This is a genomic window from Pedobacter africanus (assembly GCF_900176535.1).
Taxonomy (GTDB): domain Bacteria; phylum Bacteroidota; class Bacteroidia; order Sphingobacteriales; family Sphingobacteriaceae; genus Pedobacter; species Pedobacter africanus.
In genome coordinates, this window is the sequence record NZ_FWXT01000001.1 from 173,015 (window position 1) to 230,685 (window position 57,671).

General features: G+C 45.8%; 37 protein-coding genes (2 of these 37 running past the window's edge). 3 read left to right on the forward strand and 34 right to left on the reverse strand.

Annotated elements, in window-relative coordinates:
* The 11 genes in view from B9A91_RS00595 to B9A91_RS00645 are tightly spaced (at most 30 nt apart) and all read right to left on the reverse strand, a layout consistent with a single transcriptional unit that may run on beyond the window.
* On the reverse strand, nucleotides 1-1,100 hold the 5' end (the start) of the coding sequence (locus B9A91_RS00595; RefSeq protein WP_235012336.1) for a glycosyl hydrolase. The gene continues 2,257 nt to the left of window position 1, outside the view; 1,100 of the gene's 3,357 nt are visible here — the first part of the coding sequence; the start codon lies at nucleotides 1,098-1,100; its stop codon lies off the left edge, out of view.
* 11 nt (nucleotides 1,101-1,111) lie between these two features.
* A complete protein-coding gene (gene fucP / locus B9A91_RS00600) occupies nucleotides 1,112-2,404 on the reverse strand; it encodes an L-fucose:H+ symporter permease (protein ID WP_084236405.1) in 1,293 nt (430 codons plus the stop codon).
* A 21-nt stretch (nucleotides 2,405-2,425) separates the two neighbouring features.
* Nucleotides 2,426-2,866 carry a MaoC/PaaZ C-terminal domain-containing protein gene (locus B9A91_RS00605; RefSeq protein WP_084236407.1) on the reverse strand — a complete coding sequence of 147 codons (441 nt, stop codon included), beginning with the start codon at nucleotides 2,864-2,866 and terminating at the stop codon, nucleotides 2,426-2,428.
* Nucleotides 2,867-2,877: 11 nt separating this feature from the next.
* Entirely contained in the window at nucleotides 2,878-3,960 is a 1,083-nt protein-coding gene (locus B9A91_RS00610; protein ID WP_235012341.1) for a Gfo/Idh/MocA family protein, read from the reverse strand.
* A 3-nt stretch (nucleotides 3,961-3,963) separates the two neighbouring features.
* Nucleotides 3,964-5,196: an extracellular solute-binding protein gene (locus B9A91_RS00615; protein ID WP_084236409.1), complete on the reverse strand. Its 1,233-nt coding sequence runs from the start codon at nucleotides 5,194-5,196 to the stop codon at nucleotides 3,964-3,966.
* Complete coding sequence (locus B9A91_RS00620; protein WP_084236411.1) at nucleotides 5,177-6,352, reverse strand: CaiB/BaiF CoA transferase family protein; 1,176 nt, start codon at nucleotides 6,350-6,352, stop codon at nucleotides 5,177-5,179. The genes B9A91_RS00615 and B9A91_RS00620 overlap by 20 nt, the downstream gene beginning before the upstream one ends.
* Nucleotides 6,349-7,506 carry a CaiB/BaiF CoA transferase family protein gene (locus B9A91_RS00625; RefSeq protein ID WP_084236413.1) on the reverse strand — a complete coding sequence of 386 codons (1,158 nt, stop codon included), beginning with the start codon at nucleotides 7,504-7,506 and terminating at the stop codon, nucleotides 6,349-6,351. The genes B9A91_RS00620 and B9A91_RS00625 overlap by 4 nt, the downstream gene beginning before the upstream one ends.
* Nucleotides 7,503-8,663: an ABC transporter substrate-binding protein gene (locus B9A91_RS00630; protein WP_084236415.1), complete on the reverse strand. Its 1,161-nt coding sequence runs from the start codon at nucleotides 8,661-8,663 to the stop codon at nucleotides 7,503-7,505. Before B9A91_RS00630 ends, B9A91_RS00625 begins: the two co-directional genes overlap by 4 nt.
* A gap of 30 nt (nucleotides 8,664-8,693) precedes the next feature.
* Complete coding sequence (galB, locus tag B9A91_RS00635; RefSeq protein ID WP_084236417.1) at nucleotides 8,694-11,114, reverse strand: beta-galactosidase GalB; 2,421 nt, start codon at nucleotides 11,112-11,114, stop codon at nucleotides 8,694-8,696.
* A gap of 7 nt (nucleotides 11,115-11,121) precedes the next feature.
* Nucleotides 11,122-12,234, reverse strand: a complete 1,113-nt coding sequence (locus B9A91_RS00640; protein WP_084236419.1) for a glycoside hydrolase family protein — start codon at nucleotides 12,232-12,234, stop codon at nucleotides 11,122-11,124.
* Between the two features lie 2 nt (nucleotides 12,235-12,236).
* On the reverse strand, nucleotides 12,237-15,008 hold the full coding sequence (locus B9A91_RS00645; RefSeq protein WP_084236420.1) for a family 78 glycoside hydrolase catalytic domain: 2,772 nt from the start codon (nucleotides 15,006-15,008) through the stop codon (nucleotides 12,237-12,239).
* 214 nt (nucleotides 15,009-15,222) lie between these two features.
* Between B9A91_RS00645 and B9A91_RS00650 the strand changes: the two genes are divergently transcribed.
* The 3 genes from B9A91_RS00650 (at nucleotide 15,223) to B9A91_RS00660 (ending at nucleotide 20,043) form a co-directional block, all read left to right on the forward strand.
* Nucleotides 15,223-16,002, forward strand: coding sequence for an IclR family transcriptional regulator (locus B9A91_RS00650; RefSeq protein ID WP_084236422.1), 780 nt, complete (start codon nucleotides 15,223-15,225; stop codon nucleotides 16,000-16,002).
* Between the two features lie 39 nt (nucleotides 16,003-16,041).
* Nucleotides 16,042-18,489 carry a mechanosensitive ion channel family protein gene (locus tag B9A91_RS00655; RefSeq protein ID WP_084236424.1) on the forward strand — a complete coding sequence of 816 codons (2,448 nt, stop codon included), beginning with the start codon at nucleotides 16,042-16,044 and terminating at the stop codon, nucleotides 18,487-18,489.
* Nucleotides 18,490-18,825: 336 nt separating this feature from the next.
* Nucleotides 18,826-20,043, forward strand: coding sequence for a thioredoxin fold domain-containing protein (locus B9A91_RS00660; RefSeq protein ID WP_084236426.1), 1,218 nt, complete (start codon nucleotides 18,826-18,828; stop codon nucleotides 20,041-20,043).
* A gap of 260 nt (nucleotides 20,044-20,303) precedes the next feature.
* On the opposite strand, the gene B9A91_RS00670 is transcribed toward B9A91_RS00660, so the two are convergent.
* From B9A91_RS00670 to B9A91_RS00780, 23 genes are all read right to left on the reverse strand, one after another.
* Nucleotides 20,304-21,491 (reverse strand): TlpA family protein disulfide reductase, encoded by a 1,188-nt coding sequence (locus tag B9A91_RS00670; protein WP_084236430.1) that lies wholly within the window; start codon nucleotides 21,489-21,491, stop codon nucleotides 20,304-20,306.
* A gap of 1 nt (nucleotide 21,492) precedes the next feature.
* The gene (locus tag B9A91_RS00675; RefSeq protein ID WP_084236431.1) at nucleotides 21,493-22,650 is read right to left on the reverse strand and encodes a peroxiredoxin family protein; all 1,158 of its coding nucleotides are present in this window, start codon (nucleotides 22,648-22,650) and stop codon (nucleotides 21,493-21,495) included.
* 39 nt (nucleotides 22,651-22,689) lie between these two features.
* Entirely contained in the window at nucleotides 22,690-24,258 is a 1,569-nt protein-coding gene (locus B9A91_RS00680) for a PKD-like family lipoprotein (protein WP_084236433.1), read from the reverse strand.
* Nucleotides 24,259-24,301: 43 nt separating this feature from the next.
* Nucleotides 24,302-25,054 carry a DUF4843 domain-containing protein gene (locus B9A91_RS00685; RefSeq protein WP_084236435.1) on the reverse strand — a complete coding sequence of 251 codons (753 nt, stop codon included), beginning with the start codon at nucleotides 25,052-25,054 and terminating at the stop codon, nucleotides 24,302-24,304.
* Nucleotides 25,055-25,065: 11 nt separating this feature from the next.
* The gene (locus tag B9A91_RS00690) at nucleotides 25,066-26,484 is read right to left on the reverse strand and encodes a RagB/SusD family nutrient uptake outer membrane protein (protein WP_084236437.1); all 1,419 of its coding nucleotides are present in this window, start codon (nucleotides 26,482-26,484) and stop codon (nucleotides 25,066-25,068) included.
* A gap of 9 nt (nucleotides 26,485-26,493) precedes the next feature.
* The gene (locus B9A91_RS00695) at nucleotides 26,494-29,592 is read right to left on the reverse strand and encodes a SusC/RagA family TonB-linked outer membrane protein (RefSeq protein WP_084236439.1); all 3,099 of its coding nucleotides are present in this window, start codon (nucleotides 29,590-29,592) and stop codon (nucleotides 26,494-26,496) included.
* Nucleotides 29,593-29,727: 135 nt separating this feature from the next.
* Nucleotides 29,728-30,516, reverse strand: a complete 789-nt coding sequence (locus tag B9A91_RS00700) for a hypothetical protein (RefSeq protein WP_084236441.1) — start codon at nucleotides 30,514-30,516, stop codon at nucleotides 29,728-29,730.
* 45 nt (nucleotides 30,517-30,561) lie between these two features.
* The gene (locus tag B9A91_RS00705; RefSeq protein ID WP_084236443.1) at nucleotides 30,562-31,131 is read right to left on the reverse strand and encodes a sigma-70 family RNA polymerase sigma factor; all 570 of its coding nucleotides are present in this window, start codon (nucleotides 31,129-31,131) and stop codon (nucleotides 30,562-30,564) included.
* Between the two features lie 173 nt (nucleotides 31,132-31,304).
* Nucleotides 31,305-33,470 carry an alpha-L-rhamnosidase-related protein gene (locus B9A91_RS00710; protein ID WP_084236445.1) on the reverse strand — a complete coding sequence of 722 codons (2,166 nt, stop codon included), beginning with the start codon at nucleotides 33,468-33,470 and terminating at the stop codon, nucleotides 31,305-31,307.
* Between the two features lie 11 nt (nucleotides 33,471-33,481).
* Nucleotides 33,482-35,071, reverse strand: coding sequence for a sodium:solute symporter family transporter (locus B9A91_RS00715; RefSeq protein ID WP_084236447.1), 1,590 nt, complete (start codon nucleotides 35,069-35,071; stop codon nucleotides 33,482-33,484).
* On the reverse strand, nucleotides 35,056-36,135 hold the full coding sequence (locus tag B9A91_RS00720) for a Gfo/Idh/MocA family protein (RefSeq protein ID WP_084236450.1): 1,080 nt from the start codon (nucleotides 36,133-36,135) through the stop codon (nucleotides 35,056-35,058). Before B9A91_RS00720 ends, B9A91_RS00715 begins: the two co-directional genes overlap by 16 nt.
* Nucleotides 36,136-36,144: 9 nt before the next feature.
* The gene (locus tag B9A91_RS00725; RefSeq protein WP_084236452.1) at nucleotides 36,145-38,685 is read right to left on the reverse strand and encodes an L-rhamnose mutarotase; all 2,541 of its coding nucleotides are present in this window, start codon (nucleotides 38,683-38,685) and stop codon (nucleotides 36,145-36,147) included.
* Nucleotides 38,686-38,692: 7 nt separating this feature from the next.
* Nucleotides 38,693-39,598: a sugar phosphate isomerase/epimerase family protein gene (locus B9A91_RS00730; protein ID WP_084236454.1), complete on the reverse strand. Its 906-nt coding sequence runs from the start codon at nucleotides 39,596-39,598 to the stop codon at nucleotides 38,693-38,695.
* A complete protein-coding gene (locus tag B9A91_RS00735; RefSeq protein ID WP_235012346.1) occupies nucleotides 39,595-40,932 on the reverse strand; it encodes an acetylxylan esterase in 1,338 nt (445 codons plus the stop codon). The genes B9A91_RS00730 and B9A91_RS00735 overlap by 4 nt, the downstream gene beginning before the upstream one ends.
* A 67-nt stretch (nucleotides 40,933-40,999) precedes the next feature.
* Nucleotides 41,000-42,133: a sialidase family protein gene (locus tag B9A91_RS00740; protein ID WP_200815592.1), complete on the reverse strand. Its 1,134-nt coding sequence runs from the start codon at nucleotides 42,131-42,133 to the stop codon at nucleotides 41,000-41,002.
* Between the two features lie 7 nt (nucleotides 42,134-42,140).
* Nucleotides 42,141-44,909: an alpha-L-rhamnosidase gene (locus tag B9A91_RS00745; protein ID WP_084236461.1), complete on the reverse strand. Its 2,769-nt coding sequence runs from the start codon at nucleotides 44,907-44,909 to the stop codon at nucleotides 42,141-42,143.
* A gap of 31 nt (nucleotides 44,910-44,940) precedes the next feature.
* Nucleotides 44,941-47,709 (reverse strand): glycoside hydrolase family 2 protein, encoded by a 2,769-nt coding sequence (locus B9A91_RS00750; RefSeq protein ID WP_084236464.1) that lies wholly within the window; start codon nucleotides 47,707-47,709, stop codon nucleotides 44,941-44,943.
* A gap of 14 nt (nucleotides 47,710-47,723) precedes the next feature.
* A complete protein-coding gene (locus tag B9A91_RS00755; RefSeq protein WP_084236466.1) occupies nucleotides 47,724-49,574 on the reverse strand; it encodes an exo-alpha-sialidase in 1,851 nt (616 codons plus the stop codon).
* Nucleotides 49,571-50,494: a glycoside hydrolase family 43 protein gene (locus B9A91_RS00760; protein ID WP_144008815.1), complete on the reverse strand. Its 924-nt coding sequence runs from the start codon at nucleotides 50,492-50,494 to the stop codon at nucleotides 49,571-49,573. The genes B9A91_RS00755 and B9A91_RS00760 overlap by 4 nt, the downstream gene beginning before the upstream one ends.
* The gene (locus tag B9A91_RS00765) at nucleotides 50,494-51,900 is read right to left on the reverse strand and encodes a glycoside hydrolase family 140 protein (protein WP_084236478.1); all 1,407 of its coding nucleotides are present in this window, start codon (nucleotides 51,898-51,900) and stop codon (nucleotides 50,494-50,496) included. Before B9A91_RS00765 ends, B9A91_RS00760 begins: the two co-directional genes overlap by 1 nt.
* 11 nt (nucleotides 51,901-51,911) lie before the next feature.
* On the reverse strand, nucleotides 51,912-55,055 hold the full coding sequence (locus B9A91_RS00770; protein WP_235012353.1) for a DUF6298 domain-containing protein: 3,144 nt from the start codon (nucleotides 55,053-55,055) through the stop codon (nucleotides 51,912-51,914).
* 11 nt (nucleotides 55,056-55,066) lie between these two features.
* A complete protein-coding gene (locus B9A91_RS00775; RefSeq protein ID WP_235012354.1) occupies nucleotides 55,067-56,704 on the reverse strand; it encodes a polysaccharide lyase in 1,638 nt (545 codons plus the stop codon).
* On the reverse strand, nucleotides 56,701-57,671 hold the 3' portion of the coding sequence (locus tag B9A91_RS00780; protein WP_084236480.1) for a pectate lyase family protein. The gene runs 709 nt beyond the window's last position; the window shows 971 of its 1,680 coding nt (coding positions 710-1,680); its start codon lies off the right edge, out of view — the gene reads right to left on this strand; its stop codon occupies nucleotides 56,701-56,703. The genes B9A91_RS00775 and B9A91_RS00780 overlap by 4 nt, the downstream gene beginning before the upstream one ends.

Below are 57,671 nucleotides of genomic sequence, written 5' to 3' on the forward strand. Positions count from 1 at the left end.
GCTGCCCAGTCCAGCGTTCCATCGGCTTTAAGTTTATCGCTCAGATTAACCATCCGGTTTAAAGGGACATAGGATTTATCGTCCAGCATTTCCTTTGTTGTACGCTTGCTTACTCTCCAAACGGCCCCAGCTTTGCCCTCAAACTGGTTGATCTTTGGTTCGGCCGAAAGTTCCAGACCACGCAGCTTTAAAGATGGCTTCCATTTGGCGGCATCAAGGTCTTCCGAACCAGGTTCAGATCCGCTTTTATCATAAACAAAACGGTAATACTTTGCAGTAACCGCCGGAATTGCATGAGTTACATCTGCATCAGTATCCTGCCAGCCATGGCGTGGGGGCTGCAGGCGGGCAGCAGAACGAAAAGTTTTTCCATCATTACTTACCTGTACTTCCAGTCGCTGCGCCTGGTAATTGTTTCCACCTGTACGGATGGTTACAGTACGGCAGGTAAAAGGCTCCTTAAAAGCATACTGGATCCAGCAGGGCTCATTGCTGCCAAAGTTTTTGGTATTGCCTGGTTTTACCAGTCCGCTTCCATCGGCACCGGTACTCGTTGTAATTTCAGGGACTATAGTTTGCGTTGTTACGCCCGTACCTTCAGTTGATGGCCAGGCATAAACTGCAATGTCTTTATAATAATTCTCTAAAGTTTCCGGTTGCTGTAACTTCAGTTTAACTTTAGTCCCGCCTTTAATATTCAGCTGTGTGGCCACTACCTTTTGCATGGAAAGCTCAGGTGTGATCCATGGCCCTCCAGCCAGTGCGAAACCATCGCTTACATGCAAACCAAGCTTTAAGTTCAAACGCCCTGCTTCAGTTACAGCAAACTTTATCATATCCCACCACTGCGGGCTAAGCTGCTGTGCTACCGGTGTAAATACTGGCGGATTGGCTGCGCCTTTAATGCAGGCAATATAGGCTCCCCCCAAACCAGCAGTTTTCATTGCTTCCAGATCGGCGGTAATTCCGGCCTTTGAAACCCCTGCCTGCATCCAGTACCACAGCACCCAGGGCCTTGTTGTTTCGTTTTGCTGGGCAACTGTAATTTTCGCAAAACAGAAACAAAACAGCAAAGCAAATGATACGATCTTTGCAGACATCCCCCTCATAACTATTTAGCAGCTATTTTATAACCTTTTAAACCAAAATATAAAATGACAACAAAGCATAACAGCGGGATGGCATAGCCCAGCTGAACATGATCGTTATAATGATCTATTAATGCACCCATACAAACCGGTACAATGGCACCACCAACAATAGACATGATGAGCCATGATGAGCCTGGTTTAGTGTCATCCCCAATGCCCTCAATGCCCAGCGCAAAAATGGTGGGAAACATAATCGACATGAAAAAGCCCAATCCGCCCAAAGCATAAACCACATATGCACCGGTTCCCAAAACGGCAACCAGACATAGAAGGATGCAAATGACGGCATACAGGGAAAGTAACTTTTGAGAAGAAATAAACTGCAGCAATGCAGTTCCGGCAAAGCGGCCTACCGTAAACAGGAAGCCATAAGCAATCAAATAACCACCTGCAGTTGCTTCAGTGAAACCTGCACCCTGCTGGGCAGCACGGATAAAGGAACTGGTTACACATACCTGCGCCCCAACGTAAAAGAACTGTGCTACTACGGCCCATTTCAAATGTTTGTGCCTCAATGCGCCCAGAAAGCTCCCCTTCGCCTCGCCGTCTATACTTTTGGTTTTGATTTCAGGAAAACGGACGAAACAAAAGATTACAGCGATGAGCACTAAAATACTGCCCAGAATAATATAAGGCATTTTCACAGAGGAAGCCTCTTCCATAAAATAGGCATTCCGGTTGATTTCGGTCATGGCAGCCAGTTCTGCCTTGGTATAAGATTTACCAGACAAAATAAAACGGGTACCAATGTAACCTGCAACCATTGCCGCAAGGCCATTAAATGAGGCAGCCAGATTTAGCCGGCTTGTTGCTTTTGCCGGATCGCCCAGAACAGCAGCATAGGGATTTGCTGTAGTTTCCAGAATGGTCAAACCGCAGCCAATAATGAACAGTGCAATTAAAAAAGTGATGTACGACAGCTGATTGGCCGCTGGCACAAATAAAAATGCACCGCTGGCGAACACCAGCAGGCCTGCAATCATGCTGGCCTTGTAGCCCCATCTTTTAAGGATCATACCAGCAGGTATCGCCATTAAAAAATAGGCCAGGAAAACCGAGGTATCAATCAGCATGGACTGGGTATTGCTCAGGTTACAGGCCTTTTTTAAGTGTGGGATCAAACTGGAGTCCAGGTTATGCGCCATTCCCCATAAAAAGAACAGGCTGATCACAAAAATAAATGGCACCAGGTATTTTTTACCTGCGGCAGGACCAGCATCGGCAATTACTTCAGGCTGTGTGGTGTGGTTCATGTTTTTGGTTTTAGGTTAATGCTATTTCTTTTTTACCAGCAGCAGGTGGTCACATACCAGCACTACTTCCCCGTGCTGGTTCTTGATCTCAACATGCTCGGTTACTGTTCCATACTCAGGTTTTTTGGCCTCAGCCTTTTCAGAAATCGTAACCTCTGAATGGATGGTATCACCAATGAAAACCGGCTTCACAAAACGCAGTCGATCATAACCCTTGGAAAAAGCCTCGGGATTGATTTCAGAGGCGGTAAGCCCTATGCCAATGCTAAACACCATGGTACCATGGGCGATGCGGTGTTTAAAAGGTTGCGTTTTACACCATTCTTCATCCATATGGTGCGGAAAAAAATCGCCTGTATGGCCTGCATGGACTACGAAATCTGTTTCCGTGATGGTCCGTCCCAGTGTTATCCTCTTTTCCTCCAGCAGGTAATCCTCAAAAAATATCGATCTGAAATACATTGTTTTAATTTTTAATTGTTGTTCAGTTGTTCAGCGGGTCTTACGCCACCCCTGTCGCTAGACAGATAAGCGCTTTCTACCACAGCCATTGTTTTAACCACATCTTCCACGCTTGTATGCAATATGGCTGAAGAGCCTTCTTTATAACACATAAGGCTGGACATCGTCCCTATAAATGCTTCAGGAAACCAGGAACCCTCCAGTTCCAGAACCTTCCATTCCGGCGCTTTACCTTCTTCCACAAGGCAATACTCAAATACATCGGGTACTCCATGCGGATAGTCCATCAGCAAACCCATTTTCGCTTTTATGGCTCCTTTTGTACCTTCCCATTTGATAAAACTTTCCTGGTTATGCGGCCCAAAATCATGGTCGTGGTTCGTGTTGATCACTGCATGCAGGGTATCGCCGTAGTCAAACAATATGGTAGAGCGCGAAGAGGACAATGCTTTGGCCGGATGTTTCAGGGTTTTGGCCAATACACTTTCAGGTTCTCCCAAAAAAGAGCGGACCATATCAATGTAATGGATGCTATGGTACTGGATTTCCAGGCGTGGGTGCACGATCACGTGCGGGAATATCTCCCATGGTGTTTTAATGGTTACCCTCACCTCTATATCGTAGAGGTCGCCAATCAGGCCCTGCTCAACCATATACCGTGCAGCACTCACAAAGGGTGCAAAGCGCAATTGGAAATTGATGGCGGCAAGCAGTTTTTTCTGTCTGCAAAGTTGCACGATCTCTTTGGCCTGCCCAAAATCATCTCCCATTGGTTTCTGGATCAATACGGCTGCCCCATCGGGCAACTGTCCGAGCACTTCCAGGTACTGTTCGGGCATTATGGTCAGATCATACACTACATTTTCGGGTGCCTGTGCTACTGCTTCGGCTACCGAGCCATATACATTGGGGATCTGGAATGTTGCCGCCAGTTTTTCTGCCCTTTCCCTTGTCCGGTTCACAATTCCATGAACCTTAAAGCCTGCCTTTTTATAGGCCGGAAGATGGGCATCAGCTACAATGCCCCCTGCACCTATAATGATGATGGGCTGAATGGTATTGGGTAGCTGGGGTTTATAGGGTATGCTTATCATGTGTTATGCATCAATTGAATTCAAGTTGTTCTGTGCAGTTGCTGTAATTTCCTGTGCAGATTGATCTGTATTTATGGCCTTTAGCACCATTCTGTCAATTTCGGCCGCAATAGCTGCCCAATTGCTTTTCTGCGGAAGGGTGTGTGCAGTTTCGTGCAGTTGTTCCAGTTTATGGTAGTAAGGTACTACCTGGTTTATTTCCGGGTCTTTCCAGGTAGAAATACGGCAGCCAATCCCACCTTCCAGTGTAAGTAATTTATCATTGCTTTCATTTACCGCAAAGCGGATAAAATCATAGGCAACCTGTTTATATATACTGCCCGATCCAATGGTATAAAGCCAGTAAACATTTAAAGATGGAGGTTTACATCCTTCCGAAGCGGGCAGCAGGGCCACATCCACCTTTCCTTTTACAGTTGAAGCCTGGTCTACTTCACAAACAGCGGCAAAACCAAACCAGTTGATCATCATGGCCACCTCTCCCCTCGCAAAAGCTGCACCTGCCTGTACAGAGTCGTAGTTAACAGCGCCAGGATGGACAGCAGTTTTATCCTTAACCATCTGCCTGTAAAAATCAAGTCCCTCAACCGCTTCGGGGGTGTTGACATTGATCTTCCCGTTCAGATCCACCAGTGTCCCGCCCCTGCTCCATAACTGCAGGCAAAAATCAAAGACCGTATTGTGTCCATCCGGGTAACAGGCAAATACGGTTCCGTAAAGGTTTTGTTCGGGGCGGTTAAAGAAACGGGCTACCTGCACAAAATCGCTCCAGGTTCTAGGGACGCTTAAAGCTTTCCCATACTGTTCAAGATAGCGTTGTTGTTCAACAACGTCATCAAACAGGTCTTTTCTATAGATAAGGCACTCCGGTCCGTCATGAAAAGGAAGTCCCGCTATCCTGTTGCCGAACTGCTGGGAAGCCAATAATGAATTGCTCCATCCCAGCGGGAATGCTGAGGGGGGATTAGCTGTGATATAGGGTTTCAGATCTTCAAAAGCACCAGTAGTAATTCCTTCGAGCAGCCAATCGGTATTGATATGCGCCACATCCCATTCTCCGTTTTTCAACCCATCGTTCAGCAGCGTAGCCTCATGCAGGTCATGAAGGTCCAGAGGCACAAGTTCAGCCTTTAAAGTGCAGCCGGAAAAGGCACAGTAGTTATCCCACACCTTTTGCATGGCAGATTCGAAAGGCCCGAATTTACGGACGGCTATTTTAATTGGCTCGTTGTTCATGGATATCCGAATTTACATTAATAAACTGATTAATGATCTGTTCATTGTCCTGCCCCAGTTTGGGCGAGCCCTTAGCTGAAACCAGCAGTTCACCATCGATACGGATCGGGCACCGGGTTGTGCGATAGGTATAGCCGTCGTTCATTTCCACTTCCTGTATCATGTTCAAGGCTTTAAAACCTTCATGTTCCATTAATTGTTTCCAGTTCAACACATCGGCACACCAGATGTCTGCAGGCTCCAGTATGGAAAGCCATTTTCTGGTCGTATCTGTTTCCAGATGGGCGGCCAGCACAGCTTTTATTTCATCGCGCTTATCATAGGCTTCAGATAGCATTGGATAGGCATTCAGTGCTTCACAATCCAGCAAACCAGCCAGTACAGGTATAGAGCCCATGGCCAGGGCAATAAAGCCATCGCTGGTTCTGTAAATTCCGTAGGGGGCACCCAAGTAGGCGTGTGCATTGTTCTTTGCTGTACGCTCAGGCAGCGCCTCGCCATCGTTCATAAAGGTGGTGATGGTTTCGAACTGGAAGTCGTACGCAGACCCCATCATACTGACTTCCACCAGTGCACCTTCGCCACTGGTTATTTTGCGGAAAAGACAGGCCAGAATAGCCTGGGCCAGGTGCGAACCGGCCAGCATGTCTACAATAGAAAGGCCCATCGCTACCGGACCGCTACCTGCATTTCCGCTAAGCCAGGTTAAGCCGGTTACGGACTGCAGCAGCAAATCCTGACCGGGCTTTCCTTTTCCGTTCCCGTCCTCTCCATAACCAGACAATGCGGCATAAACAATCTGGCTATTGATCTGTTTTACAGATAAATAATCAAAGCCCAGCCGCTCCATTACACCCGGTCTGAAATTATGGATCATGACATCTGCTTTCATCAGCAGTTCACGTACCATCTTACAATCTTCCGGATCCTTTAAATCCACTTCAAAACTTTCCTTATTCCTGTTGATGGCATGAAACACAGACGATTCTCCGTTCATGATCACATCGGAAGTATAAAGGGTGCGGCAAATATCCCCTATGCCCAAACGCTCTATTTTAATTACCCTTGCCCCCATATCTGCCAGTCTGAGGCTGGCCGAAGGACCCGACAGGAACTGGCTAAAATCTACAACTAAATAATCCTCCAGCGCTTTCATACAAATTTCAAATCAAATTCTTCATTAATCTTCTGGTTGTCAGCACCAATTTTTGGTGCTGGTTTGGCCGAGCAAAGTTTCTGGCCATCTATCTGAAAAGGTGCGCTTGTGGTATAAATTTTCTTACCACCGCCCAGATCCAGCTCCTGTTTGATCTGCTGACTTTTAAATACTTCCAGTGCAGTAGCTTCTTTGTAATTCAGTACTGGTGCACACCAGATGTCATGCGGTTCCAGCAGGGCCAGCCAATGCGCATTGGTATTGGTTCTGAAAGTCTGTCCCAGCAGCAGCAGCAGTTCATCTCTTTTGTCAAAAGAAGAATGTGCATCTGTGTAAACTCCTGAAATGTCACAGCCAATGATATTGCTGATCCTGTTCAGATCGCCCATAGCAAGCGCAATGTAGCCGTCTTTAGTCGGATAAGTTCCATAGGGTGCACTTAAATAGGCATGTGCACTGCCGTTGACTGCACTCCTTTGCGGCAATTGACCACCGTCATTTAAATAAGTAGTCAGCACCTCAAACTGTACATCCAATGCCGATTCGAGCAGACTGACTTCAACAAGTACGCTTTTACCGGTTTTCGTACGCTTAATCAAAGCAGCAAGAATACCCTGCACCAGGTGGTTGCCACACATGATATCGGTAACTGCCAGCCCAAAGGGTACAGGGCCATCTACACTGCTTCCTGAAAGGTAGCTGAGGCCGGAAACAGATTGTACCAGCAGGTCCTGCCCGGGCTTTGCAGCCCAGGGCCCCTCGTTCCCATATCCTGTTACAGTGGCATAGATGATTTTTGGATTGATTTGCCTGACAGACACCTGATCCAGTCCTATTTTTTCCATTACACCGGGCCTGAAATTATGGGTCATCACATCTGCCCTCGCGATCAGCTTCCTCAATAGGTTCAGGTCTTCGGGGTTCTTCAAATCAGCAGCGTAAGACTCTTTGTTCCGGTTAATGGTATGAAACAGCAGGCTATCTTCTTCCAAAAAAAGATTTTTAATGGCGAGCTGCCGGCAGGCATCACCTTTTAGGGGCCGTTCAATTTTAATCACACGTGCGCCCAGATCTGCCAGTTTTAATCCTGCAGAAGGGCCTGCCAGGAACTGGCAGAACTCCAATACCAATATTCCTTCAAGCGGTCTTTTCATGACAATTGCAGGCTTCTCGATTCAACATATAAACTGTTCAGCTTTTCCAGCACCTTTGGCTCCGGACCACCCTGCATCAGGTAATCGCGGACGATATCACCCGCATGATCCTGAAAAAACATGTGCCCATGATAACGCGGGCGAAGAAATGCACGTTGAAGGGCGGGCAGGGTGCCACTAAAAAAACCGGCCGAACGTCTGTTCACTTCCGCATCGTTCCAGGCGCTTAAATGTCCCGGTTGTCCGCCGTTCCCGAAGAAAACGGTCTGCTGGCAGGCCGCTGACGCTACATAAGCCGCATATTTTACAGCCTCCGCTATATTTTTAACTTTGGATGATATGGCCAGTCCTGTGCCTCCCAGGGTACTCCGCAGCTTGGTTTGTCCATTTAAGGAGATCATGTCATGAAAATGCAGCAGCTTGCGTGCATATCCTTTTCTTGAATAATTGGAATAGCCATAGGCAAAGGGACAATAAGCGATATCATCCGTAAGGGTCATGGCTTCATATACCTGTATCGGGTTCCTGTTAAAATTAGCAGGATGAATTTTGGCGGCCAGTTCCCGGTACATCCTGAGCGCGGTGATCCCCGTTTCATTAGATACGATCAGGTCTTCCTGCTGACAGGGGTCTTCCCCCAGTGAACAGCAAAAAGTATAAAAATTCATCAGTACATCTATAGGGATCGCTGCAAAAGCAACCAGGCCTTTGTCGGCCAGGCTCAACAGGTTTTCAAAGGTTTCAGGCAATTGCAGGCCATGTTGCTCCAGCAGATCGGGCCGGCTGGCTGCCACTGGTGTTGCGGCATCAATTGGCAGGGCCCACTGGTGGCCATCATAACTGTAACTTTCGTACGAATGACCAACTGAATTCATCTCCTGGTCTTTTAAATAGTCAGCAGAAAGGTGCTGATCTAAAGGAAGAATTGACCCGGTTTTGGCCGCAAAGCCTGCCCATGGGTGGTCTATAACCAACAGGTCAAACCTTTCGGCCAGTTCCTGTATCGAAAAATCAGCAAATTGCTGTAAACTTCTTTTCTCCCAGGTAATTTCTACCGAGGGGTTCAACTCCGAAAAACGCTGCGCTGTAGCCACCATTGGGGTAAAGCCCCGGCTATGGTTCCATGTTATTCCTTTTAAATTAATCTTGTCAGTCATGACCTTCTCCGCTTATCTTTATTTTAATGTTCAATCTATTTTTTTCACACTGATCTCTACCACAGCTGATGTTAATCCTGCAGATACAGCCGTCAGTTTTAGCTTTCCTGCTTTATTTCCTGCCTGGACTATAGCCAGGCAAAGCCCCCTGTATGCTTTTCTATAATCTGCCTTAAAGGGCTCCAGACTGGCCTGAAACCCGTTATCTACTCCTGCAATTCTGCCTCCGCCTTCAAGTTTGAATTTCACCAGGTTATCGGCACCAGGCACCAAATTGCCTTCATCATCCAGTATGCTTACCGTTACAAAAGAAAGGTCACTGCCGTCGGCCGCAATTGCCCTGCGGTCTGCAACCAATTCAATTTTTGCAGGTTTGCCCGCGGTATGGATTTCTTTGACCAGCACTGTCCTGCCATTCTTTCTTGAAACGGCTTTTAGCGTGCCCGGTTCGTACTGAACTTTCCATACCACATGTAAATCATCCCCCTGTTTGCTGCGTGTTCCTAAAGATTTTCCGTTAAGGAACAGCTCTACCTCATCAGCATTGTTATAATATGCCCATACATCCACAGTTTTACCAGGTGTCCAGTTCCAGTGCGGGAACACATGCAGCACCGGCTTACTGGTCCATTCGCTTTGGTACATATAATAGGCATCTTTAGGGAAACCGGCCAGGTCTGCAATGCCGAAATAAGAACTTCTTGCCGGCCATGGATACGGCAATGGCTCACCTAAATAGTCGAAACCGGTCCACACGAACAAACCCGAAACATGATCATACTTTTTGGCTTCCTTCCAGGTTTCTTCATGTGTTGAACCCCAGTAAGCAGATACATTATCGTAGGAAGAAGCCGCAAATTCAGCATTTCCCCCTGTAAATTTGGTTTTTCCATCTTTTGGCCACCTCCTGATGCTGTCGGATGGCATCTCGTAAAATCCGCGTGTATCTAAAGAAGAGGTGGTTTCCGTTGCCAGTAATTTTTGTCCGGGATAATTCTTTGCAAAATCCTTATACAATTTATGGTTATAATTCAGTCCGTACATATCCAATGCATCAGCCTGGTAAATAAAATTTTTCTTTGCATCGGTTTCGGTCAATGCCGATAATACCGGGCGGGTGGTATCCAGGTCTTTAACCAGTTTTACGAGTTCTTTTGTCATGGCCAGCCCTGTGCTGTCAAATTGCTCCCTGATCTCATTGCCTATGCTCCATAAAATAACCGATGGATGGTTCCTGTCCCTTTTTACCATATCCTGCAGGTCCCTGACGTGCCACTCCTCCCAGTTTAAATGATAATCCTGCTTGTTCTTCTTTTTGGCCCACATGTCAAATGCCTCATCCATGACCAGGAAACCCATTTTATCACACAGGTCAAGCAGTTCCGGTGCAGGCGGGTTATGCGCAGTTCTTATGGCATTGCAGCCCATGTTTTTCAATATTTCGAGCTGACGTTCCATCGCCCTTATATTAATGGCAGCACCTAAAGCACCCAGGTCATGGTGCAGGCAGACCCCTAATATTTTCATGTATTCACCATTCAGCGAGAAACCTTTTGCGGCATCAAAATTAAAATAACGAATGCCCAATGGGGTTTCATAACTGTCACAGACCATTTTATTGATGAAAATCCGGGTAATTACCTTATATAAATCAGGCCGGTCTACAGACCATAATTTTGGATTATTGATATTGACAACCTGTGTTAACCCGGTCAATTTTTCTGTTAACAGTACCCGATCCGTACTTGCGGAGCTCACCAGTTTGCCCTGGGCATCATAAACCTGCGACTGTACCCTGACACTACCTTTAAAACCATTTTGGTTCCTGATCTGTATGTTAAGGTTTACCTCGGCCTTCGTTTTGCTTACCGATGGCGTGCTTAAAAAAGTCCCCCAATGGTCTATGGCCACTTTACTGGTTGCGGTTAACCATACATTGCGATAAATGCCGGATCCTGAATACCAGCGGGAATCAGGCTGGGCAGAATTGTCTACCCTGACAGCCACTACATTTTTACCCGCTTTTAAATACTTTGTCAGTTCGTAATGGAACGAAATATAGCCATAGGGGCGTTTGCCCAGTAAATGGCCATTGATCCATACCTCGCTGTTTTTATAAACCCCATCAAATTCGATGAAAACGTCCTTTTTAAGCATGGATACCGGAAGTGTAAATGCCTTACGGTACCAGGCAATACCTGTAGGTAAACCTCCGCCCTCTGGCTTTGCAGGGTTCTTTTCATCAAATTTACCTTCAATGCTCCAGTCATGCGGCAAAGTAAGCCTTCGCCAGTCCGCATCGTTAAAACCCGGCGATTTTGCCGCGGCATCATCACCTAAAAAAAACTTCCAGTCCTGGTTAAAAGGCTGACGTAAACGAGGCAAACTGTAAGCAGCATGACCAATAATCAACATCAGCATCAATAAAACCAGGTTCTTTCTTAATAACATCTTTTACTTATTTAATGTTCAATGGAACAAATTCAACTTTACTTTTTCCCAGGTCCTTCGATGTAGCCACCGCAATCCCCCGCTGGTCTTTTTTATTTACCGCGCAATAAAAATGATAGACAACACCTTTGTGTTTCAATACAAAGGACTTATGGGCAAACAATTCATCGTAAGATTCTGAAGAGCTGATCAGGTTATCGCCTTTCCAGTCGGTCCAGTTCAACAGGTCATCTGACGCCGCAAAGCGGTTAAAAGCACCTGCCCTGTCCTGCCAGAAAGCCCCAAAGTAGAACATCACCCAGGTACCGTTTATCCGCTGGATCACCCCGTCGCCTGTAATACCCACCGGATGATGTACCACAGGGTCTTTTTTAAAACGCTTCCAGTTCAGCATATCATCAGAAACCGCCATACCGATCCGTTCATACCAGCGTGTTTTTTTGTTGTTCAACAGCGAATCCCCTACTGCATTGTAATACATCACAAAACGATGTCCTGTTAACCGCCCCTTATCTTCAATCACGGTACTCTTAAAAAGCTTATTGCGGTTTTCCCACCAGCGTACATCCGGGTCTGCCGAAGTAAGCACAGGTTGCTCCAGCCTGTTCCACTCATGGACGATCCAGGGCTTTTTGCTGGTATAGGCCATACCTATGGCCAGAGGCTCCGTTTCGTAACCTTTTTCCTTCCCGCCAAAATACGACATCCAGTATTTGCCTTTAAAGCTGCCCAATTTATAATCGCCAGCCCAAACCGTACTTACAAGGGCATTATACCCGGCTTTCTGGTTGTCGTCCCATTTACCGGCATCGCCAAATGACAGCTGCCTGCCCATATTTTTCCAGTTCAGCAGGTCTTTGCTCCTGGCCAGCCAGGTTTCGTAACCACGTCCGCTATAAACCAGGTAAGTCATGTACCAGGTATCCCCTTCCCTGAAAACCGTAGGGCAATCCATCTTATGGTCTGTATCCTCAGGTACCATCACCAACCCATATTTATAAGGTGTTTTCACCTCTTCATAGATCTCCTGCATCCGCTCATCGGGAATGTTTTTTGATAGTTGCGCAAAACCTGTTGCCACAGTAAAAAAAACAAAGAGTAAAGCCGTGCTGAATTTCATGTTTAATGTGCTTGTACGTTAAATTTATAATGGCCCGAACCAATCTCTAAAATTCGCCGGCCTTTTTCAAAACCTAACGTTTTAATGTCGGCTTGGCCTTTTATATCACTTCCCCCTTCGGTAATTACACTGCTTTCAGTCGCAGGCAGGTAAACCGAAGCATGGGCATTTGGCGGAACAGCAACACTAAGCTCAAATCCCTGGGCCGTTTTTTTCCAGCTGCTCGAGATCATTCCATAGGGCGACCCATAATTTCCACTGACACTGTGTAAGTCACCAACTGGTTCTGGATAGATCCGTATGTGATTAAAAGCTACGCTGCCCGGCTCCTGTCTGATCCCGGCAAGTCCGCTATAAAACCACTCCATGATATGCCCTAACATAAAATGATTATTGGAAACCGTAGGCAATGCAGCCCAGGATTCTGTAAGTGCAGTTGCTCCCTGGGCCAACTGGTAACCATATCCGGGTACATCACTCCGGCTGTTCATGTCAAATATCACATCTGACCGACCTTCCTCTTCCAAAACCCGCAGCACATAACGGTAACCAATATCGCCGGCCGTAAGACTGTTATTCGTGGTCCTGATGTCTTTAACCAGACGCGCTACCACTGCATCCTTATACTCAGGCTCAACCAGCTGCATATATACCGCCATTGCATTGGCCGTCTGGCTTCCGCTGGCATATTGCATAGTCGCTTTATTAAAGAAAGCATCGTTAAACGAACGGCGTACTTCAACGGCCAGCTGCCTGTACTTTGCTGCATCTGCCGCTTTGCCCAGCATTTCAGCTATTTTCGCCATGATTTTCAGGTCGTAATAATAAATGGCCGTTCCGGTTACGCCCATGGGGGTCAGCTGGGATACTCCCGGATGCTTAGGCCCAAGATCATACCAGTCGCCAAGCCCCTGCGACAGTATATTGTTTTTTGCTTTTGTACCCAGGTAACTGATGTAATGTTGCATCATGTCGTAATTTTCGGTCAGCGCCTGCGTTTCTCCATACCATTCATATAAATACCAGGGCAAGAGGATGCTGCTGCTGCCCCATTCCGGCGAGTCGCGGAACATCCCGTTCCCATACTCAAACTTTACATATTCCGGAGATATTTCGGGTACCAGCCCTTCTTCGGTCTGTGAGTTCCGCATATCCTGCAACGCCTTCTTAAACAGTGGTGCTGCATCGTAATTGTAACGTACGGAACTGCCCATCAGGTGCAACTGTTCCAGCCAGCCCAGCTTTTCGCGATGCGGGCAATCGGTAAAAACGCTTACCATATTGCTTTTGATGCCCCAGTTCACCAACTCATTGGTTTTATTGAACAAGTCGCTGGAACTTTTAAATGAACCTGCTGTGGCCGCAGCATTACGTACATGAAATGCACTTAAATGAATCAAAAGTGCCTTACTCTGCAAATTAGGTGCGCCTTCAGGAACCCCGCCCTTCACCTGGAGGTACCTGAACCCTGTATACATGAAACGCGGCCTCCAGGTTTCCGTTCCTTCGCCTTTCAGAATATATTGAAAATAAGTTGGACTACCGGTAGGTTTCTGGTTTACAGTACCATCCTCTGTGAGCAGTTCGGCCGGACTGATCCTTATGGTATCTCCTTTTTTGCCTTTTACCCACAATTCGATAATTCCAGAGGCATTCTGCCCAAGATCGTAAACCCATTCGCCCCCTGTAACAGACCGTATGGACCTGGGTTTAAACTGATCAAATAGTTTTACCGGTTCTGCTTTTTGTGCACTCAGCGAGGGTCCGGCAACGGGCAAGGCCTTTTTCCAGTGTTTATCGTAAAAGCCTGGTTTATCCCAACCCTTCTGCTCCAGGCGGGCATCATAATCTTCACCGCCATAAATGCTTGAAAAAGTAATTGGGGATGCGGCCGTTTTCCAGCCTTCATCACTCACAATGTCTTCCTTGCTTCCATCAATATAGCTTATGGCCAGACGGCAGATCATTTTTGGATAACCAAAAGAAGACCTTAGTTTTTTATAGCGTCCCTTAATGGGGGGAACATAATAAAACCCATTACCCAGCATTACCCCCAGCACATTCGCTCCCCTGTTCAACTTATTTGTCAGATCAAAAGTTACATATAATGCTTCCTTATCGTATTTCGTCCATCCCGGATCAAGAAAATGGTCTTCCACTTTGGCACCGTTGCAATGCAGTTCAAAATGCCCCAGTCCGGATAAATATAAAGTTGCACTTTTAACAGCTTTGGCAACCTTAAATTCCTTGCGCAGCAAGGGCAGTACATTGGCAGCCAAAGGCTTATCCTTCCTGGTATCCAATGGCAGTATGCTGACCAAAGAATCCGGCATTTTTTCGTAAGCAATCCATTTCGCATTTTTCCAGTCGGCCTTACTCAAAAGGCCCATTTGCCAGTTGGCCTGTTCAGACCAGGCAGACGCATTGCCTTTATTATCCCATATTTTTACCTTCCAGTAATAAGTACGGCCCGATTGCAGTGTCTTACCTTTGTAAGGCAACTGGACAGACTGACTACTGCTTACTTTTCCAGAGTCCCAGATGTTGCCGACATGCTTTGCGAGCACGGCCGCATCATCTGCTACCAGCACCTGGTAAGCGGTTTGTTTCACATTTCTACCTTCAGCATTGATCTTCCAGGCCAATGCTGGCGATAAAGATTCCACACCTAAAGGATTTACCCTGTATTCGCAACGCAATGCGGAAACACGCGGCTGTGCTAAAACCGGGAATGCTGCAAAAAATAAACCAAGGAAATACAGTAGTTTGCTCATGCTGTTTATAAGGTTAATGTCTGTTAAAACTAAATTAGCTTTTTAGTGGGATGTATAACAGCACATCGGTTTATAAATGGTTGATAATTCAAATATAAATATTTATTTCAAATATGAAAACATATATTTAGGTAACTTTTATGCCTATTTTAGAGGAGAAGCATTAAAAAGCATTTAGTATGTTTGTTAACGAAACCAATCATGAGCTAATTTTATGAAAGAAAAGGAAATGAAATACCAGGCACCGGCACTGGATAAAGGGCTGGATATTCTCGAATATTTGTCTGCTCAATCTATCCCACTTTCGCAAACAGAGATTGCCACAGGTATAGATAAAAGTCCGAACGAGATTTATCGCATGCTGATGAGCCTGGAAGGCCGGGGCTATATTTTAAGGGATGAGGTTTCTGGGAAGTACAGGCTGTCTTTAAAATTGTTTTACCTATCGCACCGCCATTCTCCTGTAGACGAACTTCGTAAAGCTGCACAGCACCCGCTGGAAGAACTGGCCAACACCGTGAGGCAGTCCTGTCACCTCAGCATTCTGTACATGAACCAGTTGATGGTCATTATCCACGCCAAAAGTCCGGGCCCTATAGCCCTTTCCATAGAAGAGGGGAACTTATTCCCTCTTCCATTAACCGCTTCAGGAAAGGTGTTACTGGCTTACATGCCCGATGCTGAGCGAGAAATTGTATTGAACGGCAACAGTATATACAACAGCTACGCCGATAAGGATAAGAAAAAGTTCCTGAGCTCATTAAAAGAGATACAGAAAAAGGGCGCTTACGTCAGGACCAGTGATCTGGCAGCCGGGGTAATAGATGTTTCCGTTCCTATCGGCCGGGGCAGCACCGGCGTCATCGCTTGCCTAACCGTATCCAGCCTCACCGCTTTAAATACCAATAAGGATATAGATAATGAGGATATCCTGGCAGAGGCCATTAAATCGGCCAAAAAGATCGAAGAGCGCATTGGAGTACCTGCCTTGTAATTCAATTTATTTACTTAACTTAAGGGTAAATTTCCCTCTATGAAATATCTTTTTCTTTTGCTCGTTCTTTTAGCGATCTCCAGCCATCTTGCCGCACAGCAGGATACTGTCCTGCAAAAGAAAGCCCAGGAATCCCCACTGGTAAAACAATTAAAAAAAATTGCTACCGACGGTGCCATTAAAAGCCGGCAGGAATTCAGTGAAGAGAGAATGGCCAACAGGCAGCGGATCATGCTTGGCTATGCCCGCAACCTGAACCAGCAGGCCAAACTGCTGCTCAAAAAAGCTATAGATACCAATTACCTGAACCAGTTTCTTAGGGATACTAAAAATTCGCTCGAAATTGTAAAGGATGGCATCTGGATCAATCCCGGCAGCAACCAGACCCAGCGCAACCTTACGGTATCTGCCGCAGTACTCACTGAGCTTTCTGCCAGACTGGCCAGACAAAAACAATTGCTCGATGCCTATGCAGCTAAGCTTACAACCATAAAGCTGAAAATAGATTCGCTTTCAAACGATCCCTCTGTTTATGCCTTGCCTTCAGATTCAGCAGGATTGATCAAGTATGTAAAAAGGATGTATGTAACGGCCAAAGAAATGGCCCCGGTGGATTCTGCCCTTGAAAAAGCAACAGCCAGCCTGGAAGAACTACAGTTAAGAACAGACCTTATGGCTTATGAGCTGCGTTCTGCACAGGGCGATATTGACATTTACAGTTCCAGGCTGTCAGCTCAGACCTTTAACCAGGAATTTCCCTATCTCTGGACCCCACCCTCAAAATCCAGACCTTTTGCTGAAATACTCGCTTTTTCCATTGCCAAGGAAAGTATGATGCTCAGGTTTTATGTGGAAAACCATTTGCTTTCCTTACTGCTCCTCTTTGCACTGATCTTTTGCTCCTGGTATTTCCTGCGCTCGCTTAAACGCCAGCTCCAACAGGAATCATTATTAAATCAGGATTATAATGAACAGCTGGTTGTACGGTACCCTTTGTTATCCGCAATTCTTATCGTCATTTCAATCTTTCAGTTCATCTTTCCTTCACCGCCTTTTATATTCAATACTGTGCTTTGGTTGGTTTCAGCCCTATGCCTGTGGTTCATTTTCTATCAGCACATCAGTCCTTACTGGCAGCGTTTCTGGACAGTAATTGTGCTGCTCTTTATGCTGGCAAGTGCCGAAAACTTCATTTTACAGGCCTCCAGACCAGAGCGTTACCTGATGCTTGCACTTGCTGTCGGTGGCAGCATTTATGCAGCTTTTATCCTTACTACCGTTCACAGGATTGAACTCAGGGAGAAAAAAATAAAATATGCCATTATCTTCCTGCTCATTCTGCAGGTAAGCGCTATACTGTTTAATCTTTTCGGGCGTTTCAACATTTCGAAAACGCTGTTGATAAGCGGATATATCGGTGTGGTTACCGCAATTGTTTTTTTATGGGTCATCCGTCTCATTAACCAGGGCCTTACACTGGCCTTCAAAGCCTATAAACAACCCAGTGCTCAGTTATTCTATGTAAATTTTGAGCGCGTAGGCGAAAACACGCCCTGGCCATTGTACCTGGTATTTGTTTTGGGATGGATTACGCTGGTGGCGCGCAACTTTTATAGCTTTAAACGTTTTTCTGTTCCCGTTATTGATTTCTTAACTTCCGACAGGACAATTGGCAGCTACAGCTTTTCCATTATGGGCCTGCTGGTCTTCATCCTGATCCTGTTTTGTTCCTTTGTACTCTCCAGACTGGTATCGTATTTTGCTACGGAACCCGATTCTTTTCATCAATCCGGAGAAAAACCTAAAAAACCGCTTGGCAGCTGGTTGCTCATAGTCAGGATATTCATCATTACCATAGGCCTTTTCTTTGCTTTTGCAGCTGCAGGTATCCCGCTGGATAAATTTGCAATTGTACTGGGGGCGCTGGGCGTTGGTGTAGGTTTGGGGCTGCAGGGGCTCGTCAACAACCTGATTAGCGGACTGATCATCTCCTTCGAAAGACCTGTAAATGTGGGTGACATCATAGAGATCAACGGAAAAATTGCCACCATGAAATCTATCGGTTTCAGGAGCAGTATAGTTACAAGTTCTGATGGTCCCAATGTAATTATACCCAATGGCGAGCTGCTGAGCAACCAGCTTATCAATTACAGCATGAGCAGAAATGTCAAAAAATGTAGTCTCATGGTGGGTGTAGCTTACGACAGTGACCTTGAAAACGTCCGCAACCAGCTCAAACAGATCTTGCAGGATGATGAAAGAATCCTCCATTTCCCTGCACCCGATGCTTTTTTCAAGGAATTTGGTGACAATGCCGTAGAAATAGAAGTGATTTACTGGGTCAGGAACATTAAGGAATATTTTGCTTTGAGAAGCGATCTGATATCCAGGATTACTACCGCCTTTAAAGCAGAAGGCATAGTTATTCCCTTTGCCCAGCAGGAAATTTTTGTTAAAAACCTGCCGGCCGACAATAGAGGAAAATAGATTTTCTAAGTTAAGAAACAATCCTGGTTACATCTGGCTATATTGCCCGTTTAACTACAGCATTTGCCTTTCTGCCTATCCTCCATTTGGATAGCATTATCCGCTATGTACCTTTAAACTATCAATTCGAATTTTTTCATAGTTTTAATATAAGGGTTGGTGTCTGAGTTGAGGGGCTCAGGCACCTTTTTTTATTTCAGGCCATTAATCTCTTTAAACCTAATTACACGAAGGCCATCCTGTTAAAAATATGTTAAAACCACCAATTTTATCGTCCAGACAATATAATTGCGTATCTTCAGCTAACTTTACAACTAACTTATAAATCACATTTCAATGAAAAAATTAATTTTATTATTTATGCTCCTCCCGTTTTTGGGACTGGCGCAGGATAAAGGAACCCATTTTGAACATGGACTATCCTGGCAACAGGTAAAAGAAAAAGCCAAAAAAGAGAACAAATATCTTTTTGTGGATTGTTTTACGACCTGGTGCGGTCCTTGTAAATACATGACCAGTACCATTTTTCCTCAGGAAAAAGTGGGTGATTTCTTTAACAAGAACTTTGTAAACGTAAAAGTTCAGTTCGATAAAACCAAGAATGACAGCGAAGAAGTAAAAAGCTGGTATGCCGATGCAGAGGCTATGAGTAAGGAGTACAACGTAAGGGCTTATCCTACTTTCCTGATCTTCTCGCCACAAGGTGAACTGGTACACAGAATTGTTGGCGGTGGTGATGCAGATGGATTTATTGCCAAAGCACAAAAGGCCCTGAACCCTGAGACGCAGTATTACACCATGCTGAAAAAATACGATAAAGGTAAACCTTCCCCGGAAGACCTGAAAAAACTTGTTGCCGTTGCAGAAGATGCTTACGATGAAGAAAATGCTTCGAAATATGCAGCTGCTTACCTGGCTACACAGAAAGACCTGTATACGAAGGCCAACCTGGAGTTTTTGAGCAAGTACATCAAAGACAGCAAAAGCAAAGGCTTTGAACTGATCATGAAAGATCCTAAGAAAGTAGATGCTGTACTTGGAAAAGGTAAATCAAATGAAATCCTGGGCGGTGTCATCCTTAAGGAGAACATTTATCCGGGCTTAAGAAAGCCAACTGCGAATATTGATTCATTAATTGCAGCAGCTACAGCCAAATATCCTACAGTTGATATCACAAAATCTACCGATCTCCTGAAGGTTCAGTTTTATCAGGGCACAAAAAAATGGGATAAATTTCAGCCTGCTGTAATGGCCTATATGAAAAAATATGGTACAGAAGTAAATGCCGAAATGCTAAATAACTTTGCATGGGCTGTTTTTGAGAACTGCAAAGATCCGGATTGCGTTGCCTCAGCATTGGTATGGAGCAAACGTAGTGTGGATGAAACGAAAGAGAAAGAGCCTATGTTTTTAGATACCTACGCCAACCTGCTTCATAAATCAGGTAAGAAAAATGAAGCAATCGCTATGCAACAGAAAGCAGTAGATCTGGTTCCTGCTGATAAAAAAGGTGAGTATCAGGCTACATTAGACAAAATGAAAAAAGGCATTTAATATTCTTTTGAATTTATCAATAAAAAAGGGGCTGCAATATTTGCAGCCCCTTTTTTATTGATGCAAACTGAATGGCCCTGGTAAACGCCTTGCATTGGCCTGGTATGGGGCTGACAGGGCCATGGTTATGCGCTGGTTCTGCCTTTGCTTCGGAAAAAGGTACTTTTTTGGAGCAAAGGCAGCATAATCTCCGAGCAAAGGGGGAAGATGGGTGGTGTAAGTACGGGTGTTGTACAATGCCAGGAGCAGACTAACAGCGGTTACAATGTACCAAATATTGCTTGCAACTGGCTTTTCAGTCCGGCACTAAATCCGGTGTACTTCTCTACTATTTTTCCTTCCCTGTCTATCAGATAGAGCGTTGGGATGCCCACAATCATAAAATCAGCCAGGGTTTTGTTTTTATCCGGGCTCAACACCTGCGTCCAGGGCATGTTTTCTTCTGCCATGGCTTTTTTCCAGGCCGCGATATCGGTATCTACAGATACACTCAGCACATCAAAGCCTTTGGTCTTATACTGCTCATACAACTCCTTTATTTCGGGGATTGCTTTTCGGCAGGGGCCACACCAGCTTGCCCAGAAATCGATCAATACGTATTTGCCTTTAAAACCACTGATGTCCACTTTTTTGCCTGAGGGGTCACTGTAAACAATCTGGGGTATTACACTCCCCTTCTTTAAGGCGTTTTTAATGGCATTCTGCTCCATAAATTCCTTTTTTAACTGCCTGGCCTCCTCCAGGTGAGGGTACTGTACAATAAGTCTGGCCAATTCTGCGGAAAAAAAATCAGCTTCTTTATCAGCGGGCAGCATGTTTAACAAATACACCAGCGCCGGATTGGTTGAATTGGCACCTATGAGCTGTTTAAGCCGCTGCAGCTCAAATTTCGCTTTCTGCATAATCAGCCCATTTGACCGCAGGTAATTATACCATGTGGTATCCTTTTTCATAAAATTTCTTGCTGCAAGCATTTCTCCGGTAAGCAGTTCCATTTCCTGGTCTGCCATATACTTCTGATGTATGGCAGTCTGAATCAGCTGTGTGCGGGACGATTGACTTTGCACCAACACAAAACCGGAGTTTTTAGCCTTGGTACGCGCAGTATCGTATCCGCGGGCGCTAATGCTTACATTTTGATCTGACCAGAAAGTCGCGGTCTGCCATTTCAAAATATCCAGCTGATACAGGCCGGAAGCCTTTGGTTTTACTGTCAGGCTAAAAGTGCCGTCTGCGTTTACCTTAACAGAATCGACCAGTTTTTTACCTTTACCTATCCCCTTGTACAGCCATACCAGGTTATATTTCTTAAATATATCGGGATTTAAAAATGTGACCTTACCTTTTATGCTCAGTGTTTTAGCGGTTTGCGCTTTTAAAGGTACACCGCAAAACAGTAATGCTATGGTAAGCAATACGTATATTGCTTTATGCTGGTATTGCTGCATCCTAGTTGTTAAAAATGGTTTTCAGTTTAGCATCCAGTTCTTTACCGCCTGAACCAACCCATTTGGCTACGATTTTCCCCTCCTTATCCAGCAGTATCTGGGTTGGATACGCATCAATACTGTAGAGTTGTACAACATCCTGTTTCATGCCGGTTTCATTGTTTAAAACATTCGTCCAGGTCAGCCCATCTTTTTCAACAGCTTCCTTCCAGACTTTTTCGGCCTGTGCCTGTCCGCTTACTTTTTCGCTCGCCACACCCAGAATCTCAAAACCCTTTGCTGCATATTTTGTGTAGAGCTCCTTTAAATGCGGGTTTGCCGCACGGCAAGGGCCGCACCAGCTTCCCCAGAAATCGAGCAATACATATTTGCCCCTGAACTGCGATAGGCTTACCGGCTTACCGTTTACATCAGGCTTGGTAAAATCTGGTGCAGGACCGCCCGAGTTCATCACCTTCAAAGAAGCGATCTTCTCGGCAAGGCCCTTGGCATAGCGTGTATTTTTGTACGTCGGGGCCAACCCGTTGTAGGCAGCTTCCAGTTCTGCGGCGCTGTAATCCTTTGCGGTTAAAGACAGATAATACAAACTGGCAAAAGCTTCAGGATGTGCTTTAATGAACTTTTTACGGCCGTCCATAATTGCTTTTCTGTTTTCCAGCATTTTTGGCCCGATCTCGTTCATGGCATCTTTAACCCCCATTATCCGGGATTCCACCATTTGTTTCTGCAAACTGGCCATTTGTTTCATCAAAGGCTCTTCAGCTTTACGGAACTGCGTAAAACTATCGTTCAGTGCATCACCGGTTACCGAAGCCAGGTTCAGCTCAAGGGCCGAACCGCTAATGCTTAGTTTAGCCCCTTTGCTGAGCACAATATCCAAAGGAGGTGCAGGCTGGTACATACCGGTTTTGCCACCACCAAGGTACAGGTTGCGGTCTACACTGGTATTGATGGAAGTTACAAAAGGTTCATCTCCAGCCGGTCCGCTCAGTTCAAATTCATTGTTTCTGGCATCAACAGTAATGGCACCTTCTGTGCCGCGCAGGATGATTTTTTCGTTTCCCTGCCCGGCTAAATTCCCTTTAATACTATAGTTTTGGGCCTGTACGGCTAAAACGCTGCAAAGCAAGGCTAGCGTTAATGTGATTTTTCTTTTCATTTATATTTATGCTTATTATTCTTAGATATGCTGGATGTATTAGAGACTCCATTTATAGGTCATGTCGGTAATTTTTCCGAATCCCGTATAAACACGCTCTGTAGATTTGCTGATAGTGCCGCTGGTTGGGTCAATGCCATAGGCATAGACTTTACCTGTTTTGGTGCTGCCGTTCCAGGTACCTATATAAACCACTGTATTTGGTCGGGGCAATAACAGGCTTGTTACCGCTGCGTTGTAGTAAAACTTCTGTAGGCGCACGCAGGTTACTTCCTCGTTAACCGGGGCATTCCATTCTACCGTTGCTGCTCCGCCTTGCATATAACGGTGCAGATAAACTGCATTGGCAGTACCCATTAGCGTATAGTTTCCGCCAAAAGCAGCAGCGAGTGTTCTTACCGGAGTGGCAATTGGAATACCGGTTATATTATATTTACCGCTTGCAATCTGGTTTGCTGCAGCGGTGGTAAAATTGCTGACCAGCAGATAGCGGTCGGTGCTGTTTTTCATGATGCTATATTCATAACCAACTGCTGGGGTACCATTGCCCCGGCCCCAGTCAAAAGCTTCTGCATCCAGCCCAACATTATTGACATCAAAAGGCGCAGTTTGCAGCTGCGTGGCAAATGACTGCACCGCTGTTCCGCTGGCAGGTACATTCAGGAATTTTTTAGCCGTCTTATCATAAACTACCGCCTCGTAGCTGGCTCCAAATGCCGTGGCTGACCATTTTTCAAGTTCTCCATAATTCCCATTGTATGGGGAGCCGAAAAAATTCACCCTGCTGGTGCCCGACTGGTTGTAATTTGCCGCATGTATTCTGTTGTTATAAATGGCAACCTCTTTTCGGCCATTACTGGCCGATACACTTTGAATTTCACCACCTGGCATATAGTTCCAGAACAATTTATCGATAGGATAAAAAACCAGGAAAGACGATTTTTCCACAGCTACAAAATCACGTGCAGATGCGATGAGTACTTCTGCTGTAGCAATTGGTGCTGAAGAATGCAACAGCGCACGGGGTTCACCGGAAAGCGCCGCACCATTGGAAGCAGCAATCATGTCGGCAAAAGTCCGTGTTTGTACAACCCCTTTCTTTGTCCAGTCGTCTACGATCAGCCCCACGTCGGTATTTCCGTTTTTTTCATAAAGCAGCATCCAGCCATCCGAAAGTTGCTCATCCACCTGAACATTAAATTTCATATAGGTTTCTACATTTGTGCCCATATTTTTCACACCCAGCACGACAATCCACCTTCCGGCCGGTTTTGAGATTTGCTTGCGCAATTTGATTTCATTGGACAAAGTATCACGTGAATATACCTGTCCACCAGAGGTACCCTGATAAATTGCCCAGGTAAATTGCAACTTGTCTTTCACCTGGTCTGGGCTGGTTATTTCTGCTCCGTTAAAAAAAATTTTAGGGTCGATGTTCAGTTCATCGTACCTGTATATGGCATAAGACTCCTTGATGTTTCTATTTGCTGTGTCGATCAGCACTTCTTCCAAAGGTTTATAATCATAATTCCCTTTGTCTTTGTAACAGGAAGTACAAAAAAGGCTGGCCCCCAATACCCATAGGGCTATATTATTTATCAATTTCATTTTTCTGCAGTTTTAATGATTGAACATGTTCATTTGTATAGCGCTATGGAAATACAATGGGAATATTATTTTCATCCAGTAAATCCTTTCCATTGTCGGCCTTGTATTTCTCCAATGCTATTTTACATTGGCTCTGCAAGGCCCTGGCATGAATTTCGGTAATCGTATTTGGCTCCAGTTCAGGGTTCACCGCAACAGTTCTGTATACTGCAAAGTTGGACATGCCTGTGACCTGAATCACAAATTTGTATTTCTCATTGCTGTAAACCCCGAAGAAGTTGCGTAGCGGCAGGTAAGGCAGCGCAGCATTTTCCCAGTTATCTGGTTTGGTAACAGCATTTTTGAAGATGATACGTAAGCTGGATTGCTCTTTTACCGCAGGCTGAAATACAGTTGTTGACTTCACCTGAAAAGTAACTTTCAGGTCCTTATTAAGAAACAAATTCTTGTCGATAGGCTTATCTACATACAACACAAAATTCCCTTCCGATTTTCCGGCAGGCACGCTATAGGAACCAAAAGAAAAATTCAGGAGTTTGGCATCATTGTCGGAAGTGGACAGTTCAAATTTCCGGTCCTGGTTAGCAGGATAACCCGCAATACGGTAATAAAACAATATAGAATCTTTGTTTCCGGAACTGTAGGCAAAATTATGGGTTATACTGTCCAGTACACTTCCTCTTGTACCTAACCAGATATTTAAAAATGGAACTTCTTCTTCGAAATACTGTAATTCGTTCCTTTTGCAACCTGCCAGGGCTATGAACAACAGCAGGATCATATATCTTTTTTTCATCTCTTTATTTTTTAACGGTTACTGTTGCGGTTGGCCGCATCATATTCAGATACAGGTAAAGGAAGGATGTAGGCTTTTATGGCAACCAGATCTTTGCCCGTACCGGCAATGATTGCCTTGTTTAACCTCTTATATTGATGAAACAATTGTCCCTCGCCAAAAAACTCCTTCCTGAATTCAGTAAGATAGGTGGCCGTAGGGTCTGCAGGCTCTGCACCCAGTGCCGCAACTCCCCTGGCCTGGCGCACTTTATTTAATGCCTCTATAATGCCTTTTCCTTCTGCCAGATTTGAGCCGGCAATGATGAAATACATTTCGGCCAGTTTAACAAGCGCACTCTTGTTCCGGTAATATAGATTCTGGGTAGTAGGTTCACTGTATTTGAGGAGGTAACGGTTACTGGCACTGCTTCCCGTTCCCTGAGCAAAAAGATAGCTGAACCGGTAGTCGCTGGAATTGTTTTCGTAATAGGAACCAAGCGTGGTTGCGTTTAAAGAAAAAACATTGGTACCCTCCTGTGACAAGTTTTGTATGGCATAATTGAACTGATTGAAAATATGGAGTCCAAAAATATGTTCAGGGGCACCGGTAAAATCAACACCGTTAAGAAAATTTGCCTGGGTTGAAAAACTGAACTTACCTGAATTGATAACCGTATTTGCCGCAGTGCGGGCTTTGTCATATTCACCTGTATTGTAATACAAACGGGCCATCAGGGCTTCCACTGCATAATAATTGAGATGTACCTGCCTGTTGATCAGATATCCGTTATCTACTCCCTCAGTAATTACCTTTCCGGTAAAGATCGGGTCTGCCTTCAGCAATGCTTTAGCTGCCTCCAGATCCTTCAATATGAAAACATAGGTTTCCTTAACTGTAGATTGCGGAGTTTGTTTTGCTGCATATTGAAACACATAAGGGATGGCTGGTTTATTCGGATCTATCAGGTATGATGCACCGAAAAGTCTGACCAGCTCAAAATGCAGGAATGCCCTCAATGCCAGTGTTTCCCCTTTTATGATTGCATAATTATCGCCCGAAAATACCTGCTGCTTCGCATCAATCTGATCCAGTAGGTTGTTGGCATTGCTAATGGCCTGGTAAAGGCCAAGCCATACATCGTTAATGCGGCCCTGCACCGCAGTGCTCCCGTACTCGTACTCCCCGTCCTCATTGTAAGCCGTAGCGTAGGCCGACCATTCGTGCGAAAGTACCCCGATCATGCCATATTGTAGCTCCTTGCCATACAATTTCGGATCTGTGATCAGTGTATATATACCGGCGAGGGCTTCCTTGAAACCAGATTCTGTTTTAAACAGTTCGGAAGATTTAATTTGTGAATTGGGCTCCACATCCAACCATTTGTTGCAGGACGATACCAGTCCGGAAACAAAACACAGCAATATTAAATATATAAATCTTGTATTCATGTCCTTAGATTAAAAAGTGGTTTGTAAAGAGAATGAAAAACTGCGCGCAAAAGGATAATCAGTTCCGCGCTCTATTCTAATGGTTGAAAGCACAAAGGCTTCATTCATAAAAACTGAACATTTCAGGTTTTGAAGCCCGAAGCGCTTCAGGTTTTTCCATTTAAAGTCGTAATAAGCATTTACAGAAGAAAGGGTCAGATCGCTCTTGTGCTGAACTAAACGTGTGGTAGCGCGGGTTTGGCTTGCATTAACGGAAATCCTTTTAAACGGCACCCGATCTCCCGGATTGAGCCAGGTATTGTTAAACACCCTTGTATCTACGTTATTTGCAATGTTCACGTTTTCTACCCGGTTGGCCAAGGTAGCATTGTAATAATCTTCTCCGATGGTATACCTGAAAGTTGCGCTCAATCCCCAGCCCCGATACTCCATATTAAGGCCAAAATTGCCACGCAGTTGCGGATCTGTAACCCCAGCCACCACCTGATCGTTCGGGCTCCACTCAAAAGTTGTACTGCCATCCTTTGCACGGTACATTTCACGGCCGGTAGCCGGATCTATTCCTAAAGAAGGAACAGCCCAGATTGAGGAAAGGGACTGGCCTTCTTCGAAACGGGTAACCGGAGCGTTGGAAGCACCGGCACGCTCGTCCTGTTCTTTATTCAGCTGTTTCAGCCCATCAGAGATCTTTGTGATTTTGTTCTGATTGTGGGCCAATGAACCAAAAACTGAGAGGTATGACTGGGTTTTTGGGTTACGGTACACCTGGTAACTCACTGTTCCTTCGTAACCGGTATTTCTTAATGCACCCAGGTTTTCCTTGTAACTGTTGTAGCCTGTTGATGGTGGAAGGGTAAGATCAGTAAGCAGGTTATTGGTATTGCTCAGGTAATAGTCAAAACGAACATTCAGACGTTTCTTAATATTGATATCGACACCAATATTGTTATCAATCTTTTGCTGCCAGCGCAGGTTATCGTTAGCCAATGCCGTTAAATAAGTACCGGAAATGTTATCGTAGTTGCTGTTGGTAAACAAAGTATAAGTTGCCATAGCCTGGTAGGGATTGAAATTCTGACTTCCCGTTGAACCTTTCGAAGCCCTTAATTTCAGCATATCAAAAAGGCCCGTCTTTTTGATAAAACCTTCATTATGCAGGTTCCAGCCAAGGCCTACCGACCAAAAAGTCCCCCAACGGTTGTTGGCCCCAAAAACAGAAGAAGCATTCCTCCTTACACTTACGTCTATGAGGTAACGGTTGTCATAAGCATAACTTCCAAAAGCCAGGATTCCCAGTTCGCGCTGAACATTCTCTGTACCGGATGGTACACCATTCAAGGCGTATTGACTGGCAAAAGATATAAAATCAACCCTGTTGTTTAAAAAGCCTTCTGCAGCCATGCCATGAGTTAAGCCTTGTATGGCGCCTATATTGGCGCCTCCGTTTACCAACACAAGGTGCTTATCCCACATTTTTGTCCAATTAGCGAAAACATCTGAATTTAAATTCGTACTCTTACCGTCTGTCATGGTATAGGAGCCCCTTCTGTAAAAATTTTCTCCAGTCATTTCTGTAAACCGCGTATGGTCTCCCGGATAAAAAACTTCAGCGGAATTGCGGTTTTGTGTAAACCCGACACGTGCAGTGATCCTTAAATCTTTAGAAGCCTGCCATTCTGTATAAAAGTTTTCAGTTACCTCCGTATAGGTAGAAAAATCTTTGGTATTGAGCGTGGCATTATACAGGGGGTTATAATAATATGTAGTTGCACCGGAAGGGGTTGATTTAAATTCTCCAAGCACTTTGTTGATCCTACCGAATTCATCGACCGGTGCCCAATAAGGATTTAAACGGGTATACTCGCCAAAACTTCCGTATGGCGAATTCACGGACTTATTGAAATTCAGGTTCAGAATATTTCTGAAAATCAGTTTTCCGCTTCTGTAGGACAGGTTGACAGAACCTCCCATGTTGTCCCTTTTTGAGCCCTTCATTACACCCACCAGATTGTTATAATTCAGGTCTATCCCATACCGCATATTTGGGTCGCCACCTTCCAGGTACAAGCCATGCTTGGTACCCAGGCCTACCCTTAAGGGTTTGGAAAGCCAGTAGGTGTTTACACCACGTGCAATATCAGTTGCTATAGCGTTGTACTGTTCGGTTAGGAATTGCTGGATGAGTGGTGAGCCGGATGTATACCTTCCAGCATTTTTCTCTACCTGCAGCTTTTCAGACGCATTGGTCAGGTGGTAGGAAGTAAGATCAGGCACTTCAAGGTTAAAGTTGTTGTTATAGGTAATGCGCAGCTTACCTTCCTTCGGCGCGATCGTTTCGATAACCAATACGCCATTGGCAGCCTTGGATCCATAAATTGCCTTTGCAGATGCATCACGCAATATGGTTATGGATGCTACACGGTTCATATCCAGATCATAAATCTTCTGCAGGCTTGATTCAAAGCCATCTAAAATGAACAATGGTAAATTTGGGTTTCCAGAATATTCACCACGCACATCGTCCAGGCCTGCCTGGCCCCTTAATTGTATATCCGGAAGTATATTCGGGTTAGAGCCTAGCGACAGGTTTTCTGTGAGTACAAAAGAAGGGTCCAGATTTTGTAAGCTCTGTAGTATATTTTTATTTCCTACCCTTTTTAAGTCCTCTCCGCTAAAAGTAGATGCACTTCCTGTAAAACTCTCTTTAGTCCTTTTGGTATAACCGGTTACAATCACCTCATCCAGTTCATCAGTAGATTCTTTCAGGCTAATGATCAGCGGCAATTTGGTGTCCGGAGTTAAAACGATCTCCTGACTCTTAAATCCAATGCTGGAAATGAGCAGCGTTGCCCCCGGTTTATCCGGTGAAATGATAAACTCCCCTGAGTTGTTGGTGGAGGTTGCAATTTTCTGATTTCCTTTTATAGAAATTTTAACACCGGGCAAAGGCTGCTTATTCGCATCGATCACTCTCCCCAGAATTTTGGAAACAACCTGGAACTGCGTTGCCGGCACCTGACTATACAGTCGTTGCGGCGTAGTAGCCAGTCCGAGAATTGCAAGACTGAGCATAGCCCTTTTAACGCTTAAAGTAAAATTTTTATTCATATGTTGTGGTTTAGGTTATATTTTCGGCAGATTTTGGCATAAGCAGATTGCCCTGTGACATTTTTTTGAAAATATCCAGTTCAGATTTAGCTTTGGGCTAAAATCCAGTTGTTAAAACACGAAAAGTGAAGGTCTTTAATTAAAGCAGATCTTGACTTTGTTGTCTTTGACAGAATACGAAAACATCATCTTTTCAGACATGTCATTCAATAAATCAGGAAGGGAAATTGCTTCAAACCGCGCAGTATAAGTTTTCGAAATTCCTGCTACACCCGTTCCGGCACATGGTTCCAATACCACTCCACATTCTTCACGCAGTAAAACTGCCAGCCGTTGAAAAGTGATATCATGAACATCAAGGTTCAGCAGGACCACCTTGTTAGAATCTATGTCATTGATCAGTTTGCGTAGTGCTACCTTGTTGACCATAAAATTCTCTAGCTTAGTGGCTTTCACGAAAAGAGGCTTTTTCTCCAAATTTACTGTATCGATCTTGGCTAGGGTTTGAGCTGGTTTGTTTCTGATGGTTTTTCTTTCATAACTGGTAATAGTTTTAGTGTTTATACCTGAATGAAAAATGTGCGTCTGGGCTTTTCCGGCGCTGGTATCAACTTGCCCGGGTTGAGAAACTGCAGCTGTTACAGTGGTTCGTTCTGTTTTTTCCGGCCCGCTGCTATAATGGTAAAAACCAACTACCACAGCTATTGCTGCTGCAGCGGCTGCCCACCATTTAAATGTGCCAGAGCTTTTCATAACTGTTTCGTCATCCCGAAGATGTTGATCAACATGGCCGTCCCATTCGTTTACCAAAAAATTCTCAAAATCGGCACGATTGTTCGAATCCAATATCCATTCTTCAACAGCTTGCGATTCAGCTGCGGAACATTGTTTTTCGAAATACCGTTTTAATAATTTTTTGCTCACTTTTCAATCTAATTACACACTATACAGTTGAAAGAATATTTACACCTAAGGCAAAATAAGAAAAAATAAAGAAGTTGTCCAAAACCCGAAGTTTTTCAATAATTTTTTAATTATCGCCGAGGAATTATTGATGTGATTTTCTACCGTACTTTTAGATATACCCAGTTCCTGCGCAATTTCTTTGTTGGAATAACCCTCAATCCTACTCATTTTAAACACTTTAGCTCTTTTTTCCGGAAGACTATCCAGAATTTCATTCAGAACCTTTGTAAGATCGGAGAATGAAGGCTCAAAAACCTGATGGCGGCTTCCTAGCAAATCGTTATGTTTCTTTGCTACTATACTTCTCTGAACTTTATTGTACAAGTCATTTTTGGCAATGGTAATGATGTAATTCTTTAAAGGCACATTGGGATCAAGTTTTTCCCTGTTTTCCCAAACTTTAAGAAATGTCTGTTGCACAGTATCATTGACGTCCTCTGAATCTACTTTTAATTTCAGCATAAAAGACTGCAAAACCGGAGCATACATTTCGAAAAGTTTTACAAAAGCACTTTCATCCCCGTTGTTTAAACTGGTTATTAAATGCTTTTCGTTGATCAGGCCTTTAGACATTGTCCCCCTTTGAAACTAATTTAATAAAATATCCCCTTAATAAAACCCTACTTAAATCGCCTTAAATTACTCGACTAAATTAATAGATTAAATTCAAATATTTAAATATTTGTCCAACTTAGCATTTAAATTTTAAAAGTTTAACAAAATATAGATAGAAAGATTTTTTTCAATTACTTCTGATAGTTTACTTTATAAGCTATCCCCTTCTGCAGCTTGAGTTCATAAGTCCTTTTACCAACCTCAACTGCTGCCCCACCTTTAACAACAGGCTTGACGGTACTCTTAAACCTCAGTACACCCGATCCTCCATCAGATTTGACCCTGATCTCCTGCTTACTACAGTACAGCGAAATTTCTCCCCCAGGTGTAGGTACCTTGCCTTCCATCCATTCCAGTCCACCCAGTGCCGGCTCTACGAGGTAAGTTTCATAGCCCGCAGTAAGTGGTTTTATGCCCAGATAATACTTACCCAACAGGTAAATAGGACTGGCGCCCCAGGCATGGCACAGACTTTTACCAAAAGGCCTGCCATACATAGACAGGTGTTCTGCCCCCTTCTTATCAGGATTGTATTCCTCCCAGAAGGAAGTAGCACCCAGATCCAGCATACCGCCCCAGTAATCTTTCATCTGCTTCAATACATACGACTGTTCGCCCATGGCACAAAGGGCTTCCAGTTCATAAAAACGCATATACGGTGTAGTGATCTTATTGATCTTATCGTTCATCAGTACATGCTGCTTTACACCCTGTTTTTGCTGAGGCGTAAAATAATCGAAAAATATACCAAACATATTGGCATAGCGCGTTACATTATCCGTTGGCTGTCCGTTAATTCTGCTGTGCACCAGCGCTTGCTTACTTTCATTCCAGTACAATTTAAAGAGCTTGTCCTTCAATTCAGCAGCCAGCTTTTTATACGTTGCAGCAGCTTCGGTATCATTGGCCATAGCTGCACAAAGCGCCATGGTTTCCAGGCTACGGCAAAACAACAGCTGCTCAAAGCTCACTTCTCCATCCTTGCTCAGCTTATCGGCCCAGTCTATAAAGATCCAGTCGCCAGGCATCCATTCCAGCAAGCCGTCCTTATTTCTTCTGTTCAGCACATAATCCATCAGACTTTTCATTCTGGGGTAGACGTCCTGTACAAATTTCCGGTCGCCGCTGTACTGGTAATAATCATAAATACCCAGGAACCAGTAAAAGGAATAATCCATAATGGTATTGATGTGTGCGGTTACCGGATCTTTGCCCCGCTGGGCCAGCAGGGTTCGTTTTACAATTGGCGATTCATTGAAGGAGTAATAATTCATCAGGTAGCTCTGGTAGGCGTCTCCCGACCATACCCAGCGGTCGCGCTTAATCCCATCAATAAAAAACTCACGGGTGTTTAAATGAAAGGTATACCTGGCGACATCGTATATTTTGTTGACCTGCTCGTCTGAGCATCGGAAATTTCCTTTTTCCAGGACCGGAGCATATTCATACAGCATGCTGACCTTATCCAGCGTTACATTGCCCTCGGGCTGGCAGTTTACATAGCGAAAGGCCTTTGACAAACCAATCACAGAGTCTGTTTTTCCTTTCAGGTCTATTTCCAGCAGGTCCAGTGTTTCGCAATGACCTGCCGATAAAGCTTCTTCCCTTGATTCACCGTAATAAATATGAAGCCTGCCCTTGCCTTTTAAACCATGCAGCTTGATAAAACCAAAGGTTTCCCTGCCAAAATCGGCAACAAGGCCTTTGTCCAAGGGTTCGGTTTTTGCCGCTTCCAAGGGCTTCGTAGACAGTTTAAACTGTGACGGCAATTGCAAAGGGTCGGTTAAATTCCATGAACCTGCAGACACATAAGTAGTGCCCGACTTGTCGGAGGCCTTTCCACTGGCATCTATCCATTCCTTATCCTCAAACGTGGCCAGCCAGGTACCATCAGAAACAATGTTTTTCCCTTTTACGTATATAGCCGGTACCTTATCCTGTCCATACACCTTCAAACTCAGTTTATGCTTACCTGCAGGCACGGTAATTTTTGTTGGGTAGCCCGGGAAGGCCTGCCCGTCTACCTTTACGTTATACTGCCCCTCTACATACAGGCTCACTTCTTCGGCACTGGCCAGATTGAACTCCTTATGAAACTCTACCAGCACATAATGGCTGTCCATTTTCCAGAATGGCGGTAAAAAAGCGCCTCTTTCTGTTCTGCGGTTTTGCATTTTATTGGATACCCAGATGTCCAGATCGCCCGGATACCAGATCCAGGAAGCCTGTTGCGCCTGTGCCTTCATACCAAATAATAGTGCGATGAAGATGGCTGATTTTGTAAAAGATAATTTCATAAATGATAAAATTAATGTCCGTTAAAGAAAAGGTACAATGCAATCATTACTACCGCAAGGGCAATCCACGAAACCCATACGCGTTTTGTGGGTTTTTCAATTGTACTTTTATCCAGTTCATTGATGGTATATACAGTAGGGTTTCTGTCGGTCAGTGAGATCAGTACCGCAATGAGCAGCAAGCCCACGAAGATGATAAAGGAAAGAATGAGATAATGCGGCCAGAAGGGATATTTATCCGGAGGAAGTACCCATAGATAGGCTGCCCCTGTACCCAAACTTAAAGCAGAGCCTGCAGAGAGGGTAAAGTTTACCGCCTTGCGCGTAGTGCTTTTCCAGAAAACCGTAAGCAGGAAAACTACGGACAAAGGAGGCGCAATAAAGCCGAGTACCGACTGAAATACGTCGAACAGGTTTAAGCCCTTGATGTTGTCAATGGCCAGCACCATCATAACTGCAAAAACACAGCCCGCAATAACCGAAAGCCTGCCCACCCTGATGATCTGCTTATTGCTGGCCTGTGGATTGATGTTCTTTACATACACATCCATGGTAAAAACGGTACTCAGAGAATTCAGGGAAGAACCAATGGTGCCTACCAGTACAGCAATCAGTACCACGATAACCAGGCCGTTCATTCCCGGAGGAAACAGATTGGTAACCATGGTCATATAGGCTTCATTCGGATCTTTTAATCCCGGAAAGAGTACAAAACACAATACGCCGGTGATGATGAACAGCGGAAGCGAAAGGATCTTGAGCCAGCCGATAAAGCTGACACCCAATTGCCCTTGTTCAAGGTTTTTAGCACCCAGCACAGATTGCACCATAGCCTGGTCTGTACAAAAGAAAGCTACCGCAGCCACAGGATAACCCAGTAAAATGGCGTACCAGGGGTACTTCGGATCGCTTGCCGGCTGGATCAGGTTCCAGTAATGACCAGGGGTTTTACTGTACAGTGCCTCAATACCTCCAACTTTATACAATCCCAATAGGGTAAGCGCGAGTGACACGGCAATCAAAAGGATCATCTGGAACACATTCACCCGGGCAATGGCCTTTAATCCACCAAAAAAAGTAAAAAGCCCGGCAAAGGCAACGAGTACTATGACCGACTGCCACATCGGGATGCCCAGGATCTGCCTGACTAAAAAGCCCCCTGCAAACAAGCCAAGCGACAACCAGGAAATCAGGATCTTGATCAGCGCATACCAGGCCAGGATATTCTGGGTGGAGTTGCCATAACGCTTACCCATAAATTCGGGCATCGTACTGACTTTGGCAGCGAGGTATTTAGGTGCAAAAACGATGGCCAGCAAAAACAGGAACACAAAGGCGTACCAATCGAAATTTACCGCCACAATACCTGTGCTGTAGCCTATGCTGGCAAAAGCCAGCAGCATAGATGGCCCGACGTTGGTACCCCACATGTTAAAGCCTATGCTGGCCCAGCCCAGCGATTTACTGGCCAGGAAGAGTGTTTCCCCTTCGCTGTTTTTTTTGGAGAAACTGGCCCTGTAACCGATCACCATCAGGATGATCAGGTAGGCAATTACAATAAAGTAATCCAGACTGGTCAGACGTTCTACAATATTTCCCATGACAAGCCGTATTCGTCTAATATGTCGTTTATTTTAACGGGCAGCCCCGTTTGCAGCGACCTGTCCATGGCCTGCAGTAAAGCAATAGTACCTAAGCCTTCCTTGAGGTCAGGATAGGCAACTGTATTATGTTCAATGCTTTCCGCAAAATATTCCAGGTAATTCTGGTACTCACCTGCATGGTGGCTTTGCCCCTCAAAACGGAAGAAATGTTTCAGTTTGGCGTCTCCCCAGGTGATCAACTGCTCTTCACCGGTATTTGTGGTTACTGCATAGCGCAGCTCGTGGTAATCGGCCTGACTGGCACCTTCTGTACCTCTTAGCACGCAGCTCATTTCGCTTTCACGATAGGCTGGCTGGATGGGCCCTGTATAGGAACCGCTTACCCGCGCTACCCTGCCATCCCTTGCTTTAAAAATGAAATGCATGGTATCCTCGTTCTTTAGACCTGCTTTCCGGCCATTGGCACTGATCATTCCATAACCCATCACTTCGGCTATCTGCGGCAGGTACCAGCGGATAAAATCAACAGGATGGCTTAAGCCACCATACAGCCATTTAAAGGATGGCTCCAGCGCCCATTTCTTTTCCAGGAACCAACGGTGGTCTGCGTTATAATGGCATTCTACTGTCATCAGTTCGCCTATAATGCCGGCATCATAATCCGTACGCTGCCTTTTATAGGGCTCAAAAAAACGGGAACTCTGACCTACAAATACCCTTTTCCCGCTTTTGGCAGAAACCTCCAGCAATTCCTGCGCCCTGCCCAGATCATCAATAAAAGGTTTGGTACAAACCACATGCTTTCCATGCAACAATGCCTGTTTAACATGATCTGCGTGCAAATGATCGGGCGTATAGATGGCAATGATGTCTATTGAAACATCATTCAGCATAACGTCGTAACTCGTGGTATAATGCGGAAAATCAAATTCCTTTGCCCGCTGCCTGCATACTTCCTCATTCGCATCGCACACCATAACCAGTTCAAGTTTATCACTTGCCAGTGCTGCCGACATCGTGCTTCTGCCTTCTCCCAGGCCTAATATTCCTAATTTCAACATATCAATTTTCTAGTTATTCTTATCAAAAAACACCCAGACTTCTCCGGGTTTTGTTCCGGGAATCCCCTCCTGGTATTTCTTCATCAGCCCGTTCCATTCATCCACCCTGGGATTGTTCAATGTAGTACGGGGGTTTAATTCGTCCAGACTGGCCCCTTTCGGGATGCTGATGATCAGCATCAGCTGCCTGTCCAACTTAAATATGCGCAGTTGCTGAAAGTCTGCATTGCAAAAACCACTGGCCACTTCCGGCCATTTTTCAAACTGTGTAGCATGGTACCGCAGATACTCTTTTTGCAGGCTTTTGTTTTTAACCAGGTTAGTGCTCAAAATAATGTTGTCCCACTCCTTTACCGGTTCCCTGCCGCAGTGTACCTTAGTCTCAAATTTGTAAACCAGATCCTGGTACAGCCGCACTTCTGCCCCTGCTATCCTTTGCCTGAACTGGTTCATCAGCGGTTCAGGATTGGCGATAGTTGCATACACCAGCAGGCGGTTTTTCCAGCTGTAAATGGCCGATGCCGGCACGCCTTTTTCCCGGCATATTTCAGCTACAAGATCTTTAAACTGTGCAGTACCTACAAGCAGTATCAGCTCTATGACAATCTCATTTCCATTCCCGGATTCAACACTGTTTACCGGTTGATCAAATAATTTTAAATTTCTGTATTTCAACAAATAAGTATAATTATCCTGAATACCAGCTTTAAGTTTAACAGTATCGGATACTTTAGGTCCGTTACCGATCCAGACATTTCCCGGCCCGTTGGCATTCTGCAGATATTTCTCTGCGGGGGTCCAGTTGTTCCTTACCGTAAAATGAGCCGAGCCTTCATCGGTATACAGGTAAAACCAGTGCTCCGGATCGTGTGGATAGGGGGCTTTGTAAATGCTGTCAATGTAATTGTCGCAGATCACTGAACCTGGCTGTGCAGAAAGGGTATAAATGCCGGATACGTCGTAGAGATATTTACCGTAATGGTGGATCTTATTGGCCCGGATGGTGTTGTTGCGCATGGCATTGGCAGTGGGTGTCCAGCCCCAACCCATGCTGATGCCTGAATAGGCTACGTTGCTGATCTCGTTATTTGCAATATTGATTCCCCTTACAAAACCTGCGCCTATACCAACACATCCCCAATCCTCGTTGGTCACATCGGTAACCAGGTTATTTGTAATGCTTTCATTGGTACAGATTTCCCTTTCATCTTTTGGGTTGTAAGGCAGGTGCACCTCAGTTGCTTCATCAGAAAAGGTGCCCACCAGGATGCCGCTACCTCCGATATCCCTGAACAGGTTACCGTTCACCTTATTGTTGTATGTACCGCGTTTATAATCCAGCCCTGTAGAGGCATGATGTTCAAAACTACATCCCTCAAATCCCGTATGATGCGCATAACTCACTTCTACTGCGGCTGCAGGGCGACCTACCCAGGCCTGGTTTTCCAAAGTCTTTTTACCGGGTGTGCCCGGAATCTTCAGTTTATAGGCATCCAGCATGTACATTCCAGCCTGATGCGGTACATGACCAAAACGCGAGGGCCTGAGCCAACCTGCGTGCTGGAAAGATATACCCTCAAAAAATACATAGCTTACCGAATGATCTATTGTACCTTCCATTTTCACCAGGGTCTCCAGGTAGGGTACAACCGCCTCAGCCTGCTGCATGTTTTCGCCTTGCCGCGGCCAGTAATAGAGTTTACCTTTCTGCCGGTCTGCATACCATTCACCCGGTTCATCCAGAAACTGTATGGCATTGCTAAGATAAAAAGGGGAATTGCCGGTTTTGGCAGAGATCCAGGGCGCAGGCCAGGGATGTTCCGACTGTACACGGCTTTCCGGTTCCATAAAGCTCAGCTCTGCTTCCCTTCCTTGTATTTTTACAGACTTTATGCGCAAATTGGCAATGGCCCACCATTGCTGGATCACCATCTCCATTCCGCTTACATTGCCCAGATCTTTTCCATTCGGCAAAGGAATCCTGCAGGTTTTTGCGGGAAAATTCCAGCTTAAAATGCGCTCCATTTCGCCGTGGTTACGGTCTCTTGCTTTTATGGCCTTTTTACCGTCAATCCAAAGTTGCCTGAATTCTAAATTATTGTCATCCAGATCAGCTATATCAATCATCCAAAGTTTCACTTTAACTTCATTCTGGACGCCAGGCAACGCATGCTGTACTTTTTCCCATCCTTTCAATGGCTTTCCTCCGCTCAACACGGCTACTGCACCTGCAGGTTTAATGATGCGTGTGGGACTATCGGCCGTACCCGAATCTTCAGGGCGGATGACTACTGGTTCTGCCAGTCTGTAAATTCCGTTTTCCATAATGATACGGATTCCGCTTTTAACGGCAGGGTCGTTTAAACGCCTCAGCTCACGTACTTTACGCAGGGCGTGATTTAGTGTAGCCAGTGGCCTGTCTTTTGTACCTTCATTGTCATCTCTCCCGATCGGGGAGACATAGATATCCACAGCATACAGGTTTGTACTTCCCATCAGCAGCAAAGCCATCAATGCAGGCATGAAAACCCGGATCTTCATTTTTCTCATGGATATCCTATTGAAAAACAGACTTCACGTATTTTGTATTTGCAGTAAAATTCCACTTCACATTCCTGGGGTCTTTGGCATCCCTGGAACGTTCAACCACCAGCCAGCCCCGCCAGCCCATGTCGTCCAGGGTTTTCCGTATGGCTTTCAGGTCTATTTTCGGATCATTCTCCAGCCATACCCCATCGTCGTTGGTACAATGGATCTGTATAATGTTCTTTTTACCCAGTATGCGAAGTTCTGTGCTCACATCGCGGCCATTTTTGATGGCGTTGGAAAAGTTAAAATAACTTTTGATAGCTCCTGAGCCTATGTCTTTTAACAGCTGGAGCTCAGCCTTGGCATCTAGTGCGGTTTCAATACCAATCACCACGCCTGCGGCCTCAGCCATTTTTCCGGCTACTTTTAAACGTTCTACCAGGGCTGGTCTTAACCCGGGATTTTTAACCAGGTCGCCCTGAACCCCAAGCGGAAGGAAAGCTACCTTTACTTTCATCGCCTTCATCGTAGCAATACAATCACCGATCATCTGCTGATAGGTAGGTCTGGTAGCCAGCGATTGAGCATAAAAGCCGGTCATGGCCAGTGAACAGACCTTCAGCCCGAGTTCCTTTGCTTTATCCATAAATTGCTGCCTTAGCATAGGGTCGGCCAGTTTATTGTCAAAAGTATCCCTGGTCCCTAACCCACCCATATCCAGTTCCAGCCCATCCGCACCAATCTGTTTACTCAGCTCAAAGGCACCCAGTTTCTGGCGTTTCAAAAGCATTAAATCTATTACGGCAACCTTATAACGTGGCTTTTTACCATTTACCCCGGCAATAAGTGCCGTATAGGGCCCGCTAAGCACCAGTCCCCCTGCAAGCAGGGCCATTTTCCCTATAAAATCACGTCTGTTCTCTGCTTTACTCATTTTGATATACTTGCTTTAAATACCTTTTCCAGTTGTTCAAACCCCTTTATTGCATTAGCGGGCAGGCGCTCGCCCTTATCGCCAAATACGTACATCGCAGGTTCTTTCTCTATGCTGCATTTACTTTCATCATAGTTACCCTGGTTATCTTTTACTGCCTTTCCGTTCAGCTTAAAATGTTCGATCAGAAAGTCGTACAGTGCCCTGCGCTTTGAAGGGCCAAAGTCGTGTCCTTCTTCGGGCAGGTGTACGTTCTGTACCTGGCTTTGCGCAGCATAATAAGCATAGATTTTTTTCAGAAAAGGCAGGTCATGATCGGGTACACTTGCGGTCCAGTCTTTCCCGTCTGATACCACAAGCTGAGGCTTAGGCGCAGCCATAGCCGCCAGTTCCACATTGTTTGTACTGCCGGCACAAAGGTGTATAGGCATGCCACTTTCACAAGGACAACCACCATAAAATGAAGAAGATAAAGAGACTACCGGAATACTTAGTTTAATTCTGTCATCCATGGCTGCCAAAAGCACCGTATGACTTCCACCTCCGGAACCGCCGCTGATCCCTACCCTATCCGGGTCTGTTTCTCTGAGCGATAGCACATAGTCCAGTATTCTGATACCGCCCAAGGTCTGTATACTTTGAGCCAGGCTGCGCCTATGGTCTTCGGCCTTGAACTGCAGCAATGATTCACCCCAGGCAAACAGGTCGTAACTAATGGCCATTGCACCCATCCTGGCGATCATGGCACAACGGATCTGGCAATCGGCCCGGTAACGTTGCTGTCCCCAATGACCATCCGGACTCAATACCACCGGTACCTTACCTCGCATGTGCAAAGGTTTATATAAAGACCCGTTCACATAAAGGCCCGGCAATATTTCAATCGCAATGTTTTCTACCGTATACCCCTCCATCATTCTTTTTGGTGTAAGGATAGGTTTTGCAACAGGCTTTGCAGGCATGGGCGACAATTGCTGTGCTGCATATAGGCAGGGCCTGATCAGTGCCTTACGCTGTTCCCAGCTCGATTTGTCTTGGTACAGGGTCGACAAATAATTGAGCATTTCCTGTCCTTCCTGTACCTGCCAGCGGTAATATTCGTATTCCTTCAGTTTATAAAGCCCCTCCTTTTCCCTGTTCGCCTTCATATCCAGGGGAGCCAGCACACTGGCAAGGGTTTCTTCCACACCCGGCCGAAACCGCCACAGCGCATAATTGACCCAGCGATCTGCTACCTGATTGTCATTATATTTTATTTTTACTTTAAAACGGCTTTCTATTTCCGCTAAAACAGTTTTAAGCGGTAGGCGGTATAATGAATCAGAATTTTGCATTTGAGCGCTTACAGGGCTTAAAAACAGCAAAACTCCAAAAAGCAAAAATAAAGTAAGGTGTTTCATCTCAGGGCTCCTCATTTTTAGTTTCGGTAATCACCGGTGCAGTATAGCCTTTTACGCTTGGCCATATGCCATTCACTATCTTTTTAAGCTTCAATCTGGCGGGGTCAACCACCACATGTTTGATCTTTTCCCTCCTCCAGGTATAAATGAAGTGCAGCATTCCATCTGAAGTCTGGATTACGGCAGGATAGGAATACTGACTGATGGGCGAATCTTCAAGAATCAGCGCCGCATACCATGTCTTCCCATCTTTAGATAACGCTACATTTAGCGGGGTACGCGGTCCTTTGGCCAGGTTTCCCGGAGGCAGCACATGGTTGTATACCAGCACATGTCTGCCGTCTTTCATGGTCACCGCATCGGTACCGGAATTGTTGTTTGGCAAGCTGGTTTTGGCCAGGGGCGACCAGGTTTCTCCGTTGTTGTCCGACCAGGATTCTACCAACGCCCTATTCCGACTCCTGGCCAGAATTTGTAATTTCCCCTGCCCGTGATCGAGAATACTTGGCTGTATGGCATCCAGTCCGCCCCCCGCAACAGGACCAACGGTTCGCCAGCTTTTGCCATTATCTTTAGTCACCTCAAAGTGAACCTTCCAGCCATCGCCTTCTTTGCTTGAAGGGCAAAACAGATTTCCGTTGTTCAGGAGCACCGGTTTGTTTTTAACAGGCCCTATATACCCTTCAGGAAGTTTTGTAGCTTCCGACCAGGTAATGCCCCCGTCTTTGGAACTGCGCATCATACCCCACCATTCTGAAGGTTTTGGGCCAATTTTATAGAACAGCAGCAAATCGCCTCCCGGCACCTGGTACAATACCGGATTCCAGGTAGGCAGCCTCTGTTGATCACTTTGAATACCGTTGGCCACCGAAACTGGCGCAAGCCAGGTTCCGTTCTGCTGGCGACTGACATAGATCTCCACATCAGGATGGCGCTCCCTGGTGCCGCCAAAATAAGCAGCAACCAGCCCCGTCGGGGTTTCGGCAATGGTAGCGGAATGGCAGGAAGGAAAAGGTGCTTTATCATACAGAAACTCGTCTGTAACAATTCCCGAACGCCATTTTTGCGATTGCGCCTTTAACCCTGTTCCGGTCAGGCAAATCAATAGTGTCAATATATATATTCCTCTGTTCATCTTCATATTATAGTTCAGTTGTAAATGAATAATCCCCTGAGCCCAATTCAAATACAGCCCGGTTGCCTTCCATTTGTATAAATTTCAATTCTTTTGCTTTCCTTGCACTGCGGCCGCTTTCTGTTACATGCTCTGCAGATTTCGTGGGAATACTGATCCTGGCGGTGGTATTGGCCGGGATGCTGATCTCCCATTTAAAGCTGGTTGACGACCTGGACCAGCTGCTGCTGATCATTCCGTAAACAGAACGGTAAGTTGCATTTACACTATCCAGTCCTTTCATCATTTCGGGCCTCATCACAATTTCTTTAAAGCCAGGTGCAGCCGCCTTGATGCCCGCCAGGTTTTCATAGTACCAGATCAGCAGGTCACCCAGCATCATCACATGGTTCTGGGAGTTCATCTTTGGCGCGGCGGTATCTCCGTTCCACAGTTCCCATATGGCTGTAGCTCCGTTTTCAATCATATAGCCCCAGGAAGGATAGGTCTTCTGCGTAGCGATCCGGTAAGCGAGATCGGCCCTGCCTATGCTGGTAAGCGTACGCATCAGGAAATTTGTTCCGATCACACCTGTGCTGAGGTGGCCATTATTTTTCTCTTCAATGATGCGGGCAATTTCCCGGGCTACTTTGGTTTTATTTACTTCTTCCACCAGACCAAAATACACCGGCAGCAGGTTGTCGGTTAAGGTATTGCCGCCATAATAGCCCTGGTCATTGTAAAATTTTCTGTTGAAATCCTTTCTCAGCTTTATAGCCAGGTCAGCATACAAGGTACTGTCCTGTTCGTTACCGGTAAGCCCGCTATAGGTAGTCATCATCTTAATCAGCTGGTAATAATAGGCAGTAGCAATCAATGCACTAGGATGCTTCTGATCCGCATTTACACCTTTACCTGCTTCTGCGGTAAGGGGTGGTGCACACCAGTCGCCATAACTGTCTTTACTAATAATGCCCTCTTCGTTCATGTACCTGGTCTGCATATAGCTTAGCCACTTTTTTGCAGCGGGATAGTTTTTCTGCAATACAGCAAGATCGCCGGTTTGCCGGTACAACATATCTGCGACAAAAAGCAAGGTTCCGGGCCAGCTTACGTTATCGCTATAATAACGCCAGAACGCAGGGGCCACATCAGGTATGGCCCCATCTTCTTTTTGTGCATAGCGGATGTCACCAAGCCATTTTTTATACAATGCGGTATTGTCGAACAAAAAGCTTTCTCCATAGGCGCTTATGGTCCTGTCACCCAGCCAGGGCTGGCGTTCATTGCGTTGAGGGCAGTCGACCGGCATTCCCTTATAATTGGAAGCAATGCCCCACCAAGCGTTTTTAAAGATCTGGTTCAACAAGGCATTTGAAGATTCAAAACTGCCTGTGGTCTGCATGTCGTCAAACACCAGGCAGCCGGTAAAATCACTTTTCTTCGGCGTACCGGGATGACCGCTCAGTTCTGCGTAACGAAAACCCTGATAAGTAAACCTCGGTGCCCAGGTTTCCATGCCCTCGCCTTTAAGGATATAAGTGTCGGTGGCCCTGGCATCGCGCAGGTTAGTTCTGAACAGCTCTCCGCTGGCCTGCAGCGATTCTGCAAAGCGTAATGAAACCACCGTTCCCCGCGGTCCTTTTACATTAAACCTTACCCAGCCGGCAAAGTTCTGCCCAAAATCCAGGATATATTTTCCACCAGGCCGCTTAACAATAGTTAGGGGCGCAATGGTCTTCACTACTTTTACAGGCTCGTTAAGCTGCGCTTCATAGGTACCACCAGGTTCCTGTACATATGCTGCTTTCAGCCATTTGCTTTCTTCATAACCGGGCTCGCTCCAGCCTTTAAACTCTTTGCGGGCATCGTAAAGTTCACCATCATATTCATTATTGGCCATTATAGGCCCATCAGCAGTACCTTTCCAGCTGTCGTCTGTTTTTATAACAGTAGTACTGCCGTCGGTGTATCTAATCACCAGCTGCATCAGCAATTTGGGAAATCCAAAGGTTTTTACTTTATAAGGCTTGGCCTGGCGCATAGCGAAAAAGCGCCCATTGCCCAATATCACGCCAATCGCATGTTTACCCTGCTTCAACTGTGTGGTGACATCCAGCGTATTATATTTGATATTTTTGGTATAATCGGTAGGCGCAGGTGCCAGCACCTGTTCGCCTATTTTTTTGCCATCAATGTACAGTTCGTAAAGGCCCATACCCATAATATAAGCAGTGGCAGAAGCAACCGGCCTGGTAGCTGTAAATTCCTTCCTGAAATACCGGGCCGATAAGCGCCCTTCACTTTCCTTGTCATTTGCAAAAAAACGGTCAAAGCCTATCCACCTTCCTTCCCAGTCTTTATAATGAAGCAGCCCCATCGACCATGATGCAGGCTTGCTCCATACACTATCCCCTTTATTGGTCCAGACTTTAACCGTCCAGTAATATTTGTTTTTACTTTTTAATGCACTGCCTTTGTAGATAATGTGAATTGAGGCCGATGAGCTTAGCTTTCCTGAATTCCAGACATCTGCCTTGCCCTCTGTCAGGAGATCAGGTGCAGAAGCCACCAATACCTGGTAGGCGGTCTGCTGAATGTTGCGCTCCCTATAGTCTCCACGCGCTCCGCCTGCTCCGGAACTGAGCTCCCAGCTCAATGCCGGATTGGGCATGTCTATACCCTGTGGATTTTGCAGCAGCTCACAGCGCAGGTTGTGCAAAGACACCTGCGCAAAGACGGCAGTACAGCTGATCATGAGCAGGACAAGTAACAATATATTTATTTTAAGTTTCATTATTTCAAGCTCTTACATTCAATTTACGCAATTAATCCTTCAATAAAAAATCAAAATACAATGTAATATCCAGCGCTCTTGCAGGATCCTTTTCGTAGTCATAAAAGATGTTCTTCATAGCCATAGGGCCACTTCTGTCGGCCCGCTGTGTTTTGGTACCAATGCCAGGTATGCCCTGCATAAAAGAAATATTGCCCGATGGAAAAAGGGGCTCATAATTGTGCCACTGATCCGTTTTAAACGCCGCACTGAACAGCCTTAAAAAAACGTCTTCATTTTCGGTTGCCACCGTAAAAGACTTGGCTTTCGTGATGAATTTGCACCAGTACATATTGGAATGATAGCCCTTAAACTCGGGATATACCCAGCTTTCGCCTGTTTCTGTATCGTTATATTCTTTTTTCCATATGCCGAAACTGTTTCCCTTCAGGCGGTTTTTCCATACCCTGTTTGGGCCCATGCCCATATACTCCACCCCTTTCATCTGGCTTTCCGGGAAAGAAAAGTTCAGTCCCACAAAATTGCTGAGGTACTCCGAAGGAAAATATTTTACGGTCAGTTTAAGCACTCCTGATGGAGAGATTGTCCACTTCAACGTATTGTAGGCTGATTTTCGATCAAAAGCAGATTCGATAACCAGCTGCTCCCCTTCCATACGGTGTGTAATGTTACTGAAATTATTAGCCCCTTCCTGTACAACCGGTCCATTTGCAAATGGAATGAGGCCATTTGTGTTCCTCACTTCACGAAGTACGCCCGTTTTTTTACTAAAGCTGAGCTGAAGGCCATTGGCAGCTGCAATAAACAAAGAATCTGTCTCCTTCAATGTTACTGTCGTCCCGGCTTTGTCACCGGTCAGTCGCCGAGCCTCCTTAACAGGAAGTATAATGGGAAAGCTCCAGGTAAACAGTTCCTTTCCATGCAGGTCTGTGACCGTTATATAGAGTACATCATAGTTTATCCAGTTTGATGGCAGGCTGATCTTTAAGCGGCCTTTTTCTGATGGTTTCACATCGGGAGCCTTGGCATTGCCAGTTATTTTTTCGTTTGTTTTCAGGTTCAGCAGTTTCCAGTCGAACCTGCAGGTATTCAGATTGGTAAAGTGATAGCGGTTTTCCAGGTTAAATACCCCGTCAAAACCGGCGGTCATTTCCCGGCGTTCAAAAAATACCGGGCTCCAGATTTCTTTAATGGTAAAAAAACTACCCTCTTTTTCATGAAAAGGGCCTACAATGCCGTCGGCACCCCGGTTGCCATCGGCGTCAATAATGTTGTTCTTGTCCGTTCGGACCACGCCCTGGTCTGCAAAATCCCAAAGAAAACCTCCGGCCGATAAGGGGTTTAACAGCATGTCGTTCCAGTAGTCGTCCAGGCTCGCCCCATGCCCCCCATCAAACATACCGTGTAAAAATTCCGTAGGCATCACGATGCTGTGCCCATGACGATAATTCCCTATGCCGTAGTTGTATTCGCGGTAATGCTGGGTATCAAAACCGTTAAAATCTTCCCAGGGATGGACAACAGAACGCTTTTGAATATCTTCCTGTGCAAAAACCGGATCAAGGTCTCGGTTGTGCCCTCCCTCATTCCCATTAGCCCAGAAAATAATGGAAGGATGGTTTACGTCATGCCTCAGCATTTCCTTTACCAGCTTTGTTCCGGTTGGTGTGTCGTAGTGTCCATGCCAGCCTGCAAGTTCATCCATTACATATAAGCCAAGGGAATCACAGACATCCAGAAAATGCCCATCGGGCGGGTAGTGCGACATGCGTACTGCATTCATGTTCATTTCCTTCATCAGCAAGACGTCTTCAATGCTGTTCGTTTTGCTGAGCGCCCTGCCCGAAGCAGGCCGGAAAGCGTGTCTGTTTACCCCCTTAAATTTAATTTTTACACCATTTACAAATACACCATCCCTTGGTTTTACCTCAATGGTCCGAAAGCCGATTTTTTTGGAAACTGTATGTACCACCTTATTTTTGTGATAAAGGGTAAATACGGCAGTATAAAGGTTGGGAAGTTCAGACGACCACAGCAGAGGCGATGAAAAACGTCCTGATATACTGGCCCTACCGGTCTTTTGTATGCTATTGCTCAGTTCGCTCCCATACTTTTTGCCGTCTGCCCCATACAATTGCACACCGAGCTTATCGGCCTCTCCCGTGGTAGACAGTTCGGCATTAAACTGCCCGCTGGCCTGTGCATTTACGGCCAGCCTTTCTATATGCTGCATCGGCAGTGCCTCCAGGTATACCGGCCTGAATATGCCCCCAAAAATCCAAAAATCGGCTTTGCGCTCCGCTTCGTTCACCGATTTATTAGCGGAATGTTTAGATACCTTTACCTCCAGGAGGTTGTCCTGATTATATTTTAACTGTCTTGAAATGTCGTAACGAAAAACATAAAAAGCACCCTGGTGCACAGGGCCCGCAGTTCTTCCGTTTATCTTTACCTCTGCATCCGTCATTACGCCTTCAAACACAATATTGATTTTTTTCCCTTTCCATCCGGTAGGCACTTTAAAACTAAATTTATATAAGCCCTGTTCCTTTCCTCTTACACTGTCCTTTGCAAAGCCATAGTCATATTTACCAAAGCCCTGCAATTCCCAGTTGGATGGAACGGCTATTTTGGTCCACTTTCCGGAATTCATCCCGGCAGTGCAAAAGAAATCCCAGTTAACGGTATGGTCGTTTCCGGTACCCGACAGGTAGAGCTGCGCTGTCTGCTGGGCATACAGCGCATTGACCGGGCCAAAAAGCATCAGCAAAACAAAAGAAAGGATCGGCGTAAATTTCATGGTTAAAGACCTGCTTATTTTATTTTTTCTGTTTTCAGGGACCTGATGTAATAAATTGCTTCTGTAAGGGGTGTTCCCGGGTTTTTCAGGTCAAAATCCTGATCTGTAGGGGTATCTACATCCGGAAAACGGCGGACATCACCCGTCCTGAAAGTTACCCTTTCAAAGGCACTCACCGGCACAAACATCAGGCGTGTGCCCTTGTTTTCCCCGTTTACATAAATATCATACATGCGTTTGTCCATATCCAGTTCTGCACGGATATGGTATGCTTTTCCAGCCTCATACCTTGTGATTCCCGAATTGCGATAACCCACTTTGGCTTTCAGCTCACCATCTGCATCAAATATCAATCTTACCCCGGCAATGCCCTTTGCGTCCTGAAACTCGATCTGCAAGGATCCTGTATTGTTTTGCGCGGGGGTAACCGTAAATTCTATGTTTACTTTTCTCGCGGCTGGCATCATCCTTTCTGCTTTCGCGTAATCGTAAGGGTCCTTGTCACGGAGCGTCAGCACCTTTGTACCATCTGCCGCTTTTTCAATTTTAGCAGGGGCCCAAAGCGGACTAAAAATATTCCAGTATTTCAGTTCCTGACCATCAGGCAGTGCATTAAATACCTCGTTCACCGGGCCAGACACTGTTGAGATCACCGGAACCGGTACTTTGGCCACCCATATGTCTTCTTTGTTCATGCTATAGGTTAACCACATATTCCCGTCTTCAGGTTTGCCATCTGTTTCAGGAATACCCCTGATGTACTGTGGCCCGTAGGATTTATAGTTACCACCATAACGCATTTGCGAAATTTCGCCGTTTACCAATAACAGGTCTTTATAATCCAGACCATTGTTACTGGTAGATACTGCAAGTGGCCATCTGAACTCTGAAGGATTATATACCATAGCAAAACGTCCGTCGCTGGTACGCTGGCCCCAGATCTTCGCATTGCTGTTCACCACACCCGGCGCCCTTAAAGGATTATATTGCCAGGTTTTACCACCATCGTTGCTTACAGATGTTAAGGCATGCTTCCATAGCCCTACCACTTTACCGTCGGGCAGGTGATAATAACTGAAAGCCTTTACCGGTCTGTTTAATGGGATTAAAGGGTCATTCCGGTCTGCTTCTTCTACCATTTGCTGCATCATCAGCGGACTGCCCAGAATTTCCTTACAGGCTTGTACAAGTCCTTTGTCCTTACTGGTCGTATAAAAAGGATAAAGCGTATGTTTCATGTCCCAGCTCTTGTTTGGCCTCAGCAAATAAATGGGCCCATAAGTTCCGTCTCTTTTGATCTCCCTGATCACCCTGCCTATACCTTTTCCGTCGTTCGGATCGTCGGTTTTATCCATAGCTATGCCATAATAGGCCAGCGCAAACAACCTGTCGGCTTTCGACACAAAAAAGCCTACGCGCTGGTGCATGGTCGCATAAAGTTTTTTTGCTACACCTGGATGGCCTTCCTTGCGCCATCCGTCGGGTATCTTATAAGGAGGAAAAATAACTTCTGGTTTAGACCATTTGTATCCATCCTTAGAGCTTTGCAGCAAAGTCTGACTTGGGGGAATGTGCTCTCCTACCGGGTCACTAAGGTACTCCAGGTAAAAGGTCCTGTTCCAGTAGGCCAGCATGGGGGCATGGTTATAGGTCCAGCTCAGACCATCAGACAATTCGGGGTGTTCCCTGTTTGCTCTGAAGGTTTGTATATTGTGCACACCTATTGCAGGTGTAAGCTGCCCATGGTGATAATCTGCATTCACTATGGTGCTGCCGGTATAACGCAGTGTATCCTGCGCCATTGATGCCTGTGTTGCCGTCAGCAAGCCTGCAGCTATCCATATTTTAATATATATCTTCCTCATTTCCTCAGCCTTTCAATGATTTTGCGTTTCACCTCTACTATGGTTCCATGTTTATGCCCTTCCGGAATTACTGTCTCTGCAGAAACATCCTTAAAACTTTTAAAATCGCTGGTTTTTACAGCGGCATACCTTTTCTCCCCGTAGGCATCATAATAAATCAGCCAGTTGTTCCCCAGTTTAACTACCGTCGGCCCTTCTGTCAGCTTGCCGCTAAAAGGCTCAGAAACATCTGCATAAGGTCCGATGGGGTCCTCGCTGAAAGCCACCTTCAGGTTCCTGTTAGGGCGGGTATTGTCTTTCAATACCAGCACATAATCCTTTGCCGACTTTTTTACTATCACTGCATCAATTATGCTGAACCCCGGATCAAGAAATAGCCTGGCTTCACTGAAAACCTTAAAATCCCTGGTCGTAACTGAATACATCCTATGATTGTTGTCTTCATCCTCTACCCCTCTTGCAAAGCGGTGGGGTATGGTAGATGCCCAGATAATGATGTATTCTTTTTTGATGTCATCATAAAAAATTTCGGGTGCCCATACGTTTACGGTAGCCGGTTCATTTTGCAGCACCGGAACAAACTGTTGCCCGGACCAATGGATAAGGTCTTTTGAACTCGCATAGCCAAAGCCTCTTTCGCCCTTCCAGCCGCAGGTCCATACCAAATGAAAAACACCGTCAGGTCCCTGTACCATTGAGGGGTCGCGCATGATCTTTTGTTTACCGATCTCCGGCTTTAAAAAAATTCTGTTCAGGTCGGTCCATTTATAACCATCATAGCTGTACAGCATCCGCAAACCTTCATTTGCCGGCTCGTGAAAAGAGGTAAACACATAGGCTTTTTTTGAGCAGGCGCTGAAACCAGCCATCAGCCCAAATAGGAATAAGAAATGAAAAAACTGCTTTAAACCCGTCCTCATTATATTTTATCAATAACCAATACCCAGTCGTTACCGTCCTTTTCTTCTCCCGGCGGATCGAAATGGTGTGTTCCCTTATTTTCCACAGCACCTATCGGAATAGTTTTGCCATCACGTGGATTGAACCAGGAAGCCTTCACCTGATTGCTTCCAATCACACCCATTTTCAGCGGGATATTTCTTCCTGTATAGGTGTACACAAAGATGTAGTCCTTCCCACGCGTGACCATCAGCCTGCTGTATTTTTCACCATTGCCATCGGCTATGAGCAACTGGTCTGGCTGCCTGTCGAGATAACCTTCCGGGCCTTTAGACAGCATCAGGTTTTTCAGGTGTACCATCTGCCCTGCACCAGGGTCATTTAAAGCCTGCTGCCAGGACAGGGTTGCGCCATAAGCTGCATCCTTGTCTGCCGGATTGTACATCTGCATTACCGAGTTATCCCCATAGGTATAACCAAAGGCCCCGGCAAAAACCGACCAGTAACCATACCTCCGCACATCTGCATCGGTCCATCGGGGTTCCGCCGGATTGTGTAACCCTTGCGGAATACCTTCATAAGAAGGCTCCCCGTCTATAGTGGGCTTTACGGGCTTTAACTGATAGTCTTTTTCTATGTATTTCCAGTTGTCTTCTCCATAGTGCCATTTTTCTTTAGAACTGGTATCCTGATCATAACGGCGGTGGCCAGATTGCACCATGTTGAAATCCATCCATTTTTCGTTATGAAACCATTCTGAAGAGCCGGTACGGCCTCTTGGATGAAATGTAATCAGATGGTTGGGATCATTCGACCTTAAAGTGTTGCCAATGACCTCCCATACCTGCTTTACTTCCGATCCCCTGATATCGCCACCGTTTAACCAGATGATGTTCCACTTATCTTTATACCTTTTGGCCAGAAACTCCGCATAGCTTTTGGCCTGCTCCGGACTAACCTTTTTATTTTTTACATTGGTACCCCATACCGGCACCAAAGCCATATAAATCCCTTTTTCCGCCGCTTTGTCGATTACATAATCTATATGGTCCCAAAAATCATACGCGGTGGAATCTGTAAAATTTTTCCCTTCGGTCTGCAATGGCCTGGAAATATCACCTCCAACCAGGGATGAATCACCATAAATATTTACGGAAGGTACTGTATGCAATACCATTACCTGTACTACATTAAAGCCTTTTTTGCTTCTGTCTTCCAGGTACTCAACAGCCTGTTCCCGCGTCAATTTATTAAACAACAGCCAGCCGGTATCGCCCAGCCAGAAAAAAGGCTTACCATCCTTGGTCAGGTAGCGTCCATTTTCAGAAACCTGCAGGCCTTTTTTCAGTTGATCAGATTTTTGGTCTGATGCACAGGCAAACAGGGTTAACGAGATAACAAGTGATAAAATTACCTTTTGATACATGGCTATACGGTTTAAATTTTACTGATGAAAATGACCTCATCTGCTGATGAAAGTTTACTGAAGGTGGCCACAGTACCAGCTTTGATCTTTTCTTCCTTAAGTACTTTTCCGCTGCGCGGATTGATGTGCTGAACAATATAATTTCCGGTATGCTGGCTTAAGTCAAGTTTTATGGAAGCATCGCTGCTGTTGTACAATACATAAGCCTTACCCGGATTGCCCAGCACATATTGTCCCTGGGTATTGCCTTGGGGAGCAAAGGGCTTCATGGCCGTTGCTGCCGCAAGCAGGGACTGGCTAATCGCGGGAACATTAGAAAGCGATCCCCCTGCCATAAAAATGGCCCAGCCAAATGCATCATAGCTGTCGGCGGAATAACTCACTGCCTTTTCAGGATATTGGGCACGGTATTCAGCAACTGCGCGGTATACCTGTTCAAAAGAAGTTTTTTTTGGTTTCAGTAAACGTGCATGCTGGCGTGGTGCCAGGTTCTGTCCGCCCTGTGGGGCATAGGCCGTTCCATCCGACTGGTAATGCCAGTAGCGGATATCGATCAGATCTACCACCGCAGCCCTTTCTTTATCAGCCAGGATAGCATCCTGCACATCCTTGGTTACACTCAGTCCGATAACCGGGTGCTTTCCGGTTTCTTTTTCCCATTCTTTAATGGTATCTATCCAGAACTGCACAAAATGCAGGGGTCCGGTAAATTCCGCCCCAATCAGCTGGACCACACTTGTATTTTCTGCAAAATTATCCAGGCATTTGCGGATATAGGCACGGTGCAATGCTCTTCGGGCAGGGTTACTGATGTCGTAAAACTGTTCGGCCATGAATATCCGCTTATCGCCGGCATAAGGTACAGGTTCCGGAAATCCTGTGTTATTGATGTTATTGGCCGTACGCCATGGAAAATCGGCATAATGTGCCCCGGCCTCAATAATATTGTGCTGAAAATACTGTTCATGAACCAAAACCAGGCCCTTCTGATCGGCAAGTCCGGCAAAGGTCTTGAGCCTGTCCCAATACCAGAGGTTATATTTCGAAAGGTCGTACTTACTCAGTCCATCCCAGGCCTTGTCTATCCCGCTCCTGGCAAATGGCAATTCATAAAAGGGTGTCCATACATCGCCATCCATCCGCCTGATGCGCTCATGGTCATCGCGTCTGCGATCGTACCAAAGGCCATAATTATGCTCCAATATCTTCACCGTTCCCTTCTGCATGGAGTCTGTAGTCTGCTCCAGGTTATCTGTCAAGCCCATACCTTCGCGCCCGGGCACAAAGCGGGTAATGTGTGCCTTGCTGTTCTTTAACCCATAGGGCCTGGCACTGCCATTCCACCACTGCACTTCCTGCCGGTTGCCGGTAACAATGGTATGAGCCCGTTGCAACCAACCATTACTTACTTCCATTACAGCTATCTTGCGGCGCATAGGCAGCGCTTCCACACCAATCTGATCAATGCTTTTAATGCCCACAGCGTTAACAGGGATTGGCTGTCTTTGTGCGGCCTGGTCTATATATTCCGTAAGCAACATGGCAGGCTTTACTGCCAGCTTAGTCAGTTTCATAGCTACTTCAACAGGGGGACTGCTCGATGCTTCTGTCTCTACAGGCATAATGAATGTCCTGATGTCTGCCTGTGTACCTATCCTGTCCCTCAACTGGGCATAGTATAAACTACGCGGCTGGATCTGTTCGTTAGACATATCCCAGTAACCATCGCCAGCAAACTGTGCCCAGGTACCAAAAGCCCAATTCTGTGCACCCGGTGGCCGGTAACAATCTACCCTTGCCGCCGTACACTGCCAGAAAACGCTGTTGGCCCCAGCCCATCCAGCACCTTGCCCGTCCTGTCCGCGGTTCATAAAACTCAGTGCCTGTCCGTCTATATTTACAATATCAAACAGTACACCCGATGCCCAGCTATCTATTGCACCGCTAAAGCTAAACGGCAAATAAGCCTGGCATTGCACAAAAGCATTGGGACCAGGAGCACAATAACCTGTGGCAAAATCGTGGTAACCGTATTCTGAGTACAAACGCTGGAAAAGTGTTTGTCCACCAAAGGTCAAAAAAGTATTTCTACGCTCTCCGCCAATTTCTGAAACTGGCAAAAGTGACTTACAATCTTCAACAGTAACCCTTTTTGCGCTTTGCTGCACATTTACTGCAGAGCCCGCAAAATGTTCGAATACAAGTTGTCGGGCCCAGGCATCCGCAACATTTTCCATGGAGATCGCTGTCCAGCGGTGGTATTCGTCCTTTGGATTTGTAGTATCATAAGCCGAACGGAACCGGATATGCTCTACACCGGAGCGGCAGATCCTCCCGTTCCAGGTGTATTTCGACAAATCTGCTTCATCAGCAGCCTCGAGTGCGGTAGTGATCGGTGCATCAAGCGTCAGCTCATTTCCATTAATAGCCATAACGGTCCTGTCCCAATAAATATCGCGCTGCCCCGGCTTCCATCCCAAAGCGGTAATTCCCCCTCCAAAATGAGCTGTTCCGATAGTCTCTATCCAGTTTTTGGTTGATGGGCGGTGCAGCATTACCTGATCACCTTTTTTAAATGCTGCTGCATTCGCTACGGTAATTTTCATCGCATTTACCGGAACGTATTTATCTGTTACGCGTACAGATGGCCCGTCAATCCGGTCTGCCTTACCCGAAAGGCGGAGTACACCCATCCTGTCGAGGCCCGTAGCATAGATCAATGTACCGTTTTCTGCGCTGCCACTGCCCCTCAACACTACACCTGAAGCGCTGATCTTCAGCGATCCTGAGACTTCATATTTTCCTTTTTCCAGCAATACGGCGCCGCGCAGACCATCTTTACCCAGTGGCAAAGTAGCCACATAATTTAAGGCCGACTGTATCCTTAAGGTTGCGTCGCCGTCCTTAACAGGTACCACTACCCTTACCACAGCATCAGGGATGGCAGTTTCTCCGGCCATGTAGCCACAATAGGAAAAATCGGGAATGCGGTTCCCTTTTTCATCAGGCGTATAGGCCAGCCGGCCATCCTTATCCTTAAATATAGGTTTGGGCGGTTCCTGCGTTTTTACTTTCTGTGCAATAGCCAGGCATGGATTAAAATAAGCCCATACTGCAAGGAGAAATAAATGTGGATATTTACGGCAGTTCAGCATCAGGTCATTTTTTACGGTTTCACAGTGGCTAGTGGCACTACACTGTTGATGTAATTTTCAATATGGGCATACCCGTTTCCTGCAATCTTTGCAGCATCCGATGCATCATTCGGGTTTAATCCCTGTTTAACTTCCCAGGCATCCGGCATCCCATCATTATCTGCATCCTTATAAGGCGTACCCTTGTATTCAGGATACCCGCCTACCTGGCTGATGTCTGATATGATGCCCATTTTATACGAATCGGCCGGCAGCCTTCTTTTGATGAACTGTCCGCCCGCAGGCGCTTTGGCATCAGCGGCATATTTTACCACACCTGTTTTCACCTGCTCAACAATCCGCTGATCTACGGCGTCCCGCCTAGGCAGGGTAGCACCCGCATTGGCGAGCGCGTAGGCATAAGCAGTCCGGGCGTCAGTTATACTTACCTTTGCCATAGGCATAGGCTTGTTTACGCGCATAGAATCCAGTATCTTTTTCTTGTTGGCCATGCCCTCTATCTGTACGCCTCCATCCCAGTTGTCTTTACTTACCTTTTCAAATCCTTCAATAATGTTCCCATGAACATAGGCTCGTCCAAAGGTGTGGGAAAACTGTTTGTCGCGACCGCTTTCGGGTTTCAGTATGCGAAAAGCTATGGGCTGATCAAGTGGCGTGATCGGTCCTGGTTTGTAGTAATTGTTGATAAAATTGTACAATGAATTGTTATCGCCCCCATCGGCACTGCGGTTCCACCAGTTAAAAACTACATTGTTTACAAAACCAAAATCGCCATACATACCTACAGAAGGGTTTCTGCTGATGTTACTGGCCCAAAGGTTACGCATAAAAGTGCTGTTCAGTCCACCGATGGTACTGCCAAAAGCGTGATTATAGGTATCCAGCGCTTCAGAGAAGATAGAATTTTGAATGGTTACATTTACCGTTGGCAATTTTAGGGGTTTCGATCCATCCTCTGCGTCGTAAACATGCCTGTAAATGGACATATTTTCGTCCAGCCCCCAGCTGGCAGACACATGATCGATGATGATGTTGCCCACTGGGTTGCCACCAATGGCATCATCCCTGCGGGTCACCTCTGTTTCTCCCCTGCGAAACCTCATGTACCTGATCACCACATCGTGGGTATCTATCCATACGGACTCTCCGGCAATACAAACCCCGTCTCCAGGGGCTGTTTGTCCGGCAATGGTGATGTAAGGGGCACGGATGCTGATCGGGCTTTTCAGCCTGATGATACCGGCCACATTAAATACGATGATACGTGCACCGCCCTGTTCACAAGCTTCACGCAACGAACCAGGACCGGAATCTGCCAATGTAGTTACTACATAAACCTTACCGCCACGACCGCCAAAACTGTAGGCGCCGCCACCCTCTGCACCTGGAAAGGCGGGGATTCTGGCCTGCGGAAGATCAGAAGGTTTGGCAGCCCATGGAACAAAAGGTTTACCGTTTTTTGCGTCACGCTCGATAAGCGGTTTAATTTTTTCAAACTGCAGATCCGACAGCTTCCTGGCTATAGCCCCTATTGAGTCTGCTTTGGCTTCCAATGCAGGGGGGATTACCGGGTATTGCGCAAGTGCTGCCCCGCTTAAACCGGAGAGTGAAATAGCCAGCATTATCGAAAATCTTCCCGATCTGTTCATGGTTTCACAATGTTTACAGGAACAACACTATTTAAATATACCTCGATGTTCGAATAACCGCTTTTGGTGAGCTTTGCTGCGTCTGAAGCATCCTTAGGGTTTAATCCGTTTTTGATTTCATAACTATCGGGCATACCATCATTATCAGCATCTTTATAGGGTGTACCTTTATACTCAGGATAACCACCTACCTGGCTCACATCAGTAATGATGCCCATTTTATAGGAATCTTTTGGTAACCTGCGGTGTTCAAAATCCGGTTTGTCTGACAGTTTAACATTTGCCGGGTAGGTAATTTTACCCGTTCTTACCTGCTCAATCACCCGGGTATCTACCGGATCGCGTTTAGGCAGGGTAGCCCCTACATTGGTCAGTACATATTTATGGGCATCCATAGCAGGTAAAATGGTCATCGGAGCCATAGGAAAAGGCTTTTTCACGCGCATAGCCGCAAAATAAGTTTTAGCTTGTTCATAGCTCATCAGCTCGCCTTTCTTATCCTCCAGCTGTACACCACCGTCCCAGTTGTCTTTAGTAACTTTCGCGTTGCCTTCAATAATGTTTCCTTCTACATACGCACGTCCAAATACGACATAAGGCAACTTGCTCCGGCCCGATTCCGGTTTTAAGATCCGGTAACTGATCGGGTCTTTCAATGAGGTTACCGGGCCTGGCTTATAATAATTGTTGATGATGTTATACATAGCTGTATAATCGCCTCCATCGGTAGAGCGGTTATTCCAGTTAAAAATCACATTATTGGCAAAATTAAAGATACCGTTCCAACCAATGGATGGATTACGTGCACCATTATCTGCCCATAGGTTACGCATGAAGCTGCAGTTCTCTCCGCCCAGGGTACTGCCAAAAGCATGGTTCCAGGTATCCAGAGCCTCAGAAAAAATCGAGTTCTGGATGGTAATGTTTACCGTAGCCAGTTTAACTTCTGCTTTCCCGGTGCTGTCAT

What these genes read in the sequence shown, in the direction of transcription:
- fucP (WP_084236405.1), bottom strand. Translation starts at nt 2,404, where the DNA reads ATGAACCACACCACACAGCCTGAAGTAATTGCCGATGCTGGTCCTGCC.
- B9A91_RS00605 (WP_084236407.1), bottom strand. Translation starts at nt 2,866, where the DNA reads ATGTATTTCAGATCGATATTTTTTGAGGATTACCTGCTGGAGGAAAAG.
- B9A91_RS00610 (WP_235012341.1), bottom strand. Translation starts at nt 3,960, where the DNA reads ATGATAAGCATACCCTATAAACCCCAGCTACCCAATACCATTCAGCCC.
- B9A91_RS00615 (WP_084236409.1), bottom strand. Translation starts at nt 5,196, where the DNA reads ATGAACAACGAGCCAATTAAAATAGCCGTCCGTAAATTCGGGCCTTTC.
- B9A91_RS00620 (WP_084236411.1), bottom strand. Translation starts at nt 6,352, where the DNA reads ATGAAAGCGCTGGAGGATTATTTAGTTGTAGATTTTAGCCAGTTCCTG.
- B9A91_RS00625 (WP_084236413.1), bottom strand. Translation starts at nt 7,506, where the DNA reads ATGAAAAGACCGCTTGAAGGAATATTGGTATTGGAGTTCTGCCAGTTC.
- B9A91_RS00630 (WP_084236415.1), bottom strand. Translation starts at nt 8,663, where the DNA reads ATGACTGACAAGATTAATTTAAAAGGAATAACATGGAACCATAGCCGG.
- galB (WP_084236417.1), bottom strand. Translation starts at nt 11,114, where the DNA reads ATGTTATTAAGAAAGAACCTGGTTTTATTGATGCTGATGTTGATTATT.
- B9A91_RS00640 (WP_084236419.1), bottom strand. Translation starts at nt 12,234, where the DNA reads ATGAAATTCAGCACGGCTTTACTCTTTGTTTTTTTTACTGTGGCAACA.
- B9A91_RS00645 (WP_084236420.1), bottom strand. Translation starts at nt 15,008, where the DNA reads ATGAGCAAACTACTGTATTTCCTTGGTTTATTTTTTGCAGCATTCCCG.
- B9A91_RS00650 (WP_084236422.1), top strand. Translation starts at nt 15,223, where the DNA reads ATGAAAGAAAAGGAAATGAAATACCAGGCACCGGCACTGGATAAAGGG.
- B9A91_RS00655 (WP_084236424.1), top strand. Translation starts at nt 16,042, where the DNA reads ATGAAATATCTTTTTCTTTTGCTCGTTCTTTTAGCGATCTCCAGCCAT.
- B9A91_RS00660 (WP_084236426.1), top strand. Translation starts at nt 18,826, where the DNA reads ATGAAAAAATTAATTTTATTATTTATGCTCCTCCCGTTTTTGGGACTG.
- B9A91_RS00670 (WP_084236430.1), bottom strand. Translation starts at nt 21,491, where the DNA reads ATGCAGCAATACCAGCATAAAGCAATATACGTATTGCTTACCATAGCA.
- B9A91_RS00675 (WP_084236431.1), bottom strand. Translation starts at nt 22,650, where the DNA reads ATGAAAAGAAAAATCACATTAACGCTAGCCTTGCTTTGCAGCGTTTTA.
- B9A91_RS00680 (WP_084236433.1), bottom strand. Translation starts at nt 24,258, where the DNA reads ATGAAATTGATAAATAATATAGCCCTATGGGTATTGGGGGCCAGCCTT.
- B9A91_RS00685 (WP_084236435.1), bottom strand. Translation starts at nt 25,054, where the DNA reads ATGAAAAAAAGATATATGATCCTGCTGTTGTTCATAGCCCTGGCAGGT.
- B9A91_RS00690 (WP_084236437.1), bottom strand. Translation starts at nt 26,484, where the DNA reads ATGAATACAAGATTTATATATTTAATATTGCTGTGTTTTGTTTCCGGA.
- B9A91_RS00695 (WP_084236439.1), bottom strand. Translation starts at nt 29,592, where the DNA reads ATGAATAAAAATTTTACTTTAAGCGTTAAAAGGGCTATGCTCAGTCTT.
- B9A91_RS00705 (WP_084236443.1), bottom strand. Translation starts at nt 31,131, where the DNA reads ATGTCTAAAGGCCTGATCAACGAAAAGCATTTAATAACCAGTTTAAAC.
- B9A91_RS00710 (WP_084236445.1), bottom strand. Translation starts at nt 33,470, where the DNA reads ATGAAATTATCTTTTACAAAATCAGCCATCTTCATCGCACTATTATTT.
- B9A91_RS00715 (WP_084236447.1), bottom strand. Translation starts at nt 35,071, where the DNA reads ATGGGAAATATTGTAGAACGTCTGACCAGTCTGGATTACTTTATTGTA.
- B9A91_RS00720 (WP_084236450.1), bottom strand. Translation starts at nt 36,135, where the DNA reads ATGTTGAAATTAGGAATATTAGGCCTGGGAGAAGGCAGAAGCACGATG.
- B9A91_RS00725 (WP_084236452.1), bottom strand. Translation starts at nt 38,685, where the DNA reads ATGAGAAAAATGAAGATCCGGGTTTTCATGCCTGCATTGATGGCTTTG.
- B9A91_RS00730 (WP_084236454.1), bottom strand. Translation starts at nt 39,598, where the DNA reads ATGAGTAAAGCAGAGAACAGACGTGATTTTATAGGGAAAATGGCCCTG.
- B9A91_RS00735 (WP_235012346.1), bottom strand. Translation starts at nt 40,932, where the DNA reads ATGCAAAATTCTGATTCATTATACCGCCTACCGCTTAAAACTGTTTTA.
- B9A91_RS00740 (WP_200815592.1), bottom strand. Translation starts at nt 42,133, where the DNA reads ATGAACAGAGGAATATATATATTGACACTATTGATTTGCCTGACCGGA.
- B9A91_RS00745 (WP_084236461.1), bottom strand. Translation starts at nt 44,909, where the DNA reads ATGAAACTTAAAATAAATATATTGTTACTTGTCCTGCTCATGATCAGC.
- B9A91_RS00750 (WP_084236464.1), bottom strand. Translation starts at nt 47,709, where the DNA reads ATGAAATTTACGCCGATCCTTTCTTTTGTTTTGCTGATGCTTTTTGGC.
- B9A91_RS00755 (WP_084236466.1), bottom strand. Translation starts at nt 49,574, where the DNA reads ATGAGGAAGATATATATTAAAATATGGATAGCTGCAGGCTTGCTGACG.
- B9A91_RS00760 (WP_144008815.1), bottom strand. Translation starts at nt 50,494, where the DNA reads ATGAGGACGGGTTTAAAGCAGTTTTTTCATTTCTTATTCCTATTTGGG.
- B9A91_RS00765 (WP_084236478.1), bottom strand. Translation starts at nt 51,900, where the DNA reads ATGTATCAAAAGGTAATTTTATCACTTGTTATCTCGTTAACCCTGTTT.
- B9A91_RS00770 (WP_235012353.1), bottom strand. Translation starts at nt 55,055, where the DNA reads ATGCTGAACTGCCGTAAATATCCACATTTATTTCTCCTTGCAGTATGG.
- B9A91_RS00775 (WP_235012354.1), bottom strand. Translation starts at nt 56,704, where the DNA reads ATGAACAGATCGGGAAGATTTTCGATAATGCTGGCTATTTCACTCTCC.